55 protein-coding genes, 2 tRNA genes and 2 pseudogenes (1 of these 59 cut by a window edge) are annotated in these 56261 nt (G+C 69.2%); 34 read left to right on the top strand and 25 right to left on the bottom strand.

The window, feature by feature from the left end:
* On the top strand, positions 1 to 799 hold the 3' portion of the coding sequence (locus EV382_RS31465) for a LuxR C-terminal-related transcriptional regulator (RefSeq protein WP_130407914.1). 227 nt of this gene lie to the left of the window's left edge; only the last 799 of its 1026 coding nucleotides appear in the window; its start codon lies beyond the left edge, outside the window; it ends in the stop codon at positions 797 to 799.
* Between the two features lie 13 nt (positions 800 to 812).
* Here EV382_RS31465 and EV382_RS31460 read toward each other — a convergent pair whose 3' ends face one another.
* Positions 813 to 1586 (bottom strand): enoyl-CoA hydratase/isomerase family protein, encoded by a 774-nt coding sequence (locus tag EV382_RS31460; RefSeq protein WP_130407912.1) that lies wholly within the window; start codon positions 1584 to 1586, stop codon positions 813 to 815.
* A 98-nt stretch (positions 1587 to 1684) separates the two neighbouring features.
* Here EV382_RS31460 and EV382_RS31455 point away from each other — a divergent pair, with 98 nt between their 5' ends.
* The 3 genes from EV382_RS31455 to EV382_RS31445 all read left to right on the top strand — a co-directional run bounded on the left by EV382_RS31455 (position 1685) and on the right by EV382_RS31445 (position 3467).
* A complete protein-coding gene (locus EV382_RS31455; protein WP_130407910.1) occupies positions 1685 to 2164 on the top strand; it encodes a DUF6232 family protein in 480 nt (159 codons plus the stop codon).
* A gap of 192 nt (positions 2165 to 2356) precedes the next feature.
* Entirely contained in the window at positions 2357 to 2836 is a 480-nt protein-coding gene (locus EV382_RS31450) for a DUF6232 family protein (protein ID WP_130407908.1), read from the top strand.
* Positions 2837 to 2885: 49 nt separating this feature from the next.
* Complete coding sequence (locus EV382_RS31445) at positions 2886 to 3467, top strand: hypothetical protein (RefSeq protein WP_130407906.1); 582 nt, start codon at positions 2886 to 2888, stop codon at positions 3465 to 3467.
* 8 nt (positions 3468 to 3475) lie between these two features.
* Here the strand turns inward: EV382_RS31445 and EV382_RS31440 are convergent, their stop codons facing one another.
* Positions 3476 to 4372 (bottom strand): ribokinase, encoded by an 897-nt coding sequence (locus EV382_RS31440; protein WP_130407904.1) that lies wholly within the window; start codon positions 4370 to 4372, stop codon positions 3476 to 3478.
* Between the two features lie 22 nt (positions 4373 to 4394).
* On the bottom strand, positions 4395 to 5237 hold the full coding sequence (locus EV382_RS31435; protein ID WP_130407902.1) for an ABC transporter ATP-binding protein: 843 nt from the start codon (positions 5235 to 5237) through the stop codon (positions 4395 to 4397).
* A gap of 131 nt (positions 5238 to 5368) precedes the next feature.
* Here EV382_RS31435 and EV382_RS31430 point away from each other — a divergent pair, with 131 nt between their 5' ends.
* On the top strand, positions 5369 to 6367 hold the full coding sequence (locus EV382_RS31430) for an ABC transporter ATP-binding protein (RefSeq protein WP_130407900.1): 999 nt from the start codon (positions 5369 to 5371) through the stop codon (positions 6365 to 6367).
* Entirely contained in the window at positions 6364 to 7377 is a 1014-nt protein-coding gene (locus EV382_RS31425) for an ABC transporter permease subunit (RefSeq protein ID WP_130407898.1), read from the top strand. Before EV382_RS31430 ends, EV382_RS31425 begins: the two co-directional genes overlap by 4 nt.
* 122 nt (positions 7378 to 7499) lie before the next feature.
* Here EV382_RS31425 and EV382_RS31420 read toward each other — a convergent pair whose 3' ends face one another.
* Complete coding sequence (locus EV382_RS31420) at positions 7500 to 8675, bottom strand: ROK family transcriptional regulator (protein WP_130407896.1); 1176 nt, start codon at positions 8673 to 8675, stop codon at positions 7500 to 7502.
* 170 nt (positions 8676 to 8845) lie between these two features.
* On the opposite strand from EV382_RS31420, the gene EV382_RS31415 reads away from it, so the two are divergent.
* On the top strand, positions 8846 to 10303 hold the full coding sequence (locus EV382_RS31415) for a glycoside hydrolase family 3 N-terminal domain-containing protein (RefSeq protein WP_130407894.1): 1458 nt from the start codon (positions 8846 to 8848) through the stop codon (positions 10301 to 10303).
* Between the two features lie 242 nt (positions 10304 to 10545).
* Here the strand turns inward: EV382_RS31415 and EV382_RS31410 are convergent, their stop codons facing one another.
* Complete coding sequence (locus EV382_RS31410; protein ID WP_130407892.1) at positions 10546 to 11208, bottom strand: GNAT family N-acetyltransferase; 663 nt, start codon at positions 11206 to 11208, stop codon at positions 10546 to 10548.
* Between the two features lie 172 nt (positions 11209 to 11380).
* Between EV382_RS31410 and EV382_RS31405 the strand changes: the two genes are divergently transcribed.
* The 4 genes from EV382_RS31405 to EV382_RS31390 all read left to right on the top strand — a co-directional run bounded on the left by EV382_RS31405 (position 11381) and on the right by EV382_RS31390 (position 12939).
* Positions 11381 to 11575, top strand: a complete 195-nt coding sequence (locus tag EV382_RS31405) for a DNA repair protein (RefSeq protein ID WP_130407890.1) — start codon at positions 11381 to 11383, stop codon at positions 11573 to 11575.
* Between the two features lie 62 nt (positions 11576 to 11637).
* Complete coding sequence (locus tag EV382_RS31400) at positions 11638 to 11892, top strand: type II toxin-antitoxin system VapB family antitoxin (protein ID WP_130407888.1); 255 nt, start codon at positions 11638 to 11640, stop codon at positions 11890 to 11892.
* Positions 11892 to 12311, top strand: coding sequence for a PIN domain nuclease (locus tag EV382_RS31395; RefSeq protein ID WP_208758526.1), 420 nt, complete (start codon positions 11892 to 11894; stop codon positions 12309 to 12311). Before EV382_RS31400 ends, EV382_RS31395 begins: the two co-directional genes overlap by 1 nt.
* Positions 12312 to 12420: 109 nt before the next feature.
* Positions 12421 to 12939: a hypothetical protein gene (locus EV382_RS31390; RefSeq protein WP_130407886.1), complete on the top strand. Its 519-nt coding sequence runs from the start codon at positions 12421 to 12423 to the stop codon at positions 12937 to 12939.
* 10 nt (positions 12940 to 12949) lie between these two features.
* Here EV382_RS31390 and EV382_RS31385 read toward each other — a convergent pair whose 3' ends face one another.
* Together EV382_RS31385 and EV382_RS31380 are read right to left on the bottom strand one after the other, a co-directional pair.
* Positions 12950 to 13678 carry a Clp protease N-terminal domain-containing protein gene (locus tag EV382_RS31385; protein ID WP_130407884.1) on the bottom strand — a complete coding sequence of 243 codons (729 nt, stop codon included), beginning with the start codon at positions 13676 to 13678 and terminating at the stop codon, positions 12950 to 12952.
* A gap of 51 nt (positions 13679 to 13729) precedes the next feature.
* A complete protein-coding gene (locus EV382_RS31380; RefSeq protein WP_130407882.1) occupies positions 13730 to 14743 on the bottom strand; it encodes a glycosyltransferase in 1014 nt (337 codons plus the stop codon).
* A gap of 120 nt (positions 14744 to 14863) precedes the next feature.
* On the opposite strand from EV382_RS31380, the gene EV382_RS31375 reads away from it, so the two are divergent.
* Entirely contained in the window at positions 14864 to 15679 is an 816-nt protein-coding gene (locus tag EV382_RS31375; RefSeq protein ID WP_208758667.1) for a DUF72 domain-containing protein, read from the top strand.
* Positions 15680 to 15688: 9 nt separating this feature from the next.
* On the opposite strand, the gene EV382_RS31370 is transcribed toward EV382_RS31375, so the two are convergent.
* On the bottom strand, positions 15689 to 17518 hold the full coding sequence (locus EV382_RS31370; protein WP_130407878.1) for a glycoside hydrolase family 15 protein: 1830 nt from the start codon (positions 17516 to 17518) through the stop codon (positions 15689 to 15691).
* Positions 17519 to 17671: 153 nt separating this feature from the next.
* Between EV382_RS31370 and EV382_RS31365 the strand changes: the two genes are divergently transcribed.
* A complete protein-coding gene (locus EV382_RS31365) occupies positions 17672 to 18097 on the top strand; it encodes a VOC family protein (protein ID WP_130407876.1) in 426 nt (141 codons plus the stop codon).
* Between the two features lie 3 nt (positions 18098 to 18100).
* Here EV382_RS31365 and EV382_RS31360 read toward each other — a convergent pair whose 3' ends face one another.
* Complete coding sequence (locus tag EV382_RS31360; protein ID WP_130407874.1) at positions 18101 to 18397, bottom strand: DUF6582 domain-containing protein; 297 nt, start codon at positions 18395 to 18397, stop codon at positions 18101 to 18103.
* 157 nt (positions 18398 to 18554) lie between these two features.
* Here EV382_RS31360 and EV382_RS31355 point away from each other — a divergent pair, with 157 nt between their 5' ends.
* The 3 genes from EV382_RS31355 to EV382_RS31345 all read left to right on the top strand — a co-directional run bounded on the left by EV382_RS31355 (position 18555) and on the right by EV382_RS31345 (position 20185).
* Entirely contained in the window at positions 18555 to 18845 is a 291-nt protein-coding gene (locus EV382_RS31355; protein ID WP_165435892.1) for an amphi-Trp domain-containing protein, read from the top strand.
* Between the two features lie 145 nt (positions 18846 to 18990).
* Positions 18991 to 19896: an ion transporter gene (locus tag EV382_RS31350; RefSeq protein WP_130407870.1), complete on the top strand. Its 906-nt coding sequence runs from the start codon at positions 18991 to 18993 to the stop codon at positions 19894 to 19896.
* Between the two features lie 67 nt (positions 19897 to 19963).
* Complete coding sequence (locus EV382_RS31345; protein WP_130407868.1) at positions 19964 to 20185, top strand: hypothetical protein; 222 nt, start codon at positions 19964 to 19966, stop codon at positions 20183 to 20185.
* 131 nt (positions 20186 to 20316) lie between these two features.
* Here the strand turns inward: EV382_RS31345 and EV382_RS31340 are convergent, their stop codons facing one another.
* On the bottom strand, positions 20317 to 23010 hold the full coding sequence (locus EV382_RS31340; RefSeq protein WP_130407866.1) for an RICIN domain-containing protein: 2694 nt from the start codon (positions 23008 to 23010) through the stop codon (positions 20317 to 20319).
* 718 nt (positions 23011 to 23728) lie between these two features.
* On the opposite strand from EV382_RS31340, the gene EV382_RS31335 reads away from it, so the two are divergent.
* Genes EV382_RS31335 through EV382_RS31325 form a run of 3 tightly spaced genes read left to right on the top strand, consistent with a single transcriptional unit; the run spans position 23729 to position 27203 of the window.
* Positions 23729 to 24331, top strand: a complete 603-nt coding sequence (locus EV382_RS31335) for a DUF4956 domain-containing protein (protein WP_130407864.1) — start codon at positions 23729 to 23731, stop codon at positions 24329 to 24331.
* The gene (locus EV382_RS31330; protein ID WP_130407862.1) at positions 24328 to 25149 is read left to right on the top strand and encodes a polyphosphate polymerase domain-containing protein; all 822 of its coding nucleotides are present in this window, start codon (positions 24328 to 24330) and stop codon (positions 25147 to 25149) included. Before EV382_RS31335 ends, EV382_RS31330 begins: the two co-directional genes overlap by 4 nt.
* Complete coding sequence (locus EV382_RS31325) at positions 25146 to 27203, top strand: CotH kinase family protein (protein ID WP_425272015.1); 2058 nt, start codon at positions 25146 to 25148, stop codon at positions 27201 to 27203. The genes EV382_RS31330 and EV382_RS31325 overlap by 4 nt, the downstream gene beginning before the upstream one ends.
* A 51-nt stretch (positions 27204 to 27254) precedes the next feature.
* Here the strand turns inward: EV382_RS31325 and EV382_RS31320 are convergent, their stop codons facing one another.
* Complete coding sequence (locus tag EV382_RS31320; RefSeq protein ID WP_130407860.1) at positions 27255 to 30239, bottom strand: glycoside hydrolase family 3 protein; 2985 nt, start codon at positions 30237 to 30239, stop codon at positions 27255 to 27257.
* On the opposite strand from EV382_RS31320, the gene EV382_RS32985 reads away from it, so the two are divergent.
* Positions 30238 to 30402 (top strand): hypothetical protein, encoded by a 165-nt coding sequence (locus EV382_RS32985; RefSeq protein ID WP_165435891.1) that lies wholly within the window; start codon positions 30238 to 30240, stop codon positions 30400 to 30402. The genes EV382_RS31320 and EV382_RS32985 overlap by 2 nt on opposite strands.
* 58 nt (positions 30403 to 30460) lie before the next feature.
* On the opposite strand, the gene EV382_RS31315 is transcribed toward EV382_RS32985, so the two are convergent.
* On the bottom strand, positions 30461 to 30928 hold the full coding sequence (locus tag EV382_RS31315; RefSeq protein ID WP_130407858.1) for a S26 family signal peptidase: 468 nt from the start codon (positions 30926 to 30928) through the stop codon (positions 30461 to 30463).
* A 161-nt stretch (positions 30929 to 31089) separates the two neighbouring features.
* Here EV382_RS31315 and EV382_RS31310 point away from each other — a divergent pair, with 161 nt between their 5' ends.
* From EV382_RS31310 to EV382_RS31285, 6 genes are all read left to right on the top strand, one after another.
* A complete protein-coding gene (locus tag EV382_RS31310) occupies positions 31090 to 31635 on the top strand; it encodes a MauE/DoxX family redox-associated membrane protein (protein WP_130407856.1) in 546 nt (181 codons plus the stop codon).
* A gap of 66 nt (positions 31636 to 31701) precedes the next feature.
* A complete protein-coding gene (locus EV382_RS31305; RefSeq protein ID WP_130407854.1) occupies positions 31702 to 32226 on the top strand; it encodes a TlpA disulfide reductase family protein in 525 nt (174 codons plus the stop codon).
* Positions 32223 to 34037, top strand: a complete 1815-nt coding sequence (locus EV382_RS31300; RefSeq protein WP_130407852.1) for an ABC transporter ATP-binding protein — start codon at positions 32223 to 32225, stop codon at positions 34035 to 34037. The genes EV382_RS31305 and EV382_RS31300 overlap by 4 nt, the downstream gene beginning before the upstream one ends.
* A 20-nt stretch (positions 34038 to 34057) precedes the next feature.
* Entirely contained in the window at positions 34058 to 34804 is a 747-nt protein-coding gene (locus EV382_RS31295; protein ID WP_130407850.1) for an AfsR/SARP family transcriptional regulator, read from the top strand.
* Positions 34805 to 35219: 415 nt separating this feature from the next.
* On the top strand, positions 35220 to 38072 hold the full coding sequence (locus tag EV382_RS31290) for an ABC transporter permease (RefSeq protein ID WP_130407848.1): 2853 nt from the start codon (positions 35220 to 35222) through the stop codon (positions 38070 to 38072).
* A gap of 20 nt (positions 38073 to 38092) precedes the next feature.
* Positions 38093 to 38809 (top strand): ABC transporter ATP-binding protein, encoded by a 717-nt coding sequence (locus EV382_RS31285; RefSeq protein WP_244236872.1) that lies wholly within the window; start codon positions 38093 to 38095, stop codon positions 38807 to 38809.
* Positions 38810 to 38828: 19 nt separating this feature from the next.
* Here EV382_RS31285 and EV382_RS31280 read toward each other — a convergent pair whose 3' ends face one another.
* Positions 38829 to 39179 carry a DoxX family protein gene (locus EV382_RS31280; protein WP_130407846.1) on the bottom strand — a complete coding sequence of 117 codons (351 nt, stop codon included), beginning with the start codon at positions 39177 to 39179 and terminating at the stop codon, positions 38829 to 38831.
* 146 nt (positions 39180 to 39325) lie between these two features.
* Between EV382_RS31280 and EV382_RS31275 the strand changes: the two genes are divergently transcribed.
* Positions 39326 to 42448: a hypothetical protein gene (locus EV382_RS31275; protein ID WP_130407844.1), complete on the top strand. Its 3123-nt coding sequence runs from the start codon at positions 39326 to 39328 to the stop codon at positions 42446 to 42448.
* A 58-nt stretch (positions 42449 to 42506) separates the two neighbouring features.
* Here EV382_RS31275 and EV382_RS31270 read toward each other — a convergent pair whose 3' ends face one another.
* On the bottom strand, positions 42507 to 43022 hold the full coding sequence (locus tag EV382_RS31270) for a hypothetical protein (RefSeq protein ID WP_130407842.1): 516 nt from the start codon (positions 43020 to 43022) through the stop codon (positions 42507 to 42509).
* 119 nt (positions 43023 to 43141) lie between these two features.
* Between EV382_RS31270 and EV382_RS31265 the strand changes: the two genes are divergently transcribed.
* Both EV382_RS31265 and EV382_RS31260 read left to right on the top strand, forming a co-directional pair.
* On the top strand, positions 43142 to 43474 hold the full coding sequence (locus EV382_RS31265; protein WP_130407840.1) for a hypothetical protein: 333 nt from the start codon (positions 43142 to 43144) through the stop codon (positions 43472 to 43474).
* Positions 43471 to 43935, top strand: a complete 465-nt coding sequence (locus EV382_RS31260; protein WP_130407838.1) for a MerR family transcriptional regulator — start codon at positions 43471 to 43473, stop codon at positions 43933 to 43935. Before EV382_RS31265 ends, EV382_RS31260 begins: the two co-directional genes overlap by 4 nt.
* Before the next feature lie 96 nt (positions 43936 to 44031).
* Here the strand turns inward: EV382_RS31260 and EV382_RS31255 are convergent, their stop codons facing one another.
* The 6 genes from EV382_RS31255 to EV382_RS31230 all read right to left on the bottom strand — a co-directional run bounded on the left by EV382_RS31255 (position 44032) and on the right by EV382_RS31230 (position 48024).
* Positions 44032 to 44793: a PIN domain-containing protein gene (locus tag EV382_RS31255; RefSeq protein ID WP_130407836.1), complete on the bottom strand. Its 762-nt coding sequence runs from the start codon at positions 44791 to 44793 to the stop codon at positions 44032 to 44034.
* Between the two features lie 4 nt (positions 44794 to 44797).
* Positions 44798 to 45253 (bottom strand): helix-turn-helix domain-containing protein, encoded by a 456-nt coding sequence (locus EV382_RS34055; RefSeq protein WP_425272014.1) that lies wholly within the window; start codon positions 45251 to 45253, stop codon positions 44798 to 44800.
* Positions 45254 to 45540: 287 nt separating this feature from the next.
* Positions 45541 to 45930, bottom strand: a complete 390-nt coding sequence (locus EV382_RS31245) for a hypothetical protein (protein WP_208758666.1) — start codon at positions 45928 to 45930, stop codon at positions 45541 to 45543.
* A gap of 195 nt (positions 45931 to 46125) precedes the next feature.
* Complete coding sequence (locus tag EV382_RS31240) at positions 46126 to 46326, bottom strand: VOC family protein (RefSeq protein WP_130407830.1); 201 nt, start codon at positions 46324 to 46326, stop codon at positions 46126 to 46128.
* A 34-nt stretch (positions 46327 to 46360) separates the two neighbouring features.
* Positions 46361 to 46780, bottom strand: a complete 420-nt coding sequence (locus EV382_RS31235; protein ID WP_130407828.1) for a carboxymuconolactone decarboxylase family protein — start codon at positions 46778 to 46780, stop codon at positions 46361 to 46363.
* A 371-nt stretch (positions 46781 to 47151) separates the two neighbouring features.
* Complete coding sequence (locus EV382_RS31230) at positions 47152 to 48024, bottom strand: SDR family NAD(P)-dependent oxidoreductase (RefSeq protein ID WP_130407826.1); 873 nt, start codon at positions 48022 to 48024, stop codon at positions 47152 to 47154.
* A 191-nt stretch (positions 48025 to 48215) separates the two neighbouring features.
* Between EV382_RS31230 and EV382_RS31225 the strand changes: the two genes are divergently transcribed.
* Positions 48216 to 49079 (top strand): helix-turn-helix transcriptional regulator, encoded by an 864-nt coding sequence (locus tag EV382_RS31225; RefSeq protein WP_130407824.1) that lies wholly within the window; start codon positions 48216 to 48218, stop codon positions 49077 to 49079.
* Between the two features lie 287 nt (positions 49080 to 49366).
* A pseudogene (locus EV382_RS34050) lies at positions 49367 to 49854 on the top strand (HAD domain-containing protein).
* A gap of 104 nt (positions 49855 to 49958) precedes the next feature.
* Here the strand turns inward: EV382_RS34050 and EV382_RS31215 are convergent.
* The 3 genes and pseudogenes from EV382_RS31215 to EV382_RS31205 all read right to left on the bottom strand — a co-directional run bounded on the left by EV382_RS31215 (position 49959) and on the right by EV382_RS31205 (position 50874).
* Entirely contained in the window at positions 49959 to 50528 is a 570-nt protein-coding gene (locus tag EV382_RS31215) for a kinase (RefSeq protein WP_130407822.1), read from the bottom strand.
* Positions 50519 to 50638 (bottom strand): annotated as a pseudogene (locus EV382_RS31210) (pentapeptide repeat-containing protein); the annotation flags it as partial. The gene EV382_RS31215 and the pseudogene EV382_RS31210, both read right to left, overlap by 10 nt.
* A 160-nt stretch (positions 50639 to 50798) precedes the next feature.
* Positions 50799 to 50874: transfer RNA gene (locus EV382_RS31205), tRNA-Lys, on the bottom strand.
* Positions 50875 to 51060: 186 nt separating this feature from the next.
* Here EV382_RS31205 and EV382_RS31200 point away from each other — a divergent pair.
* A complete protein-coding gene (locus tag EV382_RS31200) occupies positions 51061 to 52323 on the top strand; it encodes a L,D-transpeptidase (protein ID WP_130407820.1) in 1263 nt (420 codons plus the stop codon).
* Between the two features lie 312 nt (positions 52324 to 52635).
* Positions 52636 to 53925 (top strand): L,D-transpeptidase, encoded by a 1290-nt coding sequence (locus tag EV382_RS31195; RefSeq protein WP_130407818.1) that lies wholly within the window; start codon positions 52636 to 52638, stop codon positions 53923 to 53925.
* Positions 53926 to 54086: 161 nt separating this feature from the next.
* Here EV382_RS31195 and EV382_RS31190 read toward each other — a convergent pair.
* Both EV382_RS31190 and orn read right to left on the bottom strand, forming a co-directional pair.
* A tRNA-His gene (locus tag EV382_RS31190) sits at positions 54087 to 54162 on the bottom strand.
* 104 nt (positions 54163 to 54266) lie between these two features.
* On the bottom strand, positions 54267 to 54857 hold the full coding sequence (orn, locus tag EV382_RS31185) for an oligoribonuclease (protein ID WP_130407816.1): 591 nt from the start codon (positions 54855 to 54857) through the stop codon (positions 54267 to 54269).
* A gap of 72 nt (positions 54858 to 54929) precedes the next feature.
* On the opposite strand from orn, the gene EV382_RS31180 reads away from it, so the two are divergent.
* Entirely contained in the window at positions 54930 to 56213 is a 1284-nt protein-coding gene (locus EV382_RS31180; protein WP_130407814.1) for a glycosyltransferase 87 family protein, read from the top strand.
* Positions 56214 to 56261 lie beyond the last annotated feature (48 nt).

The following is a 56261-nucleotide window of genomic DNA, read 5'->3' as shown; positions in this document are numbered from 1 at the left end:
CGCCGAGCAGGAACGCGACCTGCTCCGGCTGCGCCGGCACGCCGATGAGCTGGCCAAGGAGATCCGCCAGCGCGAGGGGCCCGGTCGACACCCGGCCGAGCTGGTCGAGGTCATCGAGGGGGTCGGGAACCTCCGGGCCACCCTCATTCGGCTGCAACGTGAGGCGCGGGTGCAGATCCGCGGCATGGACCGACCGCCCTACCTGGACAACCCCGCCGGCGGCAACACCGAGGAGACCCGGCAGCTCGCCGACCGTGCCCTGACCTACCGGGTGATCTACGACCGGTCGGCGTTGGCCATTCCGGGGCGGATGGCGGAGATCTGGCGGGGTGTCCAGTCCGGCGAACGCGCCCGGGTCGCCAGCAACGTGCCGATGAAGATGCTGCTCTGCGACGACCGGTTCGCGCTCATCCCCGTGCTGGCAGCCGGGCAACTGACCGACGCCGCGTACCTGATCCACCCGTCGTCGCTGCTGGACGCCCTCGGCGGCTTGTTCGAGGCGCTCTGGGAACGGGCCGTCGCTCTCAACCGCTCGGTCGGCGGCGGGCGGGGCGGCCCACCCGGCCCGACCGACGGCGGGAGCGGCCCGAGCGCCGGGGAGCACCCGGACCGGCTCACCGACCGCGACAGCGAGCTGCTCGGCCTGTTGGCCGGCGGGGCCACCGACGAGCGGATCGCCCGGACCCTGGGCTGGAGCGTGCGGACCGTGCACCGACACGTCCACCGGATCATGGCGATGGTCGGTGCCGAGACCCGATTCCAGGCCGGGATGGAGGCGGTCCGGCGCGGGTGGGTGTGAGACCCGGCGCCGGTCAGCGGCCGGTGAAGCCCGGCTTGCGCTTCTCGACGAAGGCCGCCATGCCCTCGCGCCGGTCGTCGGTGGCGAACAGCGCCGCGAAGAGCTGACTCTCCCAGGCCAGACCCGAGTTCAGATCCATGTCCAGGCCGCCGTCGACCGCCAGCTTCGCCGCGCGCAGCGCCTGCACCGGCCCGGTCAGGTACGGAGTGATCATCGCGACGGCCGTGTCGTACACCTCGGCGGCCGGGGCGACCCGGTCGGCCAGGCCGATCCGCAACGCCTCCTGGGCGTCCACCATCCGCCCCGACATGATCAGATCCTTGGCGCGGGCCGGGCCGACCAGCCGGGCCAGCCGCTGGGTGCCGCCCGCACCCGGGATGATGCCCAGCTTGATCTCCGGTTGGCCGAGCTTGGCGTCCTCGGCGACCACCCGCCAGTCGCAGGCCAACGCCAGCTCGCAGCCGCCGCCGAGGGCGTACCCGGTGATCGCGGCGACCACCGGCTTGGGGATCCGGGCGATCGCGCCGAGCGCGCTGGACAGGTTCGCGGCGCGGTCGGCCATGTCCACGTAGGACATCTCGGCCATCTGCTTGATGTCCGCGCCGGCGGCGAAGACCTTCTCCCCGCCGTACACGATGACGGCGCGAACCTCGGGATCGGCGGTGGCCGCCGTGGCCGCGGCGCGCAACTCCTCCTGCACCTGGGTGTTGAGCGCGTTCATCGGCGGCCGCTCCAGCCGGATCGTGCCGATGCCGTCAGTGGTCTCCAGCCGAACGAACTCGCCCACGCTGCCCTCACTTCCTCGTCGAAGTCGCGTGCCAACCTTACGACCCGGCTCGTTTGGGTAAGTAGTGTGGTGTCAGCCCCGTGGGCGGGAGTCCAGCCATGATCACGTATTACGACGACAGATCGGTCCAGGTCACCTCCACCACCGTTCGCGTCGACGGTCGCAGCTACGCGCTGGCCGACATCACCATGATCTGGCACCGCCGTGGCAGCCGTTCCTGGCGCGTGCTGGCGGGGCGGGGTGCGATCGGCGCCGCGCTCGCCGGCCCACTGGTAGCGGCGGTGCTCGGCATCGGCATCGCCGTCTGGCTACACCGCTCACCCACCGTGACGATCGCGATCGTCGGCGCGTCGGTGCTGGTCGGGCTGGCCGTCGGGCCGGTCGCCGACTTCCTCTTCGAACACCTGGACCGCTCGTACGCCCGGGGCAGCCGCCAACTGGAGATCTGGGCCCGTTGGCGGGGTCAACCGGTGCGCCTGCTGCGCACCGGTGACGCGCTGCGCTTCGGGCAGATCTACCGGGCGGTGCAGCGCGCGGTCGAGCACAGCCAACCGGCCCGCCCCGGCATCCGCCGCTAGGCCGCCCGACCCATCCCGCGACCCGGCGGCGTCAGCGCGGGCGGGTGCCGCTCCGGGAGCCTTTGGAGCTGATGTCGTAGACGATTCAGCTCCAAAGGACGACCGCACCACCCCGCGCTCCCGGCGCGCTCCCGCAGCGCTCACGGTGGGACACGCGAGGCGAGGGTTGCCCGTTGGTGGTTAGCCTTAGTGATGACCCTCTATTACCGGGACGACGCGGTGCAGGTGACCTCCGAGTCGATCCGGGCGGGCGGTCACGTGATCGCCCTGTCCGACGTGACGTTCGTCTGGCACGCGCGGGGGCAGAAGACCCTCGCCGTACGCGGACGGGTGCTGGGTCGCGGTGTCCTGGTCCTGCTGCTCTCACTGCCGCCGCTGGTCGCCATGGTCTGTGTGCTGTCACTGGCCTGGTCGGCACAGGATCGGGGCAACTGGCAGTTGGCGCTGATCATCCTCGCCGCCTGCGCGGTGGGGGCGTTGGCGTTGCTGCCGTTCCTGGAGATCCCGTTGGGTTGGCTGGACCGCTCCTACGAACGCGGCAGCCACGTGCACGAGCTGTGGGTGCAACACCACGGCCGGGAGGACCTGCTGGTACGCACTCCGGACGCGCTCCGGTTCGGGCAGATCTACCGGGCCGTGCAGCGCGCCGTCGAACAGCACGGAGATCATTGATACCAAGCCCAACGGGCGGTTGTGGTGCGGCCGACGCACACTTGATCCCATGGCGATTCCCCTCCCCACCCCGTCCGCCGTGGTCGGCCTGACCCGTTCCGCTCTCGACCAGGCGCTCGGCTCGGCCGCCTCGATGGCCGCCGTGCCCGCCCGCGCGTTCGCGGTGCTGGACGGGGTGGAGGCGCTGCTGACCCGGATCAACGGCGTGGTCGACCGGATCGAGACGACCCTGGACCGGACCGACCGGGTGCTCACCGACGCTGAGGCGGTGACCGGCCGGGCCGCGGTCACCGTGGGCGCCGCGGCGGAGGCCACCGCCACGGCGGGCGAACTGCTGGCGGCGTACGAGCCGGCGCTGCGCCGGGCCGCGCCGATGACCGAGCGGTTCGTCGCACAACTCAGCCACGAGGAGATCACCGCGGCGATCCACCTGATCGACGAGTTGCCCAAGCTCAAGGAGCACCTGACGGCGGACATCCTGCCGATCCTGGCCACCCTGGACCGGGTCGGCCCCGACCTGCACGACCTGCTCGACGTCACCCGTGACCTCAAGCTCGCCGTGGCCGGCATCCCGGGCCTGGGCATGCTGCGCCGACGCGGCGAGAAGCTCAGCGACGACGTCGCGGTCTGATCGGGCGGTCAGGCCGGCGCGTACAGCTCGTCGATCTCGGCGCGTTGCGGTAGCGCCACCGACGCGCCGAGCTTGCGGACGCAGGCGGCGCCGGCCGCCGCCGCCCAGCGCACCGCGTCGACCAGGTCGCGCCCCTCGCCCCAGCCGACGGCCAGCGCGGCGGTGAACGCGTCACCGGCGGCGGTGGAGTCGACCACGTCGACCCGTACGGCGGGCACGTGCACCTCGGCACCGTCCCGGTCGACGTACCAGGCACCCTCACCGCCGAGCGTGAGCACGGCCCGGGAGGTCAGGTCGAGCAGGGCGCGGGGCTCCTCCCGACCTCGACCGGTGAGCGTCTGCGCCTCGCCCTCGTTGACGACCAGCAGGTCCACGGCGGCGAGCAACTCGGGCGGGAGGTCGCGGGCCGGGGCGGCGTTCAGGATGACCCGGGTGCCGGCGTCGCGGGCGGCCACCGCGGCGGCCGTCACGGTCGGCACCGGGATCTCCAGTTGGGCGACGAGGACGTCGGCCGCGCGCACCGTGGCCAACTCGTCCTCGGTGAGGCCGACCAGGGCGTCGTTCGCGCCGGGGGTGACCACGATGGCGTTCTCCCCCTGGGCGTTGACCATCACCAACGCCACCCCGGAGGCACCGTAGACCACCCGGAGCTGACTGGTGTCCACGCCGGCGGCGGTGATGCGGGCCTTGAGGGTGACGCCGAAGGCGTCCGAGCCGATCGCGCCGAGGAAGGCGCAGGAGGCACCGGCCCGGACCGCGGCCACGGCCTGGTTGGCGCCCTTGCCGCCGGACACCATCACGAAGTCGGTGCCGAGCATGGTCTCGCCCGGTCGTGGCAGCGCGGGCGCCATCGCGACCAGATCCATGTTGGCGCTGCCCACCACGGCGACCCGGGTCTGCGGCATGGTCGTCTCCGTCGGCCGACGCTCAGGCGGCGCGAGCCGTGAAGCGGTCGCCCGACCGCTCGACCACCAGTGGCAGCCCGAAGGTCTTGGAGAGGTTGTCGCCGGTCAGCGTCTCGGCGAGCAGACCCTGGGCGACCACCCCGCCCTCGCGCAGCAGCAGCGCGTGGGTGAACCCGGGCGGGATCTCCTCGACGTGGTGGGTGACCAGCACCATCGCCGGGGCGTCCGGGTCGTACGCCAGCTCGGCCAGGCGCGCGACCAGGTCTTCCCGACCACCCAGGTCGAGCCCGGCCGCGGGTTCGTCGAGCAGGAGCAGCTCCGGGTCGGTCATCAGTGCCCGTGCGATCTGCACCCGCTTGCGCTCACCCTCGGAGAGGGTGCCGTAGCGGCGCTCGGCGAGGCCACCGACGCCGAGTTGGCCCAGCAGTGCCCGCGCCCGCGCCTCGTCGCCGCGGTCGTAGTTCTCGCGCCAGCGGCCGACCACCGACCAGGCTGCGGTCACCACCACGTCGCTGACCCGCTCGTCGGCGGGCAGGCGTTCGGCGATCGCGGCGGTGGTGAGCCCGATCCGGGTACGCAGTTCGTTGACGTCGGTGCGGCCGATCCGCTCGCCGAGCACGTGCGCGACACCCGTGGTGGGGTGCAGCCGACCGGCGGCGAGGTTGAGCAGCGTGGTCTTGCCGGCGCCGTTGGAGCCGAGCACGACCCACCGCTCGTCCAGCTCGACGCGCCAGCTCAGGTCTTGGAGGAGGGCGGTGCCAGAGCGGCGCACACCGACGCCGTCGAGGCTGACCACCAGATCCGGGTCCACGAAAGCGGCGGCAGGCGCGGCGCCGGCAGCGCCGGGGATCAGGTCACCAGTCACCGCACCATCCAACCACGCAACGCTGAGGTGCCCCCCATGGGCGGCACCTCAGCCATAGGGTGAAGCGCCGTGTCATTGATCACCAAGCCCGAAGGACGGCCCATGCCCCGTCGAGGTAAGGAGCCGCGCGGATGAGCGCGGTCATCGAGATCGAGGGTCTGCGCAAGACCTTCCACAGCCTGCGCGGCGGCCGACAGGTGGCGGTGGACGGGTTCGACCTGCTGGTCGAGGCCGGCCAGATCCACGGCTTCCTGGGCCCCAACGGCTCCGGCAAGACCACCACCCTGCGGGCCCTGCTCGGGCTGGTACGCGCCGACAGCGGCCGGATGACCGTGCTCGGCGAACCGTCGCCGCAGCTGCTGGCCCGGGTGGCGGGCCAGGTCGGCGCCATCGTGGAGAGCCCGCAGTTCTTCGGCAACTTCACCGGTTACCGCACGCTGCGGTTGTTGGCCCGTGCCGGTGGAGTGCCGGTTTCGCGGGTGGACGAGGTGCTGGATCTGGTGGGTCTGCACGACCGGGGCGACGAGCGGGTGAAGGGCTACTCGTTGGGCATGAAGCAGCGCCTCGCGGTGGCGTCCGCGCTGTTGAAGGACCCGCGGTTGCTCATCCTGGACGAACCGGCGAACGGGCTGGACCCGGCGGGTATCCGGGAGATGCGGGACCTGATGCGATCGCTGGCGGCCAGCGGGGTGACCGTGCTGGTGTCCAGCCACATCCTGGGCGAGATCCAGCTGATCTGCGACCACGTCACGATCATCTCTCGGGGGCGGCGGGTGGCGACCGGCCGGGTGGACGAGGTGCTGGCGGGCTACGACCAGCACGAGTTCCTGGTCCGGGTGGCCGAGCCGGAGCGGGCCGTCGAGGTGCTGCACACGGCTGGCCTGGCGGCGGTCGTGGACGGCGAGGCGTTGGTGGTCAGCGGGGTGAGCGACCCGACGGTGGTCAGTCGGGTGCTGGGCGAGCAGGGGCTGTGGGTGGGCGAGCTGACGCCGCTCCGGCCGGACCTGGAGAGCGTCTTCCTGGAGTTGACCGGCGCGTACGCGCATCCGTCGGTGCCCGGGCAGGTCGACGCCTCGTCGCTGCCGCAGGGCGAAGCTGTGATCGACCTCGATCGGGGAGTGGACGCGTGAACCTGGTCCGTGCGGAGTTGGAGCGACTGTCCGCGCGTCGCTTCGTACAGCTCATGGTCGTCCTGCTGGTCTTCGCGTTCGCCGTGACGGCGGCGACCACGTTGGCCGGCTCGCACAAGCCGAATGCGGACGAGCTCAACTCGGCGCAGGCTAGGGCGGCCGAGGCCCGCAATGACATGGAGACCATGTTCCAGCAGTGTCTGGCCCGACAGAACGGCACGCTCGGACAGGGCGAGATGGACCGGTACTTCCCGCAGGACTGCTCGGAGATCGACCCGATCCGGCAGGAGCAGCTGCCGATCGCCGCCGACTTCCTGCCGGGGGTGTTCAGCTTCGGCCAGCAGGCGCGTCCGCTGCTCTATTTCCTCATCGCGTTCCTGGTGCTGTTCGGGTTCCTGGTGGGCGCCTCCTACATCGGCGCCGATTTGAACTCCGGCGGTGTGGTGAACCTGCTGCTCTGGCGACCGCGCCGGGTGACGGTGCTCGCGGCGAAGTTGGGCACGCTGCTCGGCGCGGTGCTGGTGTTGGCCCTGCTGGCGTCGGTGGCCTACCTCGCCACGTTCTGGGTGATCGGGCAGACCGCCGGGCTGCCGGGCCGGTTGGATGGCGACTTCTGGCGTTCGCTCGGTGCGGTGCACGGCCGTGGCCTGGTGCTGGTGCTGCTGGCTTCGGCGTTGGGTTTCGCGATCGCCACGCTGGGTCGGCACACGTCGGCGGCGCTGGGGGCGGCCGCCGCTTACCTGGTGGTGTGGGAGTTGGGTGCCCGTCTGGTGCTGGAGATCGTCGACGCCCGCCGGCCGGATCATCTGATGCTCTCCAGCCACGTCGGTGCCTGGCTGACCGGTGAGGCCCGGTTCTTCGACGCGCAGGAGTGCCGCGGCGAGGGCGACAGCCTCTGCGACGGCTTCTACGGCCTGACCTGGCAACCAGCACTGCTGGTGCTGCTGGTGATCACCGGCGGTTTGACGGCGGCAGCGTTCGCCGTGTTCCGTCGCCGCGACCTCATCTGAGCGTCCGCCGGGCCGCCCGCCCCTGCTCCGGGCGGCCCGGCGGACCGCGAGCGAGTTCGGCAGGACCTTGCAGCCGGCCGTCCAGCGGTGAAGTATTCCTTCATATGACCGCGCCTGTGGGCTCAGCCGACGGTGGAGCCGAACACCTCGTCGCGCACCGCGTCCAGGGCGGTGCGCAGCGCGCCGTGCAGGATCGGCTCCTCGGTCAGCCCGGTCGGCACCACCCGGGGCTGGACCAGCGTGATCGCCGCGACCTCCTGCTGCACCCGGTCGGCGAGCGCCGCGCCACCGGCCTGACCCACCTCACCGGCGAGCACCACCAACGGCGGATCGAGCACGACACAGGTGCTGGCCACACCCAGCGCGAGCCGTCGCGCCAACTCGTCGAGCATCGGCCCACCGTCGGCACCGGCAGCAGCCGCCGCGCGGACGGCCTCGGCGGCGTCGCCGTCCGGGTAGCCGTGCTCGCGGGCGATCGCGCGTACCGAGTCCGCACCGATCAGTTGCTGGAAGGCCGGCTTGGCGCGACGGGAGACGTCGCGCGGGATGGGCGCGCCGGGCACCGGCAGGTAGCCGATCTCGCCGGCCGCGCCGCTGCTGCCATGGTGCAGCCGCCCGCCGAGCACGATCGCCAGGCCGACGCCGGCACCCACCCAGACCAGCACGAAGTCCGCCAGCCCCTGGGCCGCGCCGGACTGCGCCTCGGCCACCGCGGCCAGGTTGACGTCGTTCTCGAAGACCACCGGCGTGTGCAGGTCGTCGCGCAGCGCGGCGAGCAGACCGCTGTGCCAGCGCGGCAGGTTGAAGGCGAAGGTGATGTCGCCGGTGCCGGGGTCGACCAGGCCGGGCGTGCCGAGCACGATCCGTCGTACGCTGCTCAGCTGCGCCTGGGCGCTGCTCGCCGCCTGCACGACGGCGTTGTGCACCACACCCACCGGGTCGTCGGTGTCCCGGGTCGACTGCTCCACCCGGCCGATCACCGCACCGGTGATGTCGGCGCACGCGGCCACCACCCGATCCGGCCCGACGTCCACGCCGACCACGTGCGCGCTGCCCGGACGGACCGCGTAGAGCTGGGCGTTCGGCCCTCGCCCGCCGGCCTGCTCACCGACCCGCGCGACGAGGCCGCGCTCTTCCAACCGCTCGACCAGTTGCGACGCGGTGACCTTCGACAGCCCGGTCAGCTCGCCGATCCGGGCCCGGGTCAGCGGGCCACGTTCGAGGAGCAACTCCAGCGCGGCACGGTCGTTGAGCGCCCGCAACAGGCGGGGGGTGCCGGGCAGCCGGGTCGCACTCATGACACGTCCTCTAGTTTTAGTAAACTTTGCTAACTGTAAACCAACCTGCGAACGGGTAGCCGTAGCGTAACGGCCACCCGGCGGTGGGACGCTCGGCCGACCCGGCAGGGCCACAACCCCCACCGGTACGACGTTTCGTACCCGCGGGGGCACCGAAAGGGGAGTATCAGGTGGGGTTGGATCCAGGACTGCGCCGGCTGGCGCTGGGCACGCTCCTCGGCGCGTACCCGGGACCGGTCCCACCGGACTGGGCGGTCGACCTGCTGGCCGACGGGCTGGCCGGGCACACCCTGTTCGGCACCAACGTGCACGACCCCGCGCAGGTGGCGGCGAGCACCGCCGCGCTGCGCGCCGGCCGGTCGGACGCGCTGATCGCCATCGACGAGGAGGGCGGCGACGTGACCCGGCTGGCGCACGCCACCGGCAGCCCGTACCCCGGCAACGCCGCCCTGGGGGCGATCGGCGACGTGGCCCTCACCCGACGGGTCTACCAGTCGATCGGCGCCGAGCTGGCCGCGCTCGGCATCACCGTCAACCTCGCCCCCACGGTCGACGTCAACACCGCCGACGACAACCCGGTGATCGGCACCCGGTCCTTCGGCGCGGACCCGGTACGGGTGGCCGCCCACTCGGCCGCCGCCGTGGCCGGGTTGCAGGCCGCCGGCGTGGCCGCCTGCGCCAAGCACTTCCCCGGGCACGGCGCCACCGTCACCGACTCCCACCACGAGCTGCCCACGGTGGACGCTCCGCTGGACCTGCTCCGCCAACGGGACCTGCCGCCGTTCGCGGCCGTCGTCGCCGCCGGGGCCCGCGCCGTGATGACCGCGCACATCCGGGTGCCGGCGCTCACCGGCGCCGACCCGGCCACCTTCAGCCGGGCCGTCCTGGTCGACCTGCTGCGCACCGAGTACGGCTTCACCGGCACCGTCATCACCGACGCCCTGGAGATGAAGGGCGCCGCGGTGGCCGCCGGCGGGGTCGGACCGGCCGCGGTGCGGGCCCTGAGCGCCGGTGCCGACCTGCTCTGCATCGGCGCGAAGGTCGACGCCGAACTGGTCGAACGGGTGGCCGCCGAGATCGTCGACGCGCTCGCTGACGGCCGGCTCGCGCGGGCGCGGGTCGAGGAGGCGGCCGGCCGCGCCGCCGACCTCGCCGCCTGGACCCGGGCCGCCGGCGGGTCGTCGCCGACCGCCGAGGACACCGAGCTGGGGTACGCGGCAGCGCGCCGGGCGGTCCGCGTGGACGGCCTGCTCACCGACCTCGACCAGCCACTGGTGGTGCAACTGCACACCGAGTCGACGATCGCCGAGGGTCGGGTGCCGTGGGGCCTCGGTCCACACCTGGACGGGGTGCCGGAGATCCGGGTGATCGCCGCCGAAACCACCCCGGCGACCCTGCGCGGGCTGGCCGGCGACCGTCCCATCGTGCTGGTCGGGCGACACCTGCACCGGCTGCCCGGCGGCCCGGAGCTGATCACCGACCTGGCGTCGCAGCACCCGGTGACAGTGGTGGAGATGGGCTGGCCGGCACAGTGGCGGCCAGCGGGCGTACGCGCCTTCGTCACCACCTACGGCGCGAGCCACGCCAACGGTCGCGCGGCCGCCGAGGCGCTCGGCCTGGCCGGCTGATTCGCACGCTCCGTCACTGAGGCGCCGAACACCTTCGACCAAGCCAGCCGCAGGTCAAGTCCACTTTTCGACACTCCGAACCGACAGCTTGAACCTTGCTCAGACGCTGTTCGATACGTAGCGTGATCGACACGTAGCGGCTCACCCACGGCGGGGGCCGTTACACCCGCAACCGGGGCCTGGGGGGAGGTTGCGGACCGTGGATCCGGCCCGGGATCCACGGTCCGCGCCCAATGGCCCACTCAGCGCGGATAGACCCCGAACGCGCGCCAGCCCCGGTCCGGGAAACCGGCCGCCTCGGCCACCCGGGCCGAGGCGTGATTGTCCCGCTCGTGCAGATAGGTGGGCACCGCCCCCTCGTCGAGCACCCGCCGCGCCGCCTGGGCCACCAGCCGCCGGGCGAGGCCGCGCCCCCGGGCGGCCGGCACGGTGCCGACGGCCAACTCATGCCCGTACGCGTCGTGCCGTTTGATCCCGGCACCGGCCAGGTAGCCGCCGCCCGGGTCACGGACCACCAGCACCGGCCGGTCGAAGAGTCGCAGCCACGGCGGCAGCCCGGGGGCGCTCGACTCGGTCCACTCCCCCACGTCGGGCAGCGGCGCGGGCGCCAGGCTCCACCGGAAGGGGCCGTCGTGTACGCACCATTCGGGCAGGCCGACGGCTTCCGGCAGCGCGGCGAGCAGCCGGTTCGGCGTCCGGTGCGCCAACGCGCGGATCGCCGCCACGCGGTCCGGTGCCACGGAGAGCACGGCGCTCTGCCCGGTGTCCACGGCGAGCGCGGGGCGCAGCCGACCATCCCAGGCCGGTTCGGCTCGCCGCCGCGAGGCGACCACGTGCAACCCGGGCCCGGCCGGCCACTGGCCGAGCCAGCTGGCCAGGTGCAGGTGAAGTCGCCGGTCGAGCATGCGCACCTCCCCGGTCACCCGACCCGTCGTGGATCACCGTACGCCGGACGGCAGGGGCCGGGCGCGGGATACGTCGGAGCCGAGCGGGCCAGGAGGCATGGGAACCAGTTCTACAAATCGACCGTCATATGTATTTCCATACCTGGACACCTTTGTTTGGGACGGTGAACGCATGCCGATTCAGCCGAGCGACCACTACCAGCAGGACCCCGAGCGACTCTGGCGGGCGGCGGAGGCCGTCGGCGGCAATCCGCCGCAACCGCGCTACCGGAACCCCCGGGCGGTCGGCACAGGAGCCCTGTCGTGGGCCGGGCTGAACAAGCTGTCCACCGGGAGTTCCCGTCGGCACCGCCTGAACACCCGCTGACGCACCATGTTTGCCTCGGAGATGGTGCGTCCGCAGCACCGAACCCGGTGTATCGTCACGGCATGACTCGCATCACCGTGGACGTGAACGACGAGTGGCTGGACGCCGCGAAGGAGGTGCTTGGCACCGACACCAAGGTGGCCACCATCAATGCCGCCCTGCACGCGTTCGCCGTACGCCGGCAGGCTCGCGAGATCGTCGCCGCGTTCGATCAGGTCGAGATGGACTTCTCCGGGTCCGCCGACGCCTGGCGTTACGGCGGTGGTCGCGACCTGGGTTCCCTCGCCGAGCAGGCACGCGACGCCGAGGCGGCCTGATGGCCGGTCAGATCTATCTTGCGGACACCTCGGTCTACGTCTTGCAGGGCCGGCACGCGTCGGTCCGACGGCGCTTCGAGACGCTCCTGGCCGAGGGGCGGCTCGCCGCCTGCCACATGACCAGCCTGGAATACCTCAACAACGCACCCCACCCGAAGGGGTACGAGATCCTCTGGCAGGCACTGCGCGGGGGGCGTTGGATGGACGTGTCGACAGCGGCGATGGACCGCGCCATGGCGGTTCATCGTCTGCTCGCGGCCGAGAGTCAGCACCGCAACTTCCGGTTGCCCGACCTGATCATCGCGGCGACCGCTGAGGAACACGGCGCGACAGTCCTGCACTACGACGCCGACTACGACCGCATCACCGCGGTCACCGGCCAGCCCACCGAGTGGGTGGCACCGAAGGGCAGCCTCTGACTGTCGTTCCGGGCGACACACCGGGGAGGTCCAGCGGCGGCTTTCGCACACCTGTCGGGTAATTTCTTGTGGTCCGCCATCCCGGCCTACGACAGGAGAAGCTCCGCGCATGGGCAAGAAGACGATCCACGTCTCCGACTTCACCGGCACGGTTCTGCAACAGGACGACGAGGTGGTCCGCGTCGTCGTGCTGGAGCACCCGGACCTGGTCGCCGGGCCCGTGCAGCTGGACGCCACCCCGGGCGAGGTGGAGAACATCGACGACGCCGCGCTGGACGTGGCGGTGGTCGAGATCCATGACCGGCACGGTGGTGGCGAGCCCCGCCGGGTGGTGTTGACCGCCAGCGAGTTCGACGCGATGGCCACCGACGTGCCGATGGCGCAGCTGTTGAAGACGGCCGAGCGGGTCCGCCCGCCCAAGGCCCGCAAGAGCGCCGAGAAGATCGACTACGGCACGCTGGAGCACGCCGGCAAGCCACACCGGGGCCGGGTCACCGAGGAGGAGGCCCGGCTGGTACGCGAGCAGCTCGACGAGGTCAACAAGCGCCTCGCCGACGCGGGCGTACGCCAGATCGACCCGGCCGATCCGGAGCACGCCCTGCGTTACGGCTTCCCTGAGACGTCCTGACCCCGGCCCCTCACTTCTTCCCGACGGCGGCGGCGAGGGCGGCGGCCAGGTCGGCCTCGACCGCCGCCTTCTCCAGACCCAGGTTGGTGAGCACGCCGGCACCGCCCTCCTGCTCGATCAGGGCGAGCAGGATGTGCTCGGTGCCGATGTAGTTGTGCCCGAGGCGCAGCGCCTCCCGGAAGGTCAGCTCCAGCGCCTTCTTACCGCGCGCGTCGTACGGGATGAGGTCCGGCACCTGCTCGACCTTCGGCGGAAGGACGGCGCTGACCGCCTCCCGCACCGCCTCGGGGGTGACGCCGCGACCAGCCATCACCCGGGCGGCCAGCGCCTCCGGCTCGGCCAGCAGGCCCAGCACCAGGTGCCCGGGCCCGATCTCCGCGTTGCCGCTGGCCCGAGCCTCCTCCTGCGAGGCCATCACCACGTTGCGGGCGCGAGGGGTGAACCGGCCGAAGCCGGCGTTGGGGTCGAGCGCCGCCGCGTCGGTCGCCTTCGGCACGAAACGCTTCTGCGCGGCCTGTTTGGTGACACCCATGCTGCGGCCGATGTCGGTCCAGGAGGCGCCCGAGCGCCGGGCCTGGTCGACGAAGTGCCCGATCAGGTGATCGGCCACCTCACCGAGGTGATCGGCGGCGATGACCGCGTCGGTGAGCTGGTCGAGCGCATCGGTGTGCGCCGTCTTGATCGCCTGGATCAGGTCGTCGAGCTTGACGGTCGTACCAATCTGAAGAGGATCTGTCATGCGTCAACCATAAGTTGACGATCTCGCTACGTCAACCATGAGTTGACGCCTTCACCTCTGCTCCGCGGCGTACTCCGGCAGGAGCCGGGCGACGGCCGCCGGCGACGGCAGGCCGGCTATCTCCTCGGCGATCAGACGGGCCGCCTCGCGGTGCGCGTCGTGCCCGGACAGCAGACGCCGGGCCTGCTCGGCGATGGCGTGCGCGTCCACCTCGTCGGGAAGGAGCCGCACGGCGACACCGGCGGCGGCGAGCGTGTCGGCATTGGCGAACTGGTCGGCGCCCTGCGGCAGCATCACCTGCGGTACGCCAACCGCGAGCGCGCCGAGGGTGGTGCCACTGCCCCCGTGGTGCACCACGAGGTCGACGAGCGGCAGCAGCTCCGCCTGCGACACCCACGGGTGCACGCTCACGTTGTCGGGGACCTCGCCCATCTGGTCCAAGGGGACCCGGCCCGCCGCGACCACCACCTCGGCGTCCAGCGCCGCCAGACCGGCGACGGCGGTGCGGAACAACTCCGGCGTACCGAACGCGGTGCCGAGGGTCAGATAGATCAACGGCCGGGACGCCGCACGGCGTACCGAAACGGGCAGCGGGGCCGGTGTCGAGAAGGCGACCGGCCGCAGCTCGATCCGACGTTCGGTGGCGAGGAAGTCCCGATCCTGGAGCGAGGGCGGCCAGATGTCCAGGTGCGGCAGGCCCGCGACCTCGGCGTTGCGGGTGGGGAGTTCCAGGCCGATGCCCTCGGGATACATCCGGCCGAACCCGTGCCACAGGCCCGGGATCCCGGCTCGACGAGCCGCCACCGCCGCTCCCGGCAGTCCCCACTCGTGCACCACCAGGTCGGGTCGCAGCCGCGCCAACTCCGGTGCGAGATCCTCGGCGTACACCTCGTAGAAGGCGTCACCAGGACGGAACGGCCGCAGGCCGTGCGCGGCCAGTGGCGGGTGCACCTCCGGACCGGCGGCGAAGTGGACCTCGTGCCCGGCGTCCCGGGCGGCGATCGCCAGCGGGATCAGCGGGTAGGTGTGACCGACGGAGGCAAGACTGGCGAACAGCACACGCATGGCGTCGGACCCTACCGCCGCACCGTGGCCCGATCGGGATCGCCGGCCGTATACGGTGGGCTCCGGTCGAGCGCGGCACCGGCGGGAAGGGCGGTCATGCGTCTGCACGTGGGGTGCGCGATGTGGAGTCACCGTTCGTGGCCGGGCCACCGGCTGCCGTCCACGGAGCGCCTGCGGCACTACGCCAGCTGGTGCGACGCGGTGGAGGGCAACACCACGTTCTACGCCACCCCGACCCGGGACACCGTGGCCTCGTGGGCCGCGCAGACGGACCCCGCCTTCCGGTTCGTCCTCAAACTTCCCAAGGTCATCACGCACGAACGTCGGCTCACCGACGTCGGCGAACCGCTACGCGCCTTCCTGGACGCCATCGAACCGCTCGGCCCGCGCGCCCACGCCCTCTGGATCCAGCTACCCGGCTCGTTCGCACCCGGCGACATCCCGGCCCTGGGTCGTTTCCTGGCGCGACTTCCGCAATCCCACCGGTACGCGGTGGAGGTCCGCCACCCCAGCTTCTTCACCGACGCCCACGCGGCCCGGCTGCTCGAGGCCGCCCTCGCCGCCGTCGGTGCCGAGTGGATTCCCTTCGACACGACCGCCTTCTTCACCAGCCCGCCGACCAGCGACGCCGAGCGGGACGCCTGGACCAAGAAACCGCGCCTGCCGCTGCGGTCCCTCGCACTGACCGACCGGCCGATCGTCCGCTATCTCGGTCGGGACGACTCGACGCGCACGGTCGAGGGCTGGCAGCGGTGGATCGACGTGACCGTCACCTGGCTACGCGAGGGGCTCTCCCCGACCATGTTCATCCACACCCCGGACAACGCCGACGCGCCGGCGCTCGCCCGCCGGTTCCACGACGAGGTACGGGCCCGCGTACCCGGGCTCGACGCGCTGCCCGAGCCGATCCCGGTCGAGCCGCTGACACTGTTCTGACCGCAACGCTCAGCCCTGCCGGTCAAGCAGTTCGTCGAGGTGGGCCGCGGTGCTGATCAGGGAGAGGTGACTGAACGCCTGCGGGAAGTTGCCGATCTGCTCACCGGTCGGCGCGATCTCCTCCGAGTAGAGGCCCAGCGGGTTGCTGTAGGTGAGCATCTTCTCGAAGGTCAACCGGGCGTCGTCGATCCGCCCGGCCAGGGCGAGCGCCTGCACGTACCAGAAGGTGCACATGTTGAACGTGCCCTCGGTGCCGGCGAGACCGTCCGGCGAGGCAGTCGGGTCGTAGCGGTAGACCAGGCTGTCGGAGACCAGGTTGGCGTCCATCGCGCGCAGCGTCGACTCCCACATCGGGTCGGTCGACGAGATGAAGTTCAGCCCCGGCATCGCCAGGAGCGAGGCGTCCAGGATGTCGGAGCCGTAGTGCTGCACGAACGCGCCCCGTTCCCGGTCGAAGCCGCGGGTCATGACCTGCTCGTAGATGGCGTCACGTTGGGTGGACCACCGGACGATGTCGCCGGGGCGGCCTCGGCGTCGTGCGATACGGATGGCCCGGTCCAACGCGACCCAGGACAACACCCGACCGTAGGTGAAGTCCTGCCGACCGGAGCGGGTCTCCCAGATGCCGTCCTCGGGTTGGTCCCAGTGCTCACAGAGCCAGTCGATCAACCCGGCCGTCTTGCGCCAACCCTCGTACGGCGGGATCAGGCCGTTGCGGTCGGCCAGCTCCAACGAGGCGAGCGCCTCGCCGTAGATGTCGAGCTGCAACTGCCCCGCCGCGCCGTTGCCGACTCGCACCGGCGCGGAGCCCCGGTATCCCTCCAGGTGACCCAGCACCTCCTCGGGCAGGTCCGGCGAGCCGTCGATGCGGTACATGATCTGTAGGGGCATGTCTCCGTCTCGTGCCTCCCGGATACGCGCGTCGAGCCAGAGCAGATACTTCCGGGCCTCGTCGGTGAAGCCCACGCTCAGCAGCGCGTGCACCGAGAAGGACGCATCCCGGATCCAGGTGTAGCGGTAGTCCCAGTTCCGCTGCCCGCCGATCTGCTCGGGCAGCCCCACGGTGGGCGCGGCGACCAGGGCGCCGGTCGGTGCGTACGTCATCAGCTTGAGGGTCATCGCCGACCGCTCGACCGCCTCCCGCCAGCGGCCCTTGTAGCTGGAACCGCCCATCCACCGCCGCCAGTAGTCCCGGGTCTCGGCGAGCAGTTCGCACGCCTCCTCTGTGCTGAGTGCCCGGGGCGCGTGCGGGCTGGCCGTCTCCAGGGTGACCCCGCCGACGTCGCCCGCGTGCAGCGTGAACCGCGCTGACACGCCGTCGGCGTCGCGGTGGAAGTCCCCCACGTGGAACGCCCGCTCCACGTTCTTGAAAGCGGCGAGGGTGAAAGCCATCGTCGGGCTCCGGAAGATGTCGCCTTCGGGGTGCACCTCCAGCTCGAACGGATCGCGCCCGTAGTTGAACCGTGGCTGGCACTGGAAGCGGAACCGCATGCTCCCCCGGACCATCCGGACCAGCCGGATCAACCGGTGCCGGTCGGTGGCCTGTTCACCGGTGACGGGCATGAAGTCCAACAGCTCACCGACCCCGTCGGCGCTGTGGAACCGGGTGATCAGGATTGGCGTGCCGGGAAGGTAGAGCTGCTTGCTCGTGTAGTCGACGCCGTCGGGCGAGAGCTGGAAGTGGCCCCCTTTGCGGCGGTCCAACAGCGCGCCGAAGATGCTCGGCGAGTCGAACCGGGGCGCGCAGAACCAGTCGACCGTACCGTCTTTGCTGATCAGTGCCGCGGTCTGTAGATCACCGATCAGACCGTGGTTCTCGACTGCCGGGTAGCTATCCACGCTCTCCCCCGCCATTCGTACGGGCAATGGCGCGGACTACCCGGGAGGTGACGAAAGATGCCGCCCGCGGCGTCGGTTCCCGGCTCGGGGACGGGGCGTACCGTCGATCTCGGCCCCGTCCCGGCACCAACGCCATCGACGAGAGGACAACCCATGAGCCTGCGAGGATTTGCCACACTCACCATCTGGGCGGACGACGTGGCAGCGGCCACGGCGTGGTACGCGGACCTCCTCGGCGTCGAGGCGTACTTTATGCGCCCCGGCCCCGACGGACGCCCGGCCTACACCGAGTTCCGCATCGGGGACTACCAGGCCGAACTGGGCATCATCGACCGCAGGTACGCGCCGGCCGGCGCGGGGACCGAACCGGGCGGCGTGGTCATGTACTGGCACGTCGACGACCTCGACGCGACGGTCGAGCGACTGTTGGCGATGGGTGCCACGGAGTACCAGCCGATCACCCCGCGCGGCGACACCGGGTTCATCACCGCGGCGGTGGTCGACCCGTTCGGCAACGTGCTGGGCGTCATGCAGAACCCGCACTACCTCGACGTTCTCGCCGCGTTGAAGGCGGAATGACCGTTAGTGGGCAGGGTTCGGCGTGTGCGGGAGCTTGCCCAGTTGGTGCCAGTTCGTCTCGGCAACCTCGACACCGTAGTGCTTGGCGGCGGCGAGGATGTTCTGGAAGGCCAGATCGCGGTCCTTGTCGGTGACGCCCTGCACCTGGTCGAACCGGGCGATGGCGTTGCGGACGTGGCCCGCGTCGGTCATCGGCTCCTTGCGTTTTCCGGGGAACGCGAAGACGCTCTCCGGCAGCTCGCGCTTGTCCTTCTCCGACAGGGTGCCGTGCTTTTCGTGGGGCTTCCAGGTAGATGTCATCTCCCACCTGTACCCACCAGGAGTCCGGCGGCACCTGCCACGCCGACATTTCCCCTGTCGGCGGCCGATCGCCACAAGATCCATATCATGCGGCCAACGCACGTGCGGTCGAAGCCCTACCCCTGTCCGTCCCTTGTGGAATGCGAGCATGGCCGGCATGGATATCTACGAGGACGCCCGCACGGTGTCACGCTCGGATCTGGCCGCCTGGCTGCGTCAGCTCGCCCACCAGTTGGAGTCCGATGGGCGGCTCTTCTACGGCGCGGCGGGGGCCGTCTCCGTGGCGGACACCGTCCGTTGCGAGCTGGAGATCGAACAGGAGAGCGAGACGGAGCTGTCCGTCGAGATCGAGTTCTCCTGGACCGTACCGACGTCCGCACCGGCAGTGGAGGCCGTCGAGGAGCCTCCGAGCGGAGACCAGCAGGCCGAGGTCGCACCAGAGGCGTGACCTCTGGCCGACAACGTGTCGCACGGCGGCCATCGATGCTGGTGGCCGCCACCGCCGTCACTCCGGTCGGACAATCGGCCCACGCGGCCCCGGAGATGCGGTGAGCTGGTCCGCAACATGATCCCGAACGGGTCGAAGAGGAACGATGACGAGCGCAGCAACCCCTCGGTTGCACCGGCTGGCCGATGCGTGCCAGGAGTTGACGGCCGCCCCCTGGTTCAGTCTGGCCAGTTTCGTCGTGATCGTCCTCAACGCGCTGGCGCTGGGACTGGAGACGTACGGCCGATCGATCGCGGTGGCGGGAGCGCCGCTGCAGACAATCGAGTACGCGTGTCTGGTGTACTTCGTGGCCGAGCTCCTGGCGCGCTTCGGGGCGTACCTGCGACGGCCCGGCGACTTCTTCCGAGATCCGTGGAACGTCTTCGACCTGATCATCGTCGCGGCTCCGCTGATGCCCGGGATACGCGAGAACATCACGATGCTGAGGCTGTTGCGCCTCGCCCGCATCGTCCGCGCGTTCCGCCTCTTCCCCAGTCTGCGCGTGATCCTCGTCGGGATCCGGCGCAGCCTTCCGGGGCTCGGCAGCTTTCTCCTGGTCACGGTCCTCGTGCTGTACGGGTACGCGATGCTCGGCTGGATGTTGTTCGGTACGGCGATTCCCGAGCGGTACGGCACAGTGGGGCAGGCGATGCTCACGCTGTTCCTGCTGTTGTCGCTGGACGGCATCACCGACACCCTCCAGGCCGGCCGGGAGGTCACCGAGTGGGCGGTGTTGTACTACGTCTCGTACATGGTCGCCGCCTGCTATCTGCTGACGAACCTCCTGGTGGGGGTGGTCCTGAACGCCCTGGACGAAGCCCATCAGGAGGAACGCGCGGCAGCGGCTCGTGCCGGCCAGCCGGAGATCAGCGATGACGTCAGCGAGCCGTCCGTGCACGAACAGTTGGCACAGCTACACACCATCATCGCCGACTTGGAGCACCGGCTGCCGAAGGCCACGGGCAGGGCACGTGACGCACGACCGTCCCCTGTGGACTCTGTTCGTCCGTGATGATCTAATTCCCCCGCTAGTTCCGCTTCCGGGTGAGATGTCCCACCCACTGTTCCGAGGAGATCGCGTGAGCGTCACCGCAGATTTCAGCAAGCTCGTCGTCAAGGCTTACCAGGACAAGACCCTCGCCGAGCTGGTCGACTCCCCGGTGAACGCCCTCACCGGCGTCAGCGCCGGAGACGCCAAACTGCTCAAGGAGGCGTTCAACATCACCACCGTGGGCGACCTCGGTCGCAGCCCGTACTTCCGCACCGCCCAGGCAATCGTCGCCCTGAGCGCCGCCAAGTAACGACGTCGGCAGCGCCGGCTGGGGACACAGTTTCCCGCCCAACCACAGGGACGCCGGACCTGCGACAGCTACGGGCAGCAGAGATGGCCGGGGCCAGGCCCGTGTCGGCCTGGCCCCGGGGTCTGGTCGGGTCAGCTACGCAGCGTCCACTGCTGGTTCATGCCGCCGTTGCAGGACCAGAGGATGATCTTGGTGCCGTTCGCGGTGGCGGCGCCATTGGCGTCGAGGCAGAGCCCGGACTGGGCGTTCGTGATCGTGCCGTTGCTGTTGAGGTTCCACTGCTGGTTGAGCCCACCGTGGCAGTCCCAGATGATGACCTGGGTGCCGTTGGTCGTGCCCGCCCCGGACGCGTCCAGGCACTTGTTGCCGTAGACGGTCAGCTGCTTGCTGGCGGTCTGGGTCCACCGCTGGTTGGTGCCGCTGGAGCAGTCCCAGAGTTGCGTCTGCGTGCCGTTGGTCGTCGAGGAGTTGGGCACCTCCACACACCGACCGGACTGGCCACCCACGAGTTGGCCGTTCCCCTGACCGCCGCCACCGCTCTGCTGCCGGACGATCGAGGTCGACTCGGCCGACCGGTTGCCCTGTGCGTCGACGACGTAGACCCGGTACTCGCCCTGCGTGCTCGGCACGGCGATGGACGTGGCGGTGCCGGCCGCCCTGGTCATCGTCGCTCCGGCGGTGAAGGTGGTCGTGCCGTACGGAGCCAGCCAGACCGACTTGGTGGCGTCGCCGAGGCTGCGGATCGGAATCGACGCGGTCGCGCTGGTGACGAACGTGCTGGCCGGCAACACATAGTTCGGCGCGGAGAAGGTGTTCGCCGGAATGATGTTCCGGTACGCGTCCTCCAGGCCGGAGTTGGCCGCGATGCTGTACGCCGCCGCCGGCCAGACATAGTCGGAGGAGACGAGGATGTCGGCGACCGTGCTGTTCGGCAGGTTCTTGTTCGAGACCTTGTTGATCGGGCCGTAGATCTGCGTGATGCTCAGATCGTGCTTCCGACCCCAGTCGTCGGAATTGATCATCCAGGTGACGTTCTTGTCGATGCTCAGGACGTTGTCCCGGAACGTCATGAACGCCGATCCCTCGTCCGGGTGCAGCCCGTACTTGTGACCCGAGGGAACGCCCTGGAGGTAGTTGTTGGTGATCGTGGTCCCCGGCTGGCTGCCGAGCGTGTAGATCGGCGCCGTGTCGCTCAGGCGCTGCACCGTGTCGATGATGTGGTTGTAGCTGATGGTGTTGTTGCGCGCCGTGGTGGTCGGTCGGTTCGGCGTGATCGAGCCCGACGATCCGTCGAAGTTCCACCAACCCCAGCCGAGGGTGATGCCCGACCACGGAGCCTTCTCGATCCGGTTGCGCTGGATCGTGAGGGTGTCGACGAAGTACGCCGAGATGGGGCTGTGCCCGTTGAACAGGACGGCGCTGTCGTAGAGGTAGTTGTTCTTGATGTCGATGTTCTTCGGCAGCCCCTCGACCTGGGGAGAGTACTTCTCGTTGTTGCTCGACGTGCCGTCGCCGATGAAGACGTGCTGCGGGTGACCGATGTTGATGGCCGACCCGGCGACGTCGTTGGTGTGGTTGCCGATCAACTGCGAGTTCTGCACGTCGTTGACCATGCTGATGCCGTCGCCACCGGTGTGCTGGATCCGGTTGCGGCTCAGGAGGATCCCGTCGGCGTTCTGCACCTGGACCATGGCGGGAGTGACATCCACGTTGCGGTAGTAGTAGACGTGGAAGTTGCCCTTCGCGTACACCTGGGCGCCGAGGTTGCCCTGCTGCGCCTGCTTGAAGGACGAACCGGCGACGTTGAACAGGTTCCAGTCGGAGTGCTGCACCGTCAGGCCGGAGAAGGTGATGTTGCGCGCGTGGCTGCTCGTCGAGGTGCCGGCGACCCGCAACAGGGTGCTGACGTTGTTCGGCGCGTAGACCGACGCGGTCGACATGTTCTCCGAGCTGGCCTTGTAGTAGTAGACCGTCTGGGTGCCCTTGTCGAAGTAGAACTCCCCGGGCGCGTCCAGGAACTCGTAGGCGTTCATCAGCTTGTGCGTGCCACCCGACTGGGCGTTGCCGTTGAACGCGCCCTGGGCGATGGCCCCGCCCGGCTGCTGGAGCAGGGCGACCCGGCTCGTGCCGTCGGTGGTCACCTGACGGACCCCCACGATGGCCGTGGTCCAGGTCGTGCCCGTCTCGATCTCAATGTCGTCCTGGTTGCGGGCGATGGCGGGGAAGTCGTTCTGGCTGTACCTCGCGCCGTCGCACTGCGACCCCGACTCCCAGGCCCAGGAGGCCTGACCAGCGCTGATGTTGTACGTCCCGTAGCAGCCCGCCGAGCTGACCGTCTTCGACGCCATGTACGCGCGCTTGTCGTTGACGTAGAGCGCCCGCAGCTTGTTGGCGCGGTTCAGTGGCGCCTTCCAGATGTTCCCGCTGTGCTGGCTCCACCCGGTCACCGGGACACCGCCGTCGAGGATCGGCGTCTCGTTGGGGTAGGCGGCATAGCTGACCCGGAACCCGTTGGCGCCAGAGTCCGCGGCACCGAACTCGATGGTGCTGCTGACCGGATAACGACCACCGCGCAGGTAGACCTCAATGTCGCCGGTCATGCTCGCGTTTATCGTCCGAACGACGTCGCGCGCCCGTTGGATCGTCTTGAACGGGGACTGCAACGTGCCCGGGTTGGCGTCGTTACCGTCCGGCGCGACATAGTAGGTGGCCTGAACTGCGGCCGAGGCCGGCAGCTGGTTTGTCAGCACGGCCGGCAGCGTTGCGGCGACGAGCGCCGCCACCGCCAACACTGACAGTCGCGCGGTGGATATGGCTGACTTCACGTCTGTTCCTCTCACTGGCCGTCGATGTGGTGCCAAAAGTGCGTATCGAGCGACGAGTACGGAACAGCGACGCCACTAAGGGCCGGCGGGACTTCCGTCGCCCCGACCGCACTCTTTGTTAACCGCCCCGAAATTCTTACTGGGAGCGTAGGTCACACGTCTGACCAATGCAACCGTCAATTGGAGGGCGTCTATGTGCAAATGCGGTAGGATCGGGCAGATCGGCCATGTTGGCCACTCACCCCTGTCAACGTCGTCCGACGAATCTGCCGTGGCGGCCACACCGAAGACTGAGGAACGAGCGCACCAGGAACCGGCCCGGGGGTGCCGGACCTGCGACAACTGCGGCCGACGGGGAGCAGCCCATCCAGGGGGCACAGGCGCCGCGGCGCTCCTTTGGAGCTGAATCGTTGACCACAGGGCACAACGGCCGCACCCGAAAGACTCCGAAATTTTCGGCGACCCGATGACCCGAGGCAACGCCCGCAGGGACGCCCATGTCAGCCGCATTGATCCCCTGCCATCAGCCCAGGAGGCCCGGGTCCAGGCATGGCTGACGCATTGACTTGCATTGATGTTTTGCTTACAGTCACCCAACGAAATACCGAAACTTTACCGAAAAGTAATCCGGAGGGCTGGCCACCTTCCGCAGGTCGCCACGCAGCGACGGCGGCCTGGCGGCGGCCCGTTCCGGCGGCACATCAGGAGGAACCCAGCGATGTCGCAGCTCGTCCTGTTCGCGATCGACATCTGCGCGGTGGCGCTGCTCGTCTTCGGGCTCTACTTCCCGCGACACCGTCGGCGCGACCTGGTCGTCGCGTACCTGGGGGTCAACGTCGGCGTCCTCGCGGTGGCCAGCGCGCTGAGCGCCAGCGATGTCGGTGCCGGGCTCGGACTGGGGCTGGCGCTGTTCGGGGTGCTCTCCATCATCCGACTCCGGTCGACGGAGCTCGACCAGCACGAGGTGGCGTACTACTTCAGCGCTCTCGCACTGGGCATTCTCGGCGCGCTCAGCACCACCTCGGTCTGGCTCAGCGGGGGCCTGATGGCACTCATCGTCGCGGTGATGTTCGTCGGTGATCACCGGCGGCTGCTCCGGCACTACCGGCACCAGATCATGGTGCTCGACTCCGCCGTCACCGACCAGGTCGCCCTCGTCGCCCATCTGGAGCAACTGCTCAACGCCCGCGTGCACAACGCCATCGTCCAGCGACTCGACCTGGTCAACGAGACCACAGTGGTCGACGTCCGGTACTCGGTCGCCCGGCGCAGCGGAACGGCCGGCACCGGCGGACCCGTGCGGGCCGGAGCGCTCCGATGAGCGCGCCACCGCTGGCGAGGCTGACGCCGATCGCCCTCGCCGAGGTGATCGACCGCGCGGCGTTGCAGAGCAGGGTGGACCGCAAGTACGTGGTCGCGGTCGAGGAGTTGCCGCGCCTGCTGGACCAGCTCACCCCGTACGCCAGGGTGTTGGAGATCGATGGTGAGCGCAGCTTCCGGTACGAGTCGGTGTACTTCGACACGCCTGGTCTGGCCAGCTACCACTGCGCCGCGTACCGGCGGCGTCGGCGCTTCAAGGTGCGGACCCGGACCTACCTCGACTCGGCCCAGTGCTGGCTGGAGGTGAAGCTCAGCGGCGCGCGCGGACGGGTCACCAAGCACCGACTGCCGTATCTCGCCGAGGACCGCCGCACCGTCCGGTCCGGGCGCGGCTTCGTGAACGACGTGCTCGATCGGGAGTCGATCCTGTCCGACCTGGCGGCCAGCCCGTTCGAGCCGGTGCTGGTCACCAGCTACCGTCGCTCCACTCTGCTGCTACCGAGAACGGCGAGCCGGGTCACCATCGACACCGGGCTCACCTGGCAGAACGGCGACCGCGCCCTGCGACTGCCCGGCATCGCCGTCGTCGAGACCAAGACCAGCTCGGCCGCCTCACTGGTCGACCGCATTCTGTGGCAGCGCGGGACCAGGCCGGTCCGCATCTCGAAGTACGCCACCGGTCTCGCGGCTCTCCGCATGGACCTACCCGACGTGCCATGGCGGCGGACGCTACGCCGCCACTTCCGCGCCAACCCGCCCTCGGCGCTCTCGGAGTTGACCGTTCCCACCCGATCAGGACAGGAGGCATCGTGCGCATGACCACCCGCAACACCGGTCTCCCGATGGTGGCACTTCGTGCCGCCGGGATCGCCGCCGCCACCGTGTTCGTCGCAGGGCTGCTCGTGGTGTCTTCGCCACAGGCCGGCGCCGAACCCGTAGCCGCCAGCCAGGCCGCCAGACCCGTCGCCGCACCGGCCGCGGCAGACGACCTGACCGGCGACATCATCTTCTCCGTACCCAGCGGCACCTTCCAGGGGGAGGTGGCGGTGACGCTGAGCAGCACGGTCAGCGGCGCCCAGATCCGCTACACCACCAACGGGCAGCCGCCCACCGCCCAGTCGTCGCTCTATTCCGGCTCGGCGCTGCGCTTCACCCGCACCACCCAGTTGCGGGCACAGGCGTTCGTCGACCAGACCCCGACGGGCGCGCCCGGCACCGCCATGTACGCCGCGCAGAACGTCACCACCGCGCACGACCTGCCGGTGGTGCTGATCGATTCGTACGGCGCGGGTCGGCCAGATCGTGAGTACTTCGACGCCACCACCATGATGTTCGAACCGGCGGGCGGTGGTACCACCTCGTTGGCGGCCGCCCCGACCCTCAGCACCCGAGCCGGGTTCCGGCTGCGCGGCAACTCGTCCGCGACGTTCGAGAAGACGCCGTTCCGCGTCGAGTTCTGGGACAACGAGGACGACGACGCCGACTACCCGGTGCTGGGCATGCCCGCCGACTCCGACTGGGTGTTGCGGGGCCCGTTCCCGGACAAGGCGCTGATCCGCGAGGCGCTCGTCTACGACCTCGGACGCGAGATGGGGCTGCCGGCGCCGCGCTACCGGTTTGTCGAGTTCTATCTCAACACGGACGCCGGCCCGGTGGGTGCCAGCGACTACATGGGCGTCTACATGTTCATGGAGACGATCAAGAACTCCAAGGACCGCCTCGACCTGAAGCAGTTGGACGAAGACGATGTGACCCTGCCGAAGATCCAGGGCGGGTACATCTGGAAGTTCGAGTGGATGGCGGCCGAGGAGCCCACGCTGCCGTGCACCGGGCCGGCCGCCACCTGCTGGAACTACCTTGAGGTGGCCGATCCGTCGCCCCTGCAACCGCAACAACGGGACTGGTTACGCGGTCACATCCAGGAGTTCCACGACGTGCTGCACTCGTCGAACTTCGCCGACCCGACCACCGGTTACCGCAAGTACATCGATGTCGACTCCTTCATCGACCTCATGATCATCAACGAGTTGAGTCGGGAGATGGACGCGTACGTCCGTAGCTCGCACTTCTACAAGGACCGGGACAGCAAGATCTTCGCGGGTCCGCTGTGGGACTTCGACCTCAGCTTCGGCGTCGGCGGGTTCTTCGCCAACGACCAGGTGTCGGGCTGGCAGCATCAGCAGACCCGGCAGCCGTCGGCGAACGACTGGTTCGCCCAGTTGCTGCGGGACCCCGCGTTCGTCAACCAGGCCCGATCGCGCTGGCAGACGCTCCGACGCGGCCTGCTCTCCGACGCCGCGCTCCAGACCCGGATCAACGCCCTCGCGACCCCGCTGACCAACGCGGCCCAGCGCAACTTCCAACGCTGGCCCATCCTGACGGCGCCGACGGTCAGCTTCTTCCGCACCCCGACCTCGCCCACCTGGCAGGGCCAGGTCCAGGTCATGCAGGACTGGATGCTGCGACGCGCCGCCTGGCTGGACTCCACCGCCGGTTGGGGTGGCTCCGTCACCACGCCGCCGCCCACGACCCCACCACCGACCACCCCACCGCCCACGACGCCGCCGCCGGCGGCCGGCTGCACCGCGACGTACGCGATGACCAACCAGTGGACCGGCGGCTTCCAGGGCGAGGTACGGGTCACCGCCGGCACCTCGGCGATCAGCAACTGGACCGTGACGTGGACCTTCCCCGGTGGTCAGAGCGTCACCCAGGCCTGGAACGCGACAGTCACGAGCCAGGGGTCCACGGTCACCGCCCGCAACGTCGCCTACAACGGCGCACTGGGTGCCGGTGCCAGCACCACGTTCGGGTTCCTCGGCTCGTCCACCGGTACGCCGAGCACCCCGACGCTGACCTGCACGGCGAGCTGACCAGCCAACGGCCCGGGGCCGGGTCGACGATCGACCCGGCCCCGAACCCGCTCAGCTGATGGAGAATTCCGACAGCCGCAGCGGAGAGTCGAACACCAGGTACACGTCGCGAGTGCCGACCGCGCGGGCCAACTCGGTGCTGGTGCTGACGTACCGGTAGTCGTCACCGGTGCTGGGCACGGTGGCCGTGCCGAGCAGCCGGCCGGTGGGCGACCCCAACCGGATCTGCACGGTGCCGGCACCCGCGCCGGCCCTGGCAACCTTCGCGGTGAAGGTACGCGCGTCCGCACGCAGCGCGGAACCCTCGAAGGAGATCCACTGACCGGCCGCGGTGGCACCGACCGCCGTACCGCTGGGCTTCGTCTCGTCGACGAGCCGGACCCCGGCGTACCCGTCGAAGTTCTCCGCCCTGGTGGGCCGGGACAGGTCCCGGGCCGGGATCGTCTCACCGCGAACCTGGACCGCGGCGCGGGCCCGGATGTCCTCGGCGGACGCCCCGACCATCAGGTCGTGGACGGACGACTCGACCACCCACCGGCTCCGGGTGACGTCCCAGTGAGCCAGGTCCGCGACGGGCAGGCGCATTGTCACGGTACGGGTCTGTCCGGGCGCGAGTTTCACCTGCTGGAACGCCTTGAGCTGGCGGATCGGCGTGGTGTCCCGCGAGGTGCGCTGGTGGGTGTAGAGCTGCACGACCTCGGTCCCGGCCCGGCTGCCGACGTTCGTCACGTCGACGCGGGCCGTGATGGTGCCGTCGGCGGCGACCGACTGCGCGCCGGCGCGCAGCTGCCCGTACCGGAAACGGGTGTACGACAACCCGTGGCCGAACGGGTAGAGCGGCTTCGCGGTGCTGTACAGGTAGGTCTGCCGCGACGAGATGATGTCGTACTCCAGCAGGTCCGGCGGCAGTTGCGAGTCCGAGCGGTACCAGGTCTGGGTGAGCCGGCCGGACGGGTTGCGGTCGCCGAAGAGGACATCGGCGATTGCGTGCCCGGTCTCCGCGCCCGCGTGGGTGGTCCAGACAATGGCCGGTACGTGCTCCTGCTCCCACCGGATGGTGACCGGGTAGCTGGTCTGGAGCACGAGCACGGTCCGCGGGTTGGCCCTGGCCACCGCCTTGACCAGCGCCTCCTGGCCGGCGCTCAGCGCCGTGGAGGTGCGGTCGTGCGCCTCCCGGCCGTTGATGAACGGGTTGCTGCCGACCACCAGCACTGCGGTGTCGGCCGCCTTGGCCGCCGCCACGGCCCGGTCGATGCCGCTGCTGATCAGTTCACGACTGAAGTGGGTCGCGGCGGCCGGGGTCGAGGCGCCGAGCTTGAGGGCGCCGTCGTCGCCGACCGTCAGGTACGTGTCGGCGCCGAACCAGCTCTCCTTGGTCTCGTAACCGACGTAACGCAGCACCACCGTCCCGTCGGTCTGCGGCTCCAGCTTGAACTGCTGCTGGACGTACCAACCGTTCGGCTGTTCGTCGCGGGTGAGGAACGGCCCCCAGTTGTAGCCGAGGTAGCGGCCGTTGGCGGCGTTGCGCAGCGTCACCACGTCCTGGCCCCAGTCGACCACGTCGAACTGGGCGTCGAGGGAGGCGCTGACGCCGGTCGCGGTGACCGGGTTGGCGTCGGTGGTGCCGGTGGCCGTGACGTACCGGCCGGTCGCCGCGTCCTTCAGGGCGATCCGGTCCGCCCCGTCGAGCCCGCTCACACTGGCCGAGTCGCCCAGCCGTTCGCGGATGCCGCCGAGCGCGGTCACCTGGTACGGCAGGTCGCCGCCGTACCAGTCGGTGTAGAGGGTGTCGGCCAGTGGGCCGAGCACCGCCACCTTGCCGGTCCGGGCCGGGTCCAGCGGTAGCGCCTGCCGCTCGTTCTTCAGCAGCACCATCGCCTCGCCGGCGGCCTGCCGGGCCAGTCGCTGGTGTTTCGGACTGTTGATGACGTCCGGGGTGATGCCGCCGTACCGGCCGCCGCCCGGGTCGAACTCCCCCAGCCGGAAGCGGATGGTCAGGATGTCCCGAATCCGGGCGTCGATGTCCGCCTCGGTGAGCAGGCCGGTGGCGAGGGCCTGCTTGATGGCGGTGATTGTCGGCTGGGCGTTGGTGTCGTCGGTGATGAAGCTGCTGAGGCCGGCTTTGATGATCGCCGCGTTCGCCTCGGCCTGGGTGGGGTAGTACTTCTGCGAGTTCACCAGGTTGTTCGGCGCCCAGGCGTCCGTGACGTTCATCAGGGTCTGGTCGGTCCAGCCGCGTACCACCGTGGCCAGGTCCGGGTCGACTGTCGCGGGACGTCCGTTGACCAGGTTGTACGCGGCCATCATCCCGGTCGCCGCGTCGGCGGCGATGGCTGGCTTGAAGGCGGCGCGGTCGTACTCGTTGAGCACCCGGGGCGGCACGTTCGAGGACGTCACGTCGCGCCGGACCTCGTTGTTGTAGGCCAGGTAGTGCTTGAGGGTCGGTGCGCTCTTCAGATGGTTCGGGTCACCGCCGGTCATTCCCGAGCCGTACGCGGTGGAGATCGCGCCAGTCAGCAGCGGGTCCTCGGAGTAGCCCTCCTCGTTGCGGCCCCACCGGGGGTCGCGCAGCAGGTTGACCACCGGTGCCCACAGGTTGAGCCCCCAGACCCGGGGGTTCTGTGCGTGGTAGCCGCGCGCCTCGTCGCCGACGGCCGAGCCGACCTGCCGGATCAGGTCGGTGTTCCAGGTGCTCGCCATGCCCACCGGCTGGGGGAAGGCGGTGCCGCGAGCCTTGACCACCGCGCCGTTGTTGTCGATGTCGGTCGACCAGGCCACGCCGTGCAGCGCCTCGGTGCCGGTCTTGAACAGGCCGATGCCCAGCCGGGGAACGGCCGGCTGGTACTGGTGCAACCAGGAGATCTTCTCGTCCAGGGTCAGGCGGCCGAGCAGGTCATCGACCCGGGTCTGCACGGGTAGGTCGGGATCCCGGAACGGGTAGGTGGGCTCGGCGAGCGCCGTGCCGGGGACGGCCGGTAGGGCGAGCAGGGCAAGCGCGAGCGCGGTGATTCCGCGCCGGAGGCGCCAGTTCCGCATGCGGTTCTCCTCAGGTCGTACGACCGACGCCCAGCGGGCGCCGAGCGACAAACGCCCAGCGGGCGCCGAGGCCGGCGTGACCAGGCTCGACACCCGGCTGACGGGCCTGTACGACGAATCGTCGAAGCGCTTCGACGACCCGGCCGCGTCACCACGGCCATGATTGTTGTGATCCGCGCAACTATAGATGGACACCTATGGCTCGGCAACACCGGGGCGCGCTACCCGGCACCCGACCTCAGCCGCCTGACCACCACGCCCTCAATGTCGCTCAGCGGAACGAAGCCCCACCGGCGCGAGTCGACGCTGCCCGGATTTTCACCAAGCAGCACGGCCATGCCGGCCGGCACCCGCCGCACCCCACCGTCGACGGCCGGGGCGACCGCTTCCGGAATACCGTCGCCCGGCAGCGCGGCGAGACGCTTGACGAGCCAGGCGGACGGACCAGAGCCAGCGGCGGTCCGGCGCCCACCCTCCTGATGGTGTGCGACGACGATGCCGCCGGTCCGGAATCGCCGCGTTCGGCGGACCAGGACGCGGTCGCCGTGCGCGAGGCTGGGCACCATACTGTGCCCCACAACATCGACGATCAGGAAGCGACGCCGGGCCACAACAACGCCGGCAACGGACGCCAGAAGCGCGGCAAGCCCTCCCACGACAGCGGGCAAGAATTGCGACTCGTCGGTCATACGCCCCCCTCCGGGAATATTACTCCCATGTTTACCCCGTCGAATCAAGCCGTTGACAACATCGACACACACCAGTATCCTCGCATTCCCGGTCAAAGTCCTTGGGCCCGTACGACATGGGCTCCTCGACATCTGGCTGCCACGGGGAACGGGGGAACGTCATGGGTGTCGCTGTTGTCACGACCATATTGACTCTGGCTGGCGTTCTTGCGATATCCGTCATCGGTAAGGTACGAAACAGATTAAGTTTCCAGGCTTTCGCCGAGGCCATTACGGAATTGCGGGTCAGCCCCGCGCGCTGGTCCCGCCCCGTGGCGGCCGCCTCGATCGCGGCCGAGGTCGCCGTACTCACCCTCGTTCTGTGGCCCGGCGGCGCGGCCGTCGGCCTGGCCGTGGCGGTGCTGCTCTTCGGCGCTTTCGCCTGGGCGCTCGCGCGCGCTGTCCGACGTGGTTCCGCCGCTGGGTGTCACTGTTTCGGCCCGTCGGAGACGCCCGTCGCGTGGCGCCACGTCGGTCGCAGCGGCTTCCTCGCCGCCGCTGCCGCAGGTGCCCTGGTCGGCACCGTCGCCCACCCCGGGCTATCACTCGCCGGGTTGACGCCTCCGCAATTCATCCTGGCTCTCGCGCTGGCCGGGGTAATCATCACGACGCTGGTCAGGCTTGACGACCTCACCTGGCTTTTCCGTGGAGCTGAACACGCGCGTTAATTCCCTCTCAATCGAACGCGCACCCTCGCGCGCTGCGCTTTGACGCACCGATTTAAGGAGCCCACCGTGCTGTTCCTGTCCACCGCTGTCGCCATACTCGCAGCGCTTGTCCTCGCCGATCTAGCACTGAGCGCCGCAGTCATTCGGCGGCTGCGAGAGACGGAGGCGAAACTGATCGACATGACCTCGCCGCCCGCCTCCGGTCTGCCCATCGGCAGCCCCATTCCACATTTCGTATCGCCGGACGGCCAGGTCTCCAACGCCGACCTCGCGGGCAGCCCCGTCCTGTTTGGATTCTTCTCGGCCGGGTGCCGGCACTGCCCCGCGCAGGCGGAGGCGTTGGCGGACCGGTCGCAGGAAATCGCGAGCACAGATGTGCGGGTGCTGAGCTTCCTCAGCGTGGGTGAGGACGCCGCCGACGAACTTGGCCCGACGCTGCAAAAGGCCGGCCTCCTCGTCATCGACGACAGCCCGAGCGCGGTGATGGCCGCCTTCCAGGTGCAGGGCACTCCGTCATTCGTGCTGTTCGGCGCGGACGGGCGACTGGCGGCACGCGGGCATGATCTGAGCGAGGTTCTGGGCAGCCGATGAGGCGGTCGGCAGCGCTGATGCGTCGCGCGTTCGGAATCTACTTCGGCGCCGCACCCTGGGCGGCGGTGGTCAGCATCGTGATCATGGTGGTGGGTGGCCTGACCGCGGTGGGCACCGCGTGGTTCACGCGAGCGCTCATCGACGGCCTCTCCGCCAACGATAATTCGACGATCTGGCTCGGTGTCGCCGGTTTCGGCGGGCTGGCCATCGTGTCGCCCCTGATCCTGCACATCTCTCAATACGCACAGCGCGACGCGGAACGCCGCGTCACGATACGTACCCAGCAGGAGCTGTTCACCGCGGTCTCGGCGCACCCACGCCTGACCGAGTTGGAGGACAGCACGTTTCACGATCGGCTTCGACTCGCCCACGAGGCGAGCCGCTTCGCGCCGACCCAGCTCAACAGCATCGTCCTGGGGATCGGACAGGCGCTGATCACCATCGTGACTTTCGGCGTGACGCTGGTGCGCTGGTCTCCTCTGGTGAGCGCGCTGGTCCTGCTGGCCGTGCTGCCCACCCTCGTGGCCCAGATCCGACTGGCCCGCATGCGGGGCGCGATGATCGAGCGCACCGTGCCGATGTTCCGCCGGCAGGCGTTCTACGCGGCGCTCCTGCTGGACATGCGCGCCGCGAAGGAGATCCGACTGTTCGGGCTCGGCGGGTTCTTTCAGGGCCGTCTTCTGCGGGAGCTGCGGGCGGCCCAGGCGCAGGAGCGCCATCAGGACCGACTGGCCCTGTGGGTCGACAGCGCTCTCGCGACGCTGACCGGCGTCGTGTCGCTGGGCGCGCTGGCCGTCTTCGTCGCCCGGGTGGCATCCGGGCAGGGCACCGCCGGCGACCTGGTGGTCGTGATCGCGGCGCTGACCGCGTTGCAGACGTCCGCGTCTAGCCTGGTCCGGCAGATAGCGATGCTCGGCGAGACGATGATCGTGTTCGGCCACTACGTCGACATCACCGCCGTGATCCGCGAATCCCGGCGTGCCGCTCCGCTGCCTGCCCTGCCGCCGCTGCGGCAGGGCCTGGAGTTCGACGACGTCTGGTTCCGTTACGCCCCCGAGCACGACTGGGTGCTACAGGGCCTCACGTTGCGGATCCCCAGCGGCTCGTCTCTCGCGCTGGTGGGCGACAACGGCGCCGGCAAGTCGACAGTGGTCAAACTCCTCTGCGGCTTCCACATACCGGACAAGGGCGTCATCCGGTGGGACGGCGTCGACATCGCCACCATCGACCCGGCGTCGCTGCGCGCTCGCCTCGGGGCGACGTTCCAGGACTTCATGACGTACGAGTTCTCCGCGCACGACAACATCGCGGTCGGCGACATCAGCGCCCTCGACGATCGCGCGCGAGTACGGGCGGCGGCCAGCACTGCCGACCTGGACTCCGCCCTGAACGCGCTTCCGCGCGGGTACGACACCATGCTGACGCGAGCCTTCAGCGACGGCGACGCCAGCGGGGCGGGCGTAGTGCTGTCCGGCGGGCAGTGGCAGCGGCTGGCCCTCGCCCGAGCCGCCCTCCGCGAGGAGGCCGACATGCTGATCCTCGACGAGCCGTCGTCCGGTCTCGACGTGGAGACCGAGCACGAGATCAACCGACGGCTGATGTCGCTGCGTCGCACACACACCAGCCTGCTCATCTCTCACCGGCTCAACACGGTCCGGGAGGCGGACAGCATCGCCGTCCTGTCCCAGGGCCGCATCCTCGAACAGGGCAGTCACGACGAGCTGATGGCAGCGGGAGGACGTTATGCAGAGCTGTTCCTTCTCCAAGCGTCCGGTTACGACGACGCGATCTCCACTCGGACCTCGATGTGAACGCTAACACGCTGCTCCGAGTGTCGTTGCTGGGTCCGATCGAGGCATCCGTCGGCGGGCAACCGATGCCCGTCGGCGGCCTGGGACGGCGGGCGCTCCTGGCGGCACTCGCCTTCAACCTGGACACCGTGGTCGGCGTCAACCGTCTCATCGAAGTCATCTGGGACGACCATCCGCCGATGACGGCGACGACGAAGCTGCAGGGGCACATCTCCGCCCTGCGGCAGAGCCTCGTACGACTCGGCGGCCCGGATGCCGTGCACATCCTGCAGACCCGCCCGCCGGGTTACGTGTTGAGCGCGCGTCTCGCGTCGACCGACCTCGCCCGCTTCGACGAGCTGATGCGACGTGGAGCCGCCGCACGCCTCCCCGAAGGGGCCGATGGCCGGGTCGCGGCCCTCTCCGCGGCACTACGGCTGTGGCGCGGGGATGCCTGCGTCGACGCCCGCTCGCCCGGGGTGGCGGTGCTGGCGGCGTCGTTGGACGAGCGACGGTGGCGGGCAATGGAGGATCTCGCCGAGGCGCAACTCGTCCTCGGTGACCACAACTCCGTCATCGACGCGATGGAGCCCCTCGTCCGCCAATGGCCGTACCGGGAGCGGGCCTGGGAGCATCTCATCGAGGCACACATGAGACGCGGCGACGTCGCCGCCGCCCTGGCCGCCCACGACCAGCTATGCGGAATCCTGGCCGGCGACCTCGGGGTCACACCTGGCCGACGAATCGGCCGCCTGGTCAGCATCATTCGCGCCGGAAACCCGCAGTGACACCGGAACCCACGTGGGCGTAGCGCAGCGTTAGCGGATCGTAAGCGGTCGATGACATCGTGCCCCTGTAGACAAGCCGCCGTACCGGCGGAGAAGAGGAGAGGTCGAATGATCAACAGGTTGAGCGACAAGCTACTGGCCGCGCTGCTGCCGAAGGCCACCGCGTCCGCGTGCAACATCTGCAGCCTCGCCTACACCGGGTGTGGAGGGCCCTTCTGCTACTACTACTACACCAAGGAGGTAGCGGGTCAGGTTCGCTGCTACGCCAACACGGCGAAGAGCTGTAGCGCGCCTTCCGTAAGCTACACCGTAGGCTGCTGCTGATCATCGTCGATTCACTGCCGCCGACCGGACCTCACCGTCCGGTCGGCGGCGGCATGCTGGAAGGCCACACGATGGGGGACAGGGTGCGTCGATGCTGGGGATAGCCGCGTCGCAATGGCGCGTACGGCTGCGCCGGTCGCTGGCCCTGCTCTCGATGATCGCCGTCGCGGTAGCCGGGTTCACCCTGCTCACCGGGGCCGCGGTGACGTCCCGGCTGGATGCGGTTGGCGCGGTCAGCGCCAACTACCGCCCGGTCTACGACCTTCTGGTCCGCCCGAAGGACGCGGTGCTGCCGCTGGAGCAGGAACGCAATCTGGTCCAGTCGGGCCAGTTGGCGGGTATGCGTGGCGGCATCACCCACGATCAGTGGCGCGAGATCCAGGCGGTGCGTGGGGTGTCGGTGGCGGCACCGGTCGCGATGGTCGGGTACGTGATGCGCACGGTGCCCGTGACCGTCGACCTGTCGGACCACCTTGACCCGACCGCCGAGCGTCAGGTGTTGCGGGTCCAGCCGACCTGGGTGACGGACGCCGGGCTGAGCCAGATCCCGGACGGACCGGCGTTTCTCTATGCGACGCGCAACCGGCTGGACGTGGTGCCCAACAGCGAGCTGAAGAGCGGCGGGGGCCTGCCACCACCGGAGGAGGTCGACGCCGACGGCCAGCGGGTCAAGATCTGCCCAGCGGCGGCGGCCATCGCCACGGACGACTGGCTCGCACCGACGGACCTGCGCGCCCGATCGTCGTTGACGTGCGTCGGTGGCATGGGTTCGACGGATCGCGAGGGAAAGGCGACGCGGCCGACCGTCAGGTTGGCGTGGACGGTGCCGCTCCTGATGGCCGCGGTCGACCCGGAGTCGGAGGCCGCGCTGGCCGGACTGGACCAGGCCGTCACCTCGGGCCGATACTTCACCTCAGCCGAAGCGCCGACGTCGCGGCGACTGGACGGAATGCCGTACCCCTACTCGGTGCTCCCGATCCTCATCGCGGACCGACCTCAGGTCGACAGGACGCTCGACGTCACCGTGCAGCGCCTGAACCCGGACGCGACCGAACTGGTCCGGACGTCCGCCGACGACCAGCGGCTACGCGCGGCTCTCGGCGACGAGTCCGGCACCCCGATCGCCCAGAAGTCGACGTCGGTGACGGGGCCGTACCAGGACATGGTCAACCGGATGCTCCACCCGGGAGACCTGGGCGTCGAATACGACTTGGCAACGACGAACACCATGTGGCTCGACCAGTTCTGGACCGTCGGGCCGCCAAAGCGGGTCGCCGCCGGGGACGGCCTGCGCGCCCAGCCAGATCCGTACGACCTGAAGATCTGGGGTCAGGGCGCGGACGACGGCGGATCGTCCCGACATGTGCCGATGGAGTTCGCCGACACCAGCGTGCGAAGTGGCGTCGCCATCCATCGCAACCTGGCGCACGGGTACGAGCCGCAGCCCGGGGACGTGAGCATGCCGGACGCGGCGTTGGGCGCGGTGGGCACCTTCGACCCCGCCAAGGTTTCGCTGGGCAGTGCGCTGTCGGCGGTGCCCATGGACACGTACTTCAACCCGGGCGCCGAGGGCGCCGACGAAGCGTCACGGCAGGCGCTGGGCGGCCGACGCCTCGCCCCGAATTCGAACGTCACCGGCCTGCTCAGCCAACCACCGCTGATGCTGACCACGATGGCGGCCCTGCCGGCCATCTTCGACTCCGGCGCGTACAGCACCGAGCCCAGCTACCCGGAATACCAACTCAACACCACCGCACCGATCAGCGTGGTACGCGTCCGGCTGGCCGGAGACGTCGGCATCGACCCGGTCTCCCGGGAGCGGGTCCGTGTGATCGCCGAGGAGATTGCGCAACGCACCGGCTTACAGGTCGACATCACCCTGGGGTCCTCCCCCACCGCGATGACTGTGCACTACCCGGCGGGCAACTACGGCCGGCCCGACCTCGCCGTGGCCGAGCCCTGGGTGCAGAAGGGCGTCGCGTCCGTGCTTGTCCGCGCGGCCGATCGCAAGAGCGTGCTGCTGTCCGTGCTGGTGCTCGCGGTGTGCGCGCTGGCGGTGCTCAATGCCAACACCGCCGCCATCCGCGCCAGACGCACCGAGTTCGGCATCCTCACCTGCCTCGGATGGGACCGGCGACATCTACTCCAGCTGATGTTCATCGAGATCGTCGGCATCGGTCTCGCCGCCGGCCTCGCGGGCAGCGGGCTGGCGCTCGGGATCGCGCTCGGTCTCGGGCTGAACATCGCGTGGAGCCACACGCTGCTCGCCGTACCCTCAGCGGTGGCCCTTGCCCTGCTCGCTGGCGGCTGGCCGGCCTGGCGGGCGGCCCGCCCGGACCCCGGCGAGATCATCCGACCCGCCGTCTCGGGTCTCGCCCTCCGCCGGCAGGCGCCGCGCGGGCTGGCTACCCTCGCCCTGGCCAACCTTGCCCGCACTCCCGGTCGGACCAGCCTCGGCGCGCTGAGTCTGATGATCGGGGTGGCCGCCCTGACCATGTTGTTGGCGATCACGTTCGCGTTCCGTGGGGCGATCACCGGCACCCTGCTCGGTGATGCCGTCACCCTCCAGGCCCGCACCGTCGATCACATCGCCGTCGCGGTCACGATCGTGCTCGGCATCGTGTCGGTCGCCGACGTGCTCTATCTCAACATCTCCGAGCGCGCCGCCGAGTTCGCCCTGTTCGGTGCCGTCGGCTGGACCGACGCGATGCTGAACCGGCTGGTCGTCATCGAGGCCGTCGGCATGGGCGCCATCGGCGGCACGCTCGGTGCCGCTGCCGGCCTTGGCGCGGCAGCGGTCTTCGCCGGGGGCGTCACCGTTCCGATCCTCTGGTGTTCTGGAGCCGCCCTGGTGTTCGGCGTCGCCGTCTCCGCCCTGTCGGTGGTGGTGCCGATCGCCGTGCTCCGCCGACTGCCCACCGCCCACCTGCTCGCCGAGGGGTGAGCGGCAAAGGAGTAGGTCCGATGAAACGGACGTCAGCTGCGGCGTCGAGCACGCTCACCATGCCGCTTGTGTGTCTCACGCGGGTACGGAAGTCGTTCCCGCTGCCCGACGGAGCACCGCTGGTCGCGGTCAACGACGTCAGCCTCGCGATCGCCGCCGGCACCGCGATCGCGTTGACCGGGCCGAGCGGCTCGGGCAAGTCGACGCTCCTGCACCTGATCGGCGCCATCGAACAGAGCGACAGTGGCACGATCGACGTCGACGGCCAGGAGGTGACCGGCTTGTCCGGCCGGGCACTGGCGGCCTACCGGCGACGGGTCGGCTTCGTGTTCCAACGGTTCCACCTGCTGCCCACGCTCACCGCCCTGGACAACGTCATGGCGCCGCTGATTCCGTTCCGCACCGATTTCGACAAGGTCGCTCGCGCGCGTGAGCTGCTGGCGATGGTGGGGCTCGCCGACCGGGCCGCTGCCCTGCCGTCGCGGCTCTCCGGCGGGCAGCAGCAACGGGTCGCCATCGCCCGGGCGTTGATCAGTCAACCTGCCCTGTTGCTGGCAGACGAGCCCACCGGCAATCTCGACAGTCAGAACGGCACCGCGATCGTCGACCTGTTGCTGCGGCTGCGCGACGAGCAGGGTACGACCCTCATCATGGCCACCCACGACACCGGTATCGCCGCACGTTGCGACCGGGCTGTCCAGATGCGGGACGGGTGCCTCACTAGCCTGGACCGGTGAGGCGCGGGCCACCCCTCATTCACCAGCGGTAGAGCACGTTCACGGTCAGGGCGGCCACCACGGTCACGAAGAACACGGCCCAACCCACCAACTGCCGCGAGCCGACGCGCAGGTGTGCGATGAGCGCGCCGATGAAATACAGCACCAGCCCGGCGGCGGCGAGCGTGCCCAGCAGCGGTACGGCGAAGCCGGCCAGCAGCCCCACCGAGCCGGCCGCCAGCGCCAGGCCCAGGCGCGGCACCCACGACCGGGGCACGCGCTTCATGTCCGCCTGGGCCTTCGGGTAGTCGTGGCCGATCAGGTAGGTGACCGCGGCGATGCCGGTGAAGACCGACGCGAGAATGGTGACCGTGACGTAAGCAGCGAACATGAGTCCTCCATTGTGGTTGTCGCCACCTGGACGATCTAGCGCAACGGAGTGTGACGGCCGCTCGTCTGCGGTCAGATCCGCCGGCCCGCCGGACGCGGGTCAGCGCGGTTTCAGCGCCCTTTCAGGCCGCTCAATACGTTCCCGGTATGACAATCAGACGTTCCACGCGTACGAGGCGCGGGACTGCCGTGGTGGCGATGATCGCGGTCACCGCCGCAAGCGTGCTGTTCGGCGAACCCGCCTCGGCCGATCCCGTCCCCGTCCCCATCCCTCAGGCGGCGCTCACCGACCGGGCCTTCGGCCAGGTTGCCGAGATCCACATCCAGGGCGCAGCGCGGATCAAGACCGCCGTGCTGTCAGCCGAATTCGTCCAGTGGCACCGACTGCACCCGAACGCCACGGCCAAACAGGTACAGACCCAGCTCACGACGCGCCAGCAGCTGCTCGACAACTCGCTGACCGCGTTCGACGTCCTGCTGCCCGAGCAGGACCTGCTACTCAAGTCCGTCGACATCCTGCTCGGTGCACCCGGCGGCGACACCCGGACCTCGCCGGAGATCACCGGCCTGGTCGGGGCCGTGATCGGCAGGACTGTCGAACCCTGGGACACCCGCGAGGAGCTCGCCTCCGGCGCGCTGCGCACCGCCCAGTGGCTGCGCGGGCGCGATGACGCGCTCGCCGCGGTGTGGTCCGCGGTCCGGCAGGCGGGGGCGGCCAACGCGCCGTTCGCCGACGCGTGGAACGCCGTACTCGGTGAGCCGTTCGGGGTGGATGTCACCAACACGTACGACGAGCTCACGCAGGACCCTGGGTTCTCGCAGGTGGACCTCGACGCGATCCTGGCGTTGCAGGGCGACTCGGTGGCGTACGTCGCGGCGGCCAAACAGCAGTTGGCCTCCCTGCACGCGCGACTGCTCGGCCTGAGCCTGGAGATCCGTCTCGAGATCGGCGGGAACAACCAGAAGTGTCCGCCCGAAGGACCGCCGAGCGCTGCGTGCACCGCCGCGGCGAAGAAGGCCGCGGAGGAACGCGACAAGGACCGGCAGCAGACGATCTCCGACATCAAGGCCGGGGTGGGCATGGTGTCCACCATCATCGGGTTCGCCGACCCGGACGCCGGGAAGAAGTCGAAGGTCATCGGCGAGGCGGTCCTCACCACGATCAGCGCGATCTCCACGTACGCGGCGGCCATCACCGGCCGGGGACTGGCCGGTTCGATCTTCAGCACCGCGACGCTGGCGATGACCGGCAACATCTTCGGTGCCGTGATGTCGGTCGTCGGGCTCTTCGGCAGCAACACGCCGTCGCTGGACGCGCAGATTCTGGCCCAGGTCAAAGCATTGCGCGATGAGGTCCGGGCCCTGGGCGACGAGATGCGCGCCAGCTTCGCGCGGGTCGAGGCCCAGATCAACACGGTGTACGCGAACATGATGGCCCAGTTCGACAAGCTGAACGCGGCGATCGCCGGGAACACCGCACAGATCACCCTCGTCCAGCAGCAGGTCGCCCAGCTCGGCCTGCGCCTGGAGGACATCGCCGCCACCGTCCTGGCCGCGATCGGCGACGCCACCCTGCACGACGCCCGCGCCGACATCAACCAGTACATCGGCTACCTGGAGAACTACGGCCAGCCCATCCCGACGTACGGCGAGTTCGTCGGCCCGGAGAACGAATTCCACCTGACCGCGACGCAGTTGGCCAGCGGTGCCGCCTTCGTGGTGCCCAGGACCGACGCCGACAACCCGGCGGTCGACCCGACCACCGTGCTGAACAGCTTCGGCGAGGCCCGATCGATCAACTACCTGGCCCGGATCGCCAGCGGGCGGGACCCGTCGATGGTCGAACCGTCGACGCCGGTCGGCAACCCGACGGTCTGGAACCTCGGCGCGCAGGCGTACGCCATGGTGATGCTGCAGAACCCGACGTACGCCGCCCAGGTCAGCACCGGCCGCGCGGCGCAGATCGAGGCGGAGGGCACGCGCATCGCCGACCTCGCGGCCAGCTTCGGTCGCCCGGTCGACGGCAACGCCAACAGCCTGATCAGCGGGCTGGTCGACGAGTACGTCGCCGCCACCAACGAGCTGTCGACCGCGCTGGCCGCCTTCCGCCGCAACGAGATCCAGGTCCGCTGGGAGCCGGACGCCAACGGTGTGCAGGTGAAGACGCTCAAGAACTACGACCTGTTCTGGGACACCGACAAGACCCTCGCCCCGGCACCGGCGACGGCCGACGAGGCGACGGTGCCCTCGTGTGGCGGCAGCAGGCAGATCGACCGACCCAGCAACGTTCGCTACGACCTGATGTCGCCCATGGTGCGGACACTTCAGTACGCGTACACGCCGCGCCCCGACGAGCCGCCGGCCGGCGTACGGGAGTTGCCCGAGGTCGGCTACTGCTACACACCGAGCTGGGTGCACACCCGCACGACCGGCTACGGCACCGGGGTGGTCCGCTACTACGGCAAGCTGCGGTTGCAGATCCACAGCCGGTTCCGGCTGAGCCCCACCGCGGCCTGGCAGAACTCGCGGACCGCCGACTACACCTGGCCCGACGAGCAGGTCTACCGAATCGACTGCGAGCTGTTCAACTGCGACAGCGAAACCACACCCGAGCAGGGCCTGACCTCGAAGTGGCCGTCCGGCCGGTACGCCTTCGCCAGCGCCGCGACGGCCACGAACAACACGGCACTGGACACCGAGCTGACGCCGACCCTGCGCGGTTTCCTCCAGGCCCGGCAGAAGTCCATGTACGACCGGGTACGCGACCAGAGCACCCAGGTCAGCGGGTCGGTGCCCGCCGCCCTGAAGAAGCTGAACACGGCGGCGCGGCTGCTCCAGGCGTACACCCGGTTGGGTTTGCCCAACGCCCTCGACTCGGACGACGTGTTGTCCGCGAACCTGTTCGGGCAGTACCAGATACCGGTGAACATGCCGACCGACGCCAAGATCGGTAATGCCTATGCCCGGGCCAGCGGAAACTACGCCCTCTGCGGGCCCTCGCCGTGCCCCCTCGACCCCAGCCGCCCGCTCCGCGACCAGGTCAGCCTCAAGCTGCCCTGCGAGGCCGCGGTGGACGCGTCCAACCTGCCCGGTGACCCACTCGGCGACTGTCTGATCGCCAGCGCGCGGTCGCGGGCGGTCGCGCTGATGCAGCGGTACGACGTCTGGGCGGACCAGATGACCGCCGGTCTGCACCACGAACGGGTGCCGTGGCTGAACGACACCCTGCTGGGCTTGCGGATCACCACCCGCCTGACCCACCCCAACTGACGACACCGGGTTGCCGGCGCCTCCGGGCGTCGGCAACCCGCATGCGCTTTCGTCAGGTTCAGTGGCGTTCGAGGCCACGCAGGATCAGTGCGCGGGTGCAGCCCATCCCGAGATGGTCGACCTCACCCGAGATGTCGGCGACCGCGCGGACGATGGGCTCGACGTCGACCCCGCGTTCACGTGCCCACTCGCACAACTGCCAGACCTCCATGAGGTCGTCGCGCGGGTCGTCAGACTGGTCCCGGGCGGACACGTGGACCAGTCGTCGACGAAACTCGGCAGCGGCGGACGGCCACTCACCGGTCAGACCGACCCCCCAGCTGAAGGCTCGATGCGCGCGGAAGATCCGGCGGACCTCGCCCCTGGCAGCCTCATCACCAGACTCGTAGCAGTCCAGCAGAGCGGTCAGAGCCGCAGCGGCCTCGGTGGCGACCCCGGCCTCCTCCGCGGGCGGCGCGGCGGCCGCCAGCTTCGCCTGCCAGTGCGGATCGGCCAGATCCACCGGACGATCAGCGATGTCCCGGATGAGAATGTCGATGACGGCGACGGCTTCCCGAATCGCGGCGAGGGTCATACCGGGGCAATGTATCGCCCGCCTGCTCAGGTCGGTTGACCGTCCGGCGGTAGCCCGGTGAGGCGCGCCGGGCATCGGGCTTGCATCCGGTACCCGGGTACCGGCTTACCGTCGTCGGTATGACAACCGATTCCCCGACGTGGGTGCACGAGTCGTGCACCCTGCCGAGCGGCCAACAGCCACTGCGGCTGACCGAATTCGACGATCTGTTCGCCACCGCCCTGCTGACGCAGCAGCGGATGTCCCGCACCGAACTGCGGTGGCGTCTCGACCCGACCGCCGAGGCGACCGCCCGGGACCTGGTCAGCCGGGAAAGCCGCTGCTGCTCGTTCTTCTCGTTCACCCTGGCCGTCGACACCGACACGCTGCGCCTCGACGTGCAGGTGCCGGACGCGCATGTCGATGTCCTCGACGCGCTCGCGCTGCGCGCCGCCGCCGGGATGACGGCGTGAGCGCATTGCGCAGCAGCCAGGTCGCTGCCGCAGCCGGGGTGAACCCGCAGACGCTGCGCTACTACGAACGCCGGGGACTGCTCGCCGCACCAGATCGAAGCCTGGGCGGGCACCGGCTCTACCCAGCCGAGACGGTCACCGTGTTGCGGGTGATCAAAGCGGCGCAGCGGCTCGGGTTCACCCTCGACGAGGTCGCCGAACTGCTCGACACCGGCCCGCACCGTCACCCTCGCCACGCCGACGCCAGCCTGCGGGTCCGCGCCCAAGCGAAGCTCGTCGAGGTCGAGGCGAAGATCGCCGACTTGCAGGTCATCGCCGACACACTGCGCGCGGCGGTCCACGCCGGCTGCAACGACCTCGTGGAGTGCGCCGACCAGCCGTGCTGCCCCATCCCCTTCGCCACCCACACCCGCAGAGACCCTCACGCGCCCCTGACAGCCTGCGCGGCGTCGCAGGGCTAACGCACTGATCCTCAGCAACACCCTCGCGCAGCCCTACACCACCACCATGCAATCAACGCTGTGCTGGAGGGCTGAACGGTAGCCGGCAGGGCTGCTCTACGGGGACGGGACGTTCGGGGGTAGTCGCGGGGCGGGGCGTCCCTCAGCCGACACTCGCGTCGGCCGATTGAGCGCGTTTGACGTGGGACCGCCTTGTCGCTCCGTGCGCGATGCATGGGCGTTACGGTGCGACTCCGACTCGTTGACCCGAGGCTGCGGAGGCCGCAGATTCACGGTGTCAGCCGCCGCCTGCTGCATCATCTCTACCGCCGACGTCATCCCGTAGCGACGAACGAGGATCTCCAGGATGTCCTCTTCAGTTCTATTAGGACCGAACCGACCCGAGCGCCTGGCGATGGCTGCTACGGCAGCACAAGCCCTCACCGGATCGAGGGAAACGGTATTGGCCGCAAACTCTTTGGGCGTGAGCACTTGCAAGCCGCGAGGCAACTTGTCCCAGGACAGGTCTCGCACGTTCAGCGTGATGATGGCTCCAGCACTGGCTACAACCGCAGCTGCGACCAGATGCTCGTCGTCGGGGTCGGGGAGGCCATAGGTGCCTTCCAGGCCTTCCCACCCACTGACTTCGGCGTCGCCGAAATGCTGTTGCATCTGCTCGATGAGGTGTCGCGCCCGCTTGGCGGCTTCACCAGCATCGCCACCCAGCTCGATCAACTTCGCCCTCTGCTCGTACTCCAGCTCTTCCAGCACGACCGAACTCCACACGGGCCGGTACATACCCTCGATCGCGAGAGACAACAGAAAGTCGCGCTGCAGATCGGGCCAGAGAACACAGGTGTCGAGGAGGGCTGTGAACACCCGTCTATTCTGTCAGCCCTCTGCGCCGACGGGCGACCGCACGACGCGCTTCGCGCAGCCGCTGCATTACCCCATCGAGGTCCTCTTCATCGCCGATGTCCAACGACGTTTCCTCAAGGGCGGCATATTGCTCGGCCCTGCGCTGGGCCCGGTACGCAAGCAGGTCGGGCAGAAGAACTCGGCGGTGGGTACCCACCCGCTCGAACGGGATCTTGCCCTCGTCGAGCAGCTTCACGACTGTGGGCCGGCTGACTCCGAGCAGGTCGGCGGCTTGCTGAGTTGTCAATTTCAGCGTCCGCGGAGCCACAGTCACCGCAAACCCCTGCTGAAGCGCTTCAACGACCTGGCGGAGCACACCGTAGATCTCGGCTGGAAGCTCGACGCGGTCGCCCGGGGTAGCTCCCGCCAGAAAATATCGTGGCGCCACCGGCCCTCGGCCCGACCGTTCATGAGCTTGCATGAAGTCGTGTACCTGGGCGACCTGCCCGTCAGCTTCTGGCAGGTACGTCTCTTCATTCAGAGCAGGCGCAGCCATGGTCCCCCCTCATCGAAAGCATCGTATCCAATTTCGTTTCTTGCGTCTATCAAATGCTCGTGAAGGCTGAAATCATGCGACCGTGACGCACGGTGAGGGCGGGAGGTACTCCGCCGTCGGTGAGGAGGGTGGGCGGACAACCGCAAGCTCAAGGAGCGCCGCTCAGCGACCGGATAAGTGTTCGGTCGGGACGGCCGGGCTGGTAACCAGGCTCAGATCAGCCTGCTCGCGTAGCCAGCCGCCACCAGACGCTCGAACGCCGTCCGCACCTCGTCCGGCATCTCCTGCGGGACCGCGAACCCGCGCTCGGCGTACACCTCGATCCGCTGCGTGTCACCCACCAGCATGTCGACCACCCGCCGCGGGTCACCGATGCTGCTCACATAGTCGTCCAGATCGAGCGGGTTCGACGCGCACACCACATCAACCTCCGGCCACATCATCACCGCAACGCCGAGGTCATGGCTCCCCAGCCCGATGCCCACGTCGCACGGGCGCAGTTCGTGGCGCATGTCGTGGTAGCGCCACAATGTCTCGACGTCAGCCCGGATCTCGTCCGGGAGCGCGCGAGTCGGCACCGCCGCCTGCCGGTCCATCAGTATCCGCCGGGTAGGGCCAGCGCGGGTTTGGTCCGGCCCCTTTCCCTCATGGCGTCAGCGTAGGGCAGGCACGGCCGTACCGAGCCGCGCGATCTGCGGCATGAGCGTGCGTCAGCGAGCGCAGAGGTCGGCAGAGGGCTCGTCCTATCCCAACCTCTCGCGGACGAACGTCGCCAGCGCCTCTCGGGACGGATGCCCTCAGCCGATGCAGAACGGGTGGCCGGCTGGATCGGCGTACACCTGATGCCCCTCATCGCTATCCAGATCGAGCTGGACGCCGATCCGCCACTCGCCGGCCGCGTCGATGACGCTGTGGAACGTCTCGTCCGGAAAGACGTGCCCACCTAGCATCCCGGCCCAGAATGCACTTTCAGCGTGCAGGTCAGCGGCGTCGAACACGACTGCGCGGCACCAGCACGCTCCCCTGAGCCCCTTACTTACCAGGGTCTGAGCGTTCCAGGTTCTCTGCGAAGACCTGGGCCGCGACCTGGTAGCCGTCGAACGCGCGTGCTACGCCAGCGTAGGCCGCGACCTGAAGAAAGACTTCGGCGATCTCTTCCTTGGTGGCACCGGCGTTGAGCGCGATGCGGAGCTGACCACGGAGGGGCTCCAGGACGCCGAGTGTCGCCGCGATGGTGACGGACACCAGTGCCCGCGTCCGTGTATCCAGGTGCTCGGTGCGCGGCCAGACGTCGCCAAAGGCGTGCATCGTCGCGATCCGTTTGAAGTCTGCGCCGTTAGCTGGCTCACCAGGCGTGGCACCAAGAAAGCGCTCCAAGCGGAAGCCCAGCAGACGCTCAGCCGTGTCCAGCGCGGCGGCGTACCCCGGGTCTGTCGGATGGTTCGTCGTCACGATGCTCACTCTTTCATGTACAAGGTCGAAACAGATGATATCCGGAAATTTTAGACTGGCCGTCTCGCACACCACCAACACATCTGAAAACCCTTATTTAGAAGGCTGTAGCACGCCGCGTCACGGCGGCGGTGTCGCGGATGACGGCCGATCCGCGACACCTCCGCATGCCTGAACCACCACCTGCCGCCCCAGTCGTGCTGGGTTGGACGACTTCGCGCAACGCCGCCCGTCGCAGTCGTTGGGCACGGACCGGGCAGCGTCTCGCTGTGGGAGCCATGGCTGACAGCCGCTGGCCGGCCCCGGTGGCGGTTGCCGGGATCGGCCAGCCGACCGAGCCGCCTGTTACCCGAGACGGAGTCCGCGCATGGTCAGGAGATCTGCCAATCGATCGGATGCTCGCCCGGGCGCGGGATCAACGCGGTGAACAGCGGACTGGGCTCTGCGAGGACGGCGGTACGGAACTCCGCCCAGTAGCCGTCGGTGCCCAGGATCTGCTTGGCCCTGGGAATGGCTGCCGAGTCCGGCGCGGAGTAGTAATGCACCTTCGCGTTGTCCCCGTCGACGGCGGCTCGGTACACGACGTCGGCCGTAACCGACGGGTCGGAGCCGGTTGGCGCGTTCTTGGAGAAGAACGCTTCGATCCCCGCCTGATAGTCCGCAGGGACGTCCTGCGCAATGTCGATCTTCGTGAAAATGCGGGTGGAGTGCTGTCCGGGCAGGACGGCCTTGACCGCGATCCCGAAACCGGCCACCTCCAGGCTCATCCCCTCACTCAGGGCCACCACGGCTGCCTTGGAGGCAGCGTAGACGGCACTGTATGGATAACCCTGCTCGGCGGTCAACGAGGAAATGTTGATGATCGTTCCGGAGCGCTGGGCGCGGAAACTCGGCAGGAAGGCCCGGCTAAGCGCGATCAGTCCGAACACGTTGGTCTGGAACTGCCGGTGGATCTGGTCCATGCTGCTCACCTCCACCGGCCCCATCTGGTAGAAACCCGCATTGTTGACCAGGACGTCGACCTGTCCGAACTGCTCCACGGCGGTCTGCGCGAAGGGCCCTGCCGCCTGCTCGTCATCGACGTCCAGCAGCAGTGTCCTGACCCGCTCCAACTCATCGTGCACCGTCAGGTCGGCCTCCTTGCGGACCGTCGCGACCACGTTCCAGCCTTCGGCGGCGAACTTCTCGACGATGGCCCGGCCCATTCCAGTCGCGGTACCGGTCACCACGATCGTTTTCGACATGGGGGGCTTCCTCTCCTGTTAGTCCCGGCCCGGACATCCGTGCCCGCTATGGGCTTTGCGGCTGTCCGGGCGAGTGGTGGCTTGCTGATGCGTCCTAGTTTCATCGCAGCATGTCGGGCCGACCAGGTTCGGTTTTTCGTGGGAAAGACAGTCCCAGGTATCCGCCGAGGCCCGAGGGTAGATTGGGTTTCATGTCCAAGCCCCCGGCGTCCAGCGTGAGCAATCCGCTTGCCGAGTTTCTGCGGGCCAGTCGTGCACGTATCCAGCCGGACGACGTCGGCCTACCTGGCGGCGGCAGGCGGCGCCGCGTTCCCGGGCTGCGCCGTGAAGAGGTCGCCCAGCTGGCCAATGTCAGCGCGGACTATCTGGCCCGGCTCGAGCAGGGACGCGTCACCAGCGCGTCACCCGAGGTCCTCGACGCCCTCGCGGACGCGCTTGGTCTCGACCGCGACGGCCGGGAGTACTTGCACTCGATCGCCGGGCCGAAACAGCGCCCAGGATCCCGTACTCAGACCACGTCGCGGGTTGACCCGCTGACCCAGCGATTGCTCGACAGCCTGTACGAAGTTCCCGCCTACGTATTCGGCCGGAGATTGGATATCCTCGCCTGGAATCCCCTGGCCGCCGCCTTGTTCACCGACTACGGAGCACTACCGGAGCGGCACCGGAACCTTATCTGGCTCACCTTTCTCGATCCGGATTACCGGGTAATGAACACCGACTGGGCCAGGGCCGCCCAGGAATGCGTCGCCCACCTACGTATGGAGGCCCGGAACTACCCGAGCGATCAGCGCCTGGCCGAACTTGTCGGGACTCTCTCCGTCAAAGACGCGGACTTCCGCACATGGTGGGGCAGCCAGCAGGTGACCGGCGCCGCACTGCGCCGCAAGATTTACCAGCACCCACTGGTCGGCCCACTCACCCTCGACTCGCAGCAATTCGACGTCAGCGGCAAGTCCGACCAGCACCTCGTGGTGTTCACCGCCGAACCAGACAGCTCATCCCACGAGGCACTGAAGTTGCTCGCCCAGTGGGCGAACACGCCGGTGGCTTGAAATCCCCGTACCGAAAATGCCCTGCCTCCGATCCAGCATCGTGGTTGTAGACCCGACCCGTGACCGGGTCGTGCGCGTCGTGATCGATGACAAATTGCGGCCGGCGCCGCCGGAGCGGAAAGGACCCGGTGCATCCCGACGCCGCCGCTGCCGTGGTCGCCGTCGGTGGCGCACGCCTGCCGGCACGGAGCAGCAGCGAGACGGATGGCTCCGGGAAAATGCGGAGGTAGTCGTTGACGGGGTGAGGGCTAGCCTCTTGGGTCATGTCCGACCCTGCGCCGCGTCCGTTGCTGTTCCTCGACGTGGATGGCACCCTCATCCCGCTCGGAACACCCACGGCGACTCAGCCGGGCATGCCGCATGGCCAAACCGAGGCGCCGGCCCTACCGGCCGACGCCCATCCCCTGCTGCACAAGGTCAATCCGGAACACGGCCGCGGCTGAAGGCCCTGCCCTGTGATCTGGTGTGGGCGACGACCTGGATGAGCGACGCAAACGATGTACTCGCACCCCTGCTCGGGCTGCCGCCTCTGCCCGTGATGGACTGGCCCGACTCCGACGAGGTCGGCGTCCTGCACTGGAAGACCCGTGGGCTGGTCGAGTGGGCGCAAGGACGCCCCTTCATCTGGGTCGACGACGAGATCTCCCACGCCGATCAACAGTGGGTATCGACTCATCACCACAGCCCAGCACTGCTACATCGAGTCGACCCACGTCGCGGTCTGACCGAGCACGACTTCACAGTCATCGAAAGCTGGCTCACCCGGGCGCGGTAGGGCGAGCTCCATGCCGTCGCAGTCGACGGGCTGTCTGGCCACTCGAAACTGATGTTGGCGAACGGTGCGCCGCAACGGCGACACCGGTAGCCGGCTGAGCTGCTCTACGGGGACAGAACGTCCGGTAGCAGGTCGTCGTCGCGTCCGGTCTGGGGTAGCCCGGCCAAGGTGGCGATCGCCTGGACGGCCTCGTCCAGTCCGGTGGTCTCGGGTAGGACGAGCTCGTCGGGCCAGCCCAGGACGTCGTGGGCGGCGTACCAGCCGCTCATGTGCTCGGCGGTGAACTCGCTGGCCTGCGGGCGTGTGAGGTGCCGGCGGAGGGTCTCGTCCAGGGACACGTCGAGGTAGCAGAACAGGGACCGCCCGCGGTGGCCGTCCCGCAGAGAGGTCAGCACGCTGCGGTAACGGCTGCTGTGCATGATGCCCTCCAGCACCACGTGATAGCCGTGGTCAAGCGCAAACCGAACGGTCTGCGCGATCAGCGCAGGCGCGATGCCGCCAGGCAGGTCCCGCTCGCGCAGCACGATGCGACGCAGGTAGTCCTGCTCGACCAGGGCGCAGCCCCGGCCGTGCCGGCGTCGTAGCTCGCGGGCGATGCTGCTCTTGCCCGAGCCGGAGTTGCCCCGGATACAGACGAGAATCGTGTCCGGGCTGCCAGTGGGTTCAGCGAGCACGATCCCTCCTCGGAATCACATGACCGCAGCACCAGGCGAGGTAGCCGGCAGGAAGACCATGCTCCGTTCGTGAGAGTGCAGTCGGTAAAGGCGACCGAGCCGGCAGCAGCGCACCCACGTGATCTATGGGTCTGTCCGCTGGCATCGCACCGCGTCCCACCGACCCCGGCCAGGTCCAACAGCTCCCGAGCACCCACCGAGCGACGCCCCCTGCCGTACACGAAAAAGGCCCCGATCCGGTGTGAACCACCAGGCCAGGGCCTATTTCGTTGGTGCGCCGCCAGGGACTCGAACCCCGAACCCGCGGATTAAGAGTCCGCTGCTCTGCCAGTTGAGCTAGCGGCGCTCGTCGGCAACGGAGAGAACATTAGCACCCCTCCCGAGCGGGCTCCAATTCGGTTCCCCGGGTCCCCCCTTCGGTCGAGCTTTGCCGGCAAAAGCCCCAAACCGACCAGGGCCCTCAAGATCGGGGCGTGGGTTGCGGCGGCGATGCGGCACGATGTCCGCCAGGTACGCGAGAACAGAGGTGGGCATGGCACGGTTCACGCGAGCCGGGGCGGTGGTGGGCGTCCTGACTCTGGTGGCGTCGCTGGCACTGACCGGGTGCGGCGGCGACGAGAAGAAGCCGGAATTTGTTGGCGGTGCGTCGTCGGACGCTAGTGCCGCCCCTGACTCAGCCGCACCTTCGACGCCGGGCACACCGAGCGGGCCGGCGCTCACGCTGAGCCCGGCTCATGGCGCGAAGAACAGGCCGGTGAGCACGGAGATCAGCGCGAAGCTCCCAGACGGCGGGAAGGTGTCCGCGGTCACCCTGACGGCGGACGGTGGGGGTTCGGTCGAGGGCAAGCTGCGTACCGATGGCTCGGCCTGGGTGCCGTCGGCTCCCCTGAAGTGGGGTACCCGCTACACGGCCACGGTGACGGCGAGCGCGTCGGACGGCACGAGCAGCCAGGGCACCAGCAGCTTCACCACGATGGCCAAGCCGAAGTCGACAATCGGGTCGGGCCTGTACCTCTTCGACGACAAGAGTTACGGGGTGGCCATGCCGGTGGTCACCGAGTTCCACCCGGGTATCCCGAAGAAGGACCGGGCTGCGGTCCAGAAGCGGATGTTCGTCAAGACCGACCCGCCGCAGCCGGGCGCCTGGCACTGGGTCAGCAACGGCACGCAGGCTTACTACCGGGCCCCGGAGTACTGGAAGCCGGGCACCACGATCACCGTGCGGATCGCCCTGGCGGGGGTGCCGTTGAGCAACGGCAGGTATGGCGACGTCGACCGCAAGGCCAGCGCCAAGATCGGTCGGTCGTTCGAGATGAAGGTCGACAACGCCAACAAGAAGATGACGGTGTACGAGAACGGCGCGGTGGTACGCACGATTCCGGTGAGCTTGGGCAAGAAGAGCACGCCGTCGTCGAGCGGCACGATGGTCGTGATGGAGAAGAAGGAAGCCACGGTCTTCGACACCCGGGACGATCCGGACCCGGCCAACCGCTACGTGACCGACATCCAGTTCGCCCAGCGGCTCACGTGGGGTGGCGAGTACATCCACGCGGCGCCCTGGTCGGAGCACGTGCAGGGGCGGCGCAACGTCTCGCACGGCTGCGTGAACGTGTCGATGGCGAACGCCAAGTGGTTGTTCGACAAGACCCGGGTCGGTGACCCGATCACGATCAAGGGCACCGAGCGCAAGATCGCCGCTGGTAACGGCTGGACGGCGTGGAGCCTGAGCTGGTCGGAGTTCATCAAGGGCAGCGCGTTGCCGGTGCCCAGTGGCGGAGCCGGCCCGGCGGTCTGAGCGCCCGCGCCCGGTCCGTTGCCGGGCACGCTCGTCCGCGACGCCGGCGGTCTCGTACGCGCCGGCCCTGCCGTTGGCGGGGCCGGCGCTGGACGCGCTGCCGCACAGCAGCGCGGCGCGTACCCTTGCAGTCCCGTCACCCGACGACGGCGCGGCGACCCTCCGCAGTCCGAACCAGACTCACGAAACGCCGACTAGTAGCAGAATTCGGACACTATGATGGCGTGTTTCGGTTCACCCTCGGCAACCGGGGCCGGCTCTGGCGCGTCAGTAGGAGACGATGGGGCAGCGACCACGACTGTGAGGGAATTCATGCGAGCTAGCCAGAACCAGCTGATCAGGCCCGGTGGGCGACGCCGCGTGTTGGCGGCGGGGCTTCTCGCCGTGGCGTTGGCCTTCACCTCCGCCTGCACCGACGGTGACGGCAAGTCATCCTCGTGGCACGGCGGCGGCGAAACCCCGGCGCCGAAGGCCGCGGCCACGATCAGTGAGCCGGCCGCCGACGCCAAGGACGTACCGGCGTCCACCGGCATCACCTTCACCACGAAGGACGCCGTGGAGACCGCTGTCGAGCTGAAGGACGCGGCCGGCAAGGTGGTCGAAGGCGACATGGCCAAGGACGGCAAGTCGTGGCTGCCGGCTGGCGCACTGGCGTACGGCACGAGCTACACGGCGACCGTGACCGCCACCGGGGACGACGGGCGTCCGGCCACCGCGACCAGCACCTTCACCACCATGGCCAAGCCCGGCAAGCAGGTACGGGTGAGCAGCTTCCTCGGCGACAACCAGGTGGTCGGGGTGGGCATGCCGCTGATCGTGAAGTTCAGCCGGAGCATCCCGGAGGACTACCGCGACGACGTGCAGCGGCGGATGACGGTCACCTCGACCCCGGCTCAGGAGGGGATCTGGCACTGGGTCAGCCCCACCGAGATCCGGTACCGGCCGAAGGAGTTCTGGAAGCCCAACAGCACGGTCTCCTACCGGGTGCAGGCCGGTGGCCTGCCGATGGGTGCGGGTTGGTACGGCCGGGCCGACCTCTCGGTGGACATCAAGATCGGCGCGTCCCTGATCATGACGGTGGACAACAAGACCAAGCGGATGACGGTGACCCGCAACGGCGCTGTGATCAAGACCATCCCGGTCAGCCTGGGCAAGAAGAGCACCCCGTCGTCGAGCGGCACCATGGTCGTGATCGAGAAGCTGCGTAAGACGGTCTTCGACACGTTCGAGGAGCTGGGCCCGGAGGAGGGCTACCGCACCAAGATTGACTTCGCGCAGCGCCTCACCTGGGGCGGGGAGTTCATCCACGCGGCACCCTGGTCCGAGGGGCAGCAGGGCACCACGAACGTGTCGCACGGTTGCGTGAACGTGTCGATGGCCAACGGCGACTGGCTCTTCAGGAACACCCAGATCGGCGACCCGATCACGGTCAAGGGCACCGAGCGCAAGCTGCAGAACGGCAACGGCTGGACCGACTGGAACATGAGCTGGGACGAGTACGTCAAGGGCAGCGCCCTTCCGTACGAGCCTCCGGCCGACCCGGACACCACCACGCCGACCCCGGACGCGACGGTCACCCCGTCCGCCACACCGACCGCCTGATCTAGATCCACTCGCGTTTCCGGAAACCGGGGCATCCGATCGAGCGGGATGCCCCGGTTTTCTGAAACCCGAGTCGATCACTGCCCAGCCGAGCAGCCGAGCAACAGGCCAGAGGGCCCCGACAAACGACGAAAGCCCCCTCCGAAGAGGGGGCTTTCCCGTGGGGTGACTGATGGGAATTGAACCCACGACAACCGGGACCACAACCCGGTGCTCTGCCAACTGAGCTACAGCCACCATGCCGCCGTCGCCCGGTTGATCGCTCCGGGCGGGGTGCGGACCAATAATAGCCACACCACAGCGAGGCACGTCCAGCGGGTTGCCGGTCAGCGCCGCCGGGGTCAGAGTTCGGCGGCGATGGCCTTCGCGGTCTCGACATCCGGGCCGGGCAGCGGAACGAAGACCGTACGCCGGTAGTACTCCAACTCCCGGATGCTCTCCCGGATGTCGGCCAGTGCCCGGTGCGCGAGGCCCTTCTGCGGCTGGCCGAAGTACACCCGGGGGTACCAGCGACGGCAGAGTTCCTTGATCGACGACACGTCGATCATCCGGTAGTGCAGGTGCGCGTCGAGGCGGGGCATGTCCCGGGCGATGAAGCCCCGGTCGGTGGCGATCGAGTTGCCGCACAACGGGGCCGTACGCGGATCCTTGACGAAGGTGCGCACGTACTCCAGGACCAGGTCCTCGGCCTCGGCGAGGGTGACCGCCGACCGGCGGACCTCCTCGGTGAGGCCGGACTTGGCGTGCATGGTCTGCACGATCTCCGGCATCCCCTCCAGTGCCGCCTCGTCGGCGTGGATGACCACGTCGACCCCATCACCCAGCACGTTGAGGTCGGGATCGGTGACCAGTGCCGCAACCTCGATCAGTTTGTCCCTGCCGAGGTCCAACCCAGTCATCTCACAGTCGATCCAGACGAGGAGATCAGCCACCGGGACAGCCTACGCGCAGCCCACGCCCCGCGGCTGCGCGCTCTCGGCGGGCCGGCCCGCTAGGGTTTCGGGGTGCCAGCAGAACCCGTCGCACCGCCCGCCGTCACCGAAGACGATCCCGGCGGCCGTACGGTGCGTCGTCTGGTCGCGGTGGTGGCCCTCAGCGCGGTGCTGCCGGCGCTCTACCTGCCTGGCCTGGTGCACAACTTCTTCGACCTCAAGATCTACATGTCCGCGATGGACTGGTGGCGCGTCGGTCACCCGCTCTACGACTACGTCCAACCGGACCGGGTGCAGGGTGAGCTGTACTTCACCTACCCGCCGTTCAGCGCGCTGCTGCTGTGGCCGTTCGGGCTGCTGCGGCTCGGCGTCACCGTGGCGATCTTCACGGTGCTCACCGTGCTGGCCGTGGTGTTGACCACCCGGTGGCTGGTGGCGCCGGTGATCGCCCGACACCGGTTGCCGCGAACGTTCACCCTGGTCGCCGCCGTACTGCTGGTGCTGGCGGTGGAGAGCATCCGGGAGACGATCACCTTCGGCCAGATCAACATGCTGCTGGTCGTGCTGATCCTGGCCGATCTGCTGTTCGCCGTACCGCAGGCACGACGCTGGGCCGGGGTGGGCGTGGGGCTGGCGACGGCCCTCAAGCTCTTTCCCGGCATCTTCATCGTGTACCTGCTGGCCACCCGGCGCTGGCGGGCCGCGGTGGTGGCGAGCGTGACCGCGGCGGCGGCGACCCTGCTCGCGGCGGCGATCGCCCCCAGCGACTCGTGGCGGTTCTGGACGCACGAGTTGTGGACCACCGAACGGGTGGGGCGCACCGACATCGTCGGCAACCAGTCGCTGTTCGGCCTGCTCAGCCGGTTCACCGAGCCGGCGAAGCCGGACCGGTTGCTCTGGCTGCTGGTGGTCGCCGTGGTCGCCGCGTACGGGCTGTGGCGGGCCGCCCGCGCGGCGCGGGCCGGTGACCCGTTGACGGGCCTGACGTTGACCGGGTTGGTCGGTTCCCTGGCGAGCCCGATCACCTGGACCCACCACATCTACTGGTTCGTGCCGGCGGTGGTGCTGCTCGCTGACGCGGCGTTGAGCGCCGACCGCCCGGACGAGGCACGTCGCCGTTGGTGGCTGGGCGGGCTCGCGCTGGGCGTCACCGCCCTGACCATCTACGGCGTGGTGACGTTCCAGGCCTGGGGCGCGGGACCGGTCCGCACCCACGACCCGGTGGACTTCGTCCTACAGAACACCTACGTGCTGCTCAGTCTGCTGCTGCTGGTGGCGTTGCCGGTCCGCTCGGGGCCAGGTGCCGAAAATCGCATCAAATGGACAGACCTCCCGAGTAGCCATGTTCGGCGCTAATCTGTCCTCACCTACCTCAAGCGTCGCTCGGGTAGCACCGATCCCCCG

It is taken from the genome of Micromonospora violae (assembly GCF_004217135.1).
GTDB classification, from domain to species: domain Bacteria; phylum Actinomycetota; class Actinomycetes; order Mycobacteriales; family Micromonosporaceae; genus Micromonospora; species Micromonospora violae.
Note: the sequence above shows the minus strand (reverse complement) of the source record. Positions and strands in the feature narration are given on the sequence as shown.

Coding starts and splice junctions, on each gene's coding strand:
- EV382_RS31455 (WP_130407910.1), top strand. CDS start 1,685: ATGATCACGTATTACGACGACAGATCGGTCCAGGTCACCTCCACCACC.
- EV382_RS31450 (WP_130407908.1), top strand. CDS start 2,357: ATGACCCTCTATTACCGGGACGACGCGGTGCAGGTGACCTCCGAGTCG.
- EV382_RS31445 (WP_130407906.1), top strand. CDS start 2,886: ATGGCGATTCCCCTCCCCACCCCGTCCGCCGTGGTCGGCCTGACCCGT.
- EV382_RS31440 (WP_130407904.1), bottom strand. CDS start 4,372: ATGCCGCAGACCCGGGTCGCCGTGGTGGGCAGCGCCAACATGGATCTG.
- EV382_RS31430 (WP_130407900.1), top strand. CDS start 5,369: ATGAGCGCGGTCATCGAGATCGAGGGTCTGCGCAAGACCTTCCACAGC.
- EV382_RS31420 (WP_130407896.1), bottom strand. CDS start 8,675: ATGAGTGCGACCCGGCTGCCCGGCACCCCCCGCCTGTTGCGGGCGCTC.
- EV382_RS31410 (WP_130407892.1), bottom strand. CDS start 11,208: ATGCTCGACCGGCGACTTCACCTGCACCTGGCCAGCTGGCTCGGCCAG.
- EV382_RS31405 (WP_130407890.1), top strand. CDS start 11,381: ATGCCGATTCAGCCGAGCGACCACTACCAGCAGGACCCCGAGCGACTC.
- EV382_RS31400 (WP_130407888.1), top strand. CDS start 11,638: ATGACTCGCATCACCGTGGACGTGAACGACGAGTGGCTGGACGCCGCG.
- EV382_RS31395 (WP_208758526.1), top strand. CDS start 11,892: ATGGCCGGTCAGATCTATCTTGCGGACACCTCGGTCTACGTCTTGCAG.
- EV382_RS31390 (WP_130407886.1), top strand. CDS start 12,421: ATGGGCAAGAAGACGATCCACGTCTCCGACTTCACCGGCACGGTTCTG.
- EV382_RS31385 (WP_130407884.1), bottom strand. CDS start 13,678: ATGACAGATCCTCTTCAGATTGGTACGACCGTCAAGCTCGACGACCTG.
- EV382_RS31380 (WP_130407882.1), bottom strand. CDS start 14,743: ATGCGTGTGCTGTTCGCCAGTCTTGCCTCCGTCGGTCACACCTACCCG.
- EV382_RS31375 (WP_208758667.1), top strand. CDS start 14,864: ATGTGGAGTCACCGTTCGTGGCCGGGCCACCGGCTGCCGTCCACGGAG.
- EV382_RS31365 (WP_130407876.1), top strand. CDS start 17,672: ATGAGCCTGCGAGGATTTGCCACACTCACCATCTGGGCGGACGACGTG.
- EV382_RS31360 (WP_130407874.1), bottom strand. CDS start 18,397: ATGACATCTACCTGGAAGCCCCACGAAAAGCACGGCACCCTGTCGGAG.
- EV382_RS31355 (WP_165435892.1), top strand. CDS start 18,555: ATGGATATCTACGAGGACGCCCGCACGGTGTCACGCTCGGATCTGGCC.
- EV382_RS31350 (WP_130407870.1), top strand. CDS start 18,991: ATGACGAGCGCAGCAACCCCTCGGTTGCACCGGCTGGCCGATGCGTGC.
- EV382_RS31335 (WP_130407864.1), top strand. CDS start 23,729: ATGTCGCAGCTCGTCCTGTTCGCGATCGACATCTGCGCGGTGGCGCTG.
- EV382_RS31330 (WP_130407862.1), top strand. CDS start 24,328: ATGAGCGCGCCACCGCTGGCGAGGCTGACGCCGATCGCCCTCGCCGAG.
- EV382_RS31325 (WP_425272015.1), top strand. CDS start 25,146: ATGACCACCCGCAACACCGGTCTCCCGATGGTGGCACTTCGTGCCGCC.
- EV382_RS32985 (WP_165435891.1), top strand. CDS start 30,238: ATGCGGTTCTCCTCAGGTCGTACGACCGACGCCCAGCGGGCGCCGAGC.
- EV382_RS31320 (WP_130407860.1), bottom strand. CDS start 30,239: ATGCGGAACTGGCGCCTCCGGCGCGGAATCACCGCGCTCGCGCTTGCC.
- EV382_RS31315 (WP_130407858.1), bottom strand. CDS start 30,928: ATGACCGACGAGTCGCAATTCTTGCCCGCTGTCGTGGGAGGGCTTGCC.
- EV382_RS31310 (WP_130407856.1), top strand. CDS start 31,090: ATGGGTGTCGCTGTTGTCACGACCATATTGACTCTGGCTGGCGTTCTT.
- EV382_RS31300 (WP_130407852.1), top strand. CDS start 32,223: ATGAGGCGGTCGGCAGCGCTGATGCGTCGCGCGTTCGGAATCTACTTC.
- EV382_RS31290 (WP_130407848.1), top strand. CDS start 35,220: ATGCTGGGGATAGCCGCGTCGCAATGGCGCGTACGGCTGCGCCGGTCG.
- EV382_RS31285 (WP_244236872.1), top strand. CDS start 38,093: ATGAAACGGACGTCAGCTGCGGCGTCGAGCACGCTCACCATGCCGCTT.
- EV382_RS31280 (WP_130407846.1), bottom strand. CDS start 39,179: ATGTTCGCTGCTTACGTCACGGTCACCATTCTCGCGTCGGTCTTCACC.
- EV382_RS31275 (WP_130407844.1), top strand. CDS start 39,326: ATGACAATCAGACGTTCCACGCGTACGAGGCGCGGGACTGCCGTGGTG.
- EV382_RS31270 (WP_130407842.1), bottom strand. CDS start 43,022: ATGACCCTCGCCGCGATTCGGGAAGCCGTCGCCGTCATCGACATTCTC.
- EV382_RS31265 (WP_130407840.1), top strand. CDS start 43,142: ATGACAACCGATTCCCCGACGTGGGTGCACGAGTCGTGCACCCTGCCG.
- EV382_RS34055 (WP_425272014.1), bottom strand. CDS start 45,253: ATGCAAGCTCATGAACGGTCGGGCCGAGGGCCGGTGGCGCCACGATAT.
- EV382_RS31230 (WP_130407826.1), bottom strand. CDS start 48,024: ATGTCGAAAACGATCGTGGTGACCGGTACCGCGACTGGAATGGGCCGG.
- EV382_RS31225 (WP_130407824.1), top strand. CDS start 48,216: ATGTCCAAGCCCCCGGCGTCCAGCGTGAGCAATCCGCTTGCCGAGTTT.
- EV382_RS31200 (WP_130407820.1), top strand. CDS start 51,061: ATGGCACGGTTCACGCGAGCCGGGGCGGTGGTGGGCGTCCTGACTCTG.
- EV382_RS31195 (WP_130407818.1), top strand. CDS start 52,636: ATGCGAGCTAGCCAGAACCAGCTGATCAGGCCCGGTGGGCGACGCCGC.